53 protein-coding genes and 4 pseudogenes (1 of these 57 running past the window's edge) are annotated in these 57,155 nt (G+C 59.9%); 27 read left to right on the top strand and 30 right to left on the bottom strand.

Annotated elements, in window-relative coordinates:
• The 4 genes and pseudogenes from QDY28_RS00285 to QDY28_RS00270 all read left to right on the top strand — a co-directional run.
• Nucleotides 1-37: pseudogene (locus QDY28_RS00285) on the top strand (endonuclease domain-containing protein) (its annotated part extends 254 nt beyond the left edge of the window); the annotation flags it as partial.
• A gap of 172 nt (nt 38-209) precedes the next feature.
• Entirely contained in the window at nt 210-1,907 is a 1,698-nt protein-coding gene (ade, locus tag QDY28_RS00280; RefSeq protein ID WP_331379686.1) for an adenine deaminase, read from the top strand.
• Between the two features lie 150 nt (nt 1,908-2,057).
• On the top strand, nt 2,058-2,258 hold the full coding sequence (locus tag QDY28_RS00275) for a hypothetical protein (RefSeq protein WP_331379685.1): 201 nt from the start codon (nt 2,058-2,060) through the stop codon (nt 2,256-2,258).
• Nucleotides 2,255-2,509 (top strand): type II toxin-antitoxin system RelE family toxin, encoded by a 255-nt coding sequence (locus QDY28_RS00270; RefSeq protein WP_331379684.1) that lies wholly within the window; start codon nt 2,255-2,257, stop codon nt 2,507-2,509. Before QDY28_RS00275 ends, QDY28_RS00270 begins: the two co-directional genes overlap by 4 nt.
• On the opposite strand, the gene bglA is transcribed toward QDY28_RS00270, so the two are convergent.
• The gene (bglA, locus tag QDY28_RS00265; protein ID WP_331379683.1) at nt 2,510-4,156 is read right to left on the bottom strand and encodes a beta-galactosidase BglA; all 1,647 of its coding nucleotides are present in this window, start codon (nt 4,154-4,156) and stop codon (nt 2,510-2,512) included. It lies immediately after the preceding gene.
• A 295-nt stretch (nt 4,157-4,451) separates the two neighbouring features.
• Here bglA and QDY28_RS00260 point away from each other — a divergent pair, with 295 nt between their 5' ends.
• From QDY28_RS00260 to QDY28_RS00225, 8 genes are all read left to right on the top strand, one after another.
• Nucleotides 4,452-6,032: a peptide ABC transporter substrate-binding protein gene (locus QDY28_RS00260; protein WP_331379682.1), complete on the top strand. Its 1,581-nt coding sequence runs from the start codon at nt 4,452-4,454 to the stop codon at nt 6,030-6,032.
• A 48-nt stretch (nt 6,033-6,080) separates the two neighbouring features.
• The gene (locus QDY28_RS00255; RefSeq protein WP_331379681.1) at nt 6,081-7,004 is read left to right on the top strand and encodes an ABC transporter permease subunit; all 924 of its coding nucleotides are present in this window, start codon (nt 6,081-6,083) and stop codon (nt 7,002-7,004) included.
• Complete coding sequence (locus QDY28_RS00250) at nt 7,001-7,918, top strand: ABC transporter permease subunit (RefSeq protein WP_331379680.1); 918 nt, start codon at nt 7,001-7,003, stop codon at nt 7,916-7,918. Before QDY28_RS00255 ends, QDY28_RS00250 begins: the two co-directional genes overlap by 4 nt.
• 1 nt (nt 7,919) lies before the next feature.
• Entirely contained in the window at nt 7,920-8,915 is a 996-nt protein-coding gene (locus QDY28_RS00245; protein WP_331379679.1) for an ABC transporter ATP-binding protein, read from the top strand.
• Nucleotides 8,908-9,894 carry an ABC transporter ATP-binding protein gene (locus QDY28_RS00240; RefSeq protein ID WP_331379677.1) on the top strand — a complete coding sequence of 329 codons (987 nt, stop codon included), beginning with the start codon at nt 8,908-8,910 and terminating at the stop codon, nt 9,892-9,894. Before QDY28_RS00245 ends, QDY28_RS00240 begins: the two co-directional genes overlap by 8 nt.
• A gap of 93 nt (nt 9,895-9,987) precedes the next feature.
• Nucleotides 9,988-10,905, top strand: coding sequence for a sugar kinase (locus QDY28_RS00235; protein ID WP_331379676.1), 918 nt, complete (start codon nt 9,988-9,990; stop codon nt 10,903-10,905).
• A gap of 123 nt (nt 10,906-11,028) precedes the next feature.
• On the top strand, nt 11,029-12,123 hold the full coding sequence (locus QDY28_RS00230) for a glycosyltransferase family 4 protein (protein ID WP_331379675.1): 1,095 nt from the start codon (nt 11,029-11,031) through the stop codon (nt 12,121-12,123).
• Between the two features lie 496 nt (nt 12,124-12,619).
• Nucleotides 12,620-13,060 carry a MarR family winged helix-turn-helix transcriptional regulator gene (locus QDY28_RS00225; RefSeq protein WP_331379674.1) on the top strand — a complete coding sequence of 147 codons (441 nt, stop codon included), beginning with the start codon at nt 12,620-12,622 and terminating at the stop codon, nt 13,058-13,060.
• Between the two features lie 24 nt (nt 13,061-13,084).
• On the opposite strand, the gene der is transcribed toward QDY28_RS00225, so the two are convergent.
• From der to QDY28_RS00210, 3 genes are all read right to left on the bottom strand, one after another.
• A complete protein-coding gene (der, locus tag QDY28_RS00220; protein ID WP_331379673.1) occupies nt 13,085-14,512 on the bottom strand; it encodes a ribosome biogenesis GTPase Der in 1,428 nt (475 codons plus the stop codon).
• Between the two features lie 15 nt (nt 14,513-14,527).
• Entirely contained in the window at nt 14,528-15,211 is a 684-nt protein-coding gene (locus QDY28_RS00215) for a tetratricopeptide repeat protein (protein ID WP_331379672.1), read from the bottom strand.
• A gap of 100 nt (nt 15,212-15,311) precedes the next feature.
• Complete coding sequence (locus tag QDY28_RS00210; protein ID WP_331379671.1) at nt 15,312-15,893, bottom strand: NnrU family protein; 582 nt, start codon at nt 15,891-15,893, stop codon at nt 15,312-15,314.
• A 199-nt stretch (nt 15,894-16,092) separates the two neighbouring features.
• On the opposite strand from QDY28_RS00210, the gene QDY28_RS00205 reads away from it, so the two are divergent.
• Entirely contained in the window at nt 16,093-17,073 is a 981-nt protein-coding gene (locus QDY28_RS00205; protein WP_331380052.1) for a polysaccharide deacetylase, read from the top strand.
• Nucleotides 17,074-17,243: 170 nt separating this feature from the next.
• Here QDY28_RS00205 and sbmA read toward each other — a convergent pair whose 3' ends face one another.
• Nucleotides 17,244-18,509, bottom strand: coding sequence for a peptide antibiotic transporter SbmA (gene sbmA, locus QDY28_RS00200; protein ID WP_331379669.1), 1,266 nt, complete (start codon nt 18,507-18,509; stop codon nt 17,244-17,246).
• Nucleotides 18,510-18,930: 421 nt separating this feature from the next.
• Between sbmA and QDY28_RS00195 the strand changes: the two genes are divergently transcribed.
• Complete coding sequence (locus QDY28_RS00195) at nt 18,931-19,503, top strand: PadR family transcriptional regulator (protein ID WP_331379668.1); 573 nt, start codon at nt 18,931-18,933, stop codon at nt 19,501-19,503.
• Nucleotides 19,504-19,507: 4 nt separating this feature from the next.
• Here the strand turns inward: QDY28_RS00195 and map are convergent, their stop codons facing one another.
• The 12 genes and pseudogenes from map to glpK all read right to left on the bottom strand — a co-directional run bounded on the left by map (nt 19,508) and on the right by glpK (nt 28,834).
• Complete coding sequence (gene map, locus QDY28_RS00190; RefSeq protein WP_331379667.1) at nt 19,508-20,260, bottom strand: type I methionyl aminopeptidase; 753 nt, start codon at nt 20,258-20,260, stop codon at nt 19,508-19,510.
• Nucleotides 20,261-20,300: 40 nt separating this feature from the next.
• Nucleotides 20,301-21,362, bottom strand: coding sequence for an LLM class flavin-dependent oxidoreductase (locus QDY28_RS00185; protein WP_331379666.1), 1,062 nt, complete (start codon nt 21,360-21,362; stop codon nt 20,301-20,303).
• A 96-nt stretch (nt 21,363-21,458) separates the two neighbouring features.
• On the bottom strand, nt 21,459-21,878 hold the full coding sequence (locus tag QDY28_RS00180; RefSeq protein WP_331379664.1) for a type II toxin-antitoxin system VapC family toxin: 420 nt from the start codon (nt 21,876-21,878) through the stop codon (nt 21,459-21,461).
• The gene (locus QDY28_RS00175; protein ID WP_331379662.1) at nt 21,878-22,129 is read right to left on the bottom strand and encodes a type II toxin-antitoxin system prevent-host-death family antitoxin; all 252 of its coding nucleotides are present in this window, start codon (nt 22,127-22,129) and stop codon (nt 21,878-21,880) included. Before QDY28_RS00175 ends, QDY28_RS00180 begins: the two co-directional genes overlap by 1 nt.
• Before the next feature lie 73 nt (nt 22,130-22,202).
• Nucleotides 22,203-22,617 (bottom strand): annotated as a pseudogene (locus tag QDY28_RS00170) (DoxX family protein).
• A gap of 30 nt (nt 22,618-22,647) precedes the next feature.
• Complete coding sequence (locus tag QDY28_RS00165; RefSeq protein ID WP_331379661.1) at nt 22,648-23,118, bottom strand: SRPBCC family protein; 471 nt, start codon at nt 23,116-23,118, stop codon at nt 22,648-22,650.
• Nucleotides 23,119-23,216: 98 nt separating this feature from the next.
• A complete protein-coding gene (locus QDY28_RS00160; protein ID WP_331379660.1) occupies nt 23,217-24,473 on the bottom strand; it encodes an RNA polymerase sigma factor in 1,257 nt (418 codons plus the stop codon).
• Nucleotides 24,470-24,844 (bottom strand): YciI family protein, encoded by a 375-nt coding sequence (locus QDY28_RS00155; RefSeq protein WP_331379659.1) that lies wholly within the window; start codon nt 24,842-24,844, stop codon nt 24,470-24,472. The genes QDY28_RS00160 and QDY28_RS00155 overlap by 4 nt, the downstream gene beginning before the upstream one ends.
• Nucleotides 24,845-24,922: 78 nt before the next feature.
• The gene (locus QDY28_RS00150; RefSeq protein ID WP_331379658.1) at nt 24,923-25,870 is read right to left on the bottom strand and encodes a S66 peptidase family protein; all 948 of its coding nucleotides are present in this window, start codon (nt 25,868-25,870) and stop codon (nt 24,923-24,925) included.
• Between the two features lie 51 nt (nt 25,871-25,921).
• Nucleotides 25,922-26,329, bottom strand: a complete 408-nt coding sequence (locus QDY28_RS00145; protein WP_331379657.1) for an OsmC family protein — start codon at nt 26,327-26,329, stop codon at nt 25,922-25,924.
• A gap of 42 nt (nt 26,330-26,371) precedes the next feature.
• A complete protein-coding gene (locus QDY28_RS00140; protein ID WP_331379656.1) occupies nt 26,372-27,181 on the bottom strand; it encodes a membrane-anchored protein in 810 nt (269 codons plus the stop codon).
• Nucleotides 27,182-27,337: 156 nt separating this feature from the next.
• Nucleotides 27,338-28,834, bottom strand: coding sequence for a glycerol kinase GlpK (glpK, locus tag QDY28_RS00135; RefSeq protein ID WP_331379655.1), 1,497 nt, complete (start codon nt 28,832-28,834; stop codon nt 27,338-27,340).
• Between the two features lie 238 nt (nt 28,835-29,072).
• Between glpK and QDY28_RS00130 the strand changes: the two genes are divergently transcribed.
• From QDY28_RS00130 to xdhC, 4 genes are all read left to right on the top strand, one after another.
• Complete coding sequence (locus QDY28_RS00130) at nt 29,073-29,849, top strand: 3-hydroxybutyrate dehydrogenase (protein WP_331379654.1); 777 nt, start codon at nt 29,073-29,075, stop codon at nt 29,847-29,849.
• A 168-nt stretch (nt 29,850-30,017) separates the two neighbouring features.
• On the top strand, nt 30,018-31,484 hold the full coding sequence (gene xdhA, locus QDY28_RS00125; RefSeq protein WP_331379652.1) for a xanthine dehydrogenase small subunit: 1,467 nt from the start codon (nt 30,018-30,020) through the stop codon (nt 31,482-31,484).
• Nucleotides 31,485-31,744: 260 nt separating this feature from the next.
• Complete coding sequence (xdhB, locus tag QDY28_RS00120; protein WP_331379651.1) at nt 31,745-34,081, top strand: xanthine dehydrogenase molybdopterin binding subunit; 2,337 nt, start codon at nt 31,745-31,747, stop codon at nt 34,079-34,081.
• A gap of 361 nt (nt 34,082-34,442) precedes the next feature.
• Nucleotides 34,443-35,255 (top strand): xanthine dehydrogenase accessory protein XdhC, encoded by an 813-nt coding sequence (gene xdhC / locus QDY28_RS00115; protein WP_331379650.1) that lies wholly within the window; start codon nt 34,443-34,445, stop codon nt 35,253-35,255.
• On the opposite strand, the gene QDY28_RS00110 is transcribed toward xdhC, so the two are convergent.
• Nucleotides 35,231-35,431: a hypothetical protein gene (locus QDY28_RS00110; protein ID WP_331379648.1), complete on the bottom strand. Its 201-nt coding sequence runs from the start codon at nt 35,429-35,431 to the stop codon at nt 35,231-35,233. The two genes, xdhC and QDY28_RS00110, sit on opposite strands and share 25 nt — an antisense overlap.
• Nucleotides 35,432-35,533: 102 nt before the next feature.
• Between QDY28_RS00110 and QDY28_RS00105 the strand changes: the two genes are divergently transcribed.
• Nucleotides 35,534-36,430 carry a LysR substrate-binding domain-containing protein gene (locus QDY28_RS00105; RefSeq protein WP_331379647.1) on the top strand — a complete coding sequence of 299 codons (897 nt, stop codon included), beginning with the start codon at nt 35,534-35,536 and terminating at the stop codon, nt 36,428-36,430.
• Nucleotides 36,431-36,536: 106 nt separating this feature from the next.
• On the opposite strand, the gene QDY28_RS00100 is transcribed toward QDY28_RS00105, so the two are convergent.
• Entirely contained in the window at nt 36,537-36,869 is a 333-nt protein-coding gene (locus QDY28_RS00100; RefSeq protein WP_331379646.1) for a hypothetical protein, read from the bottom strand.
• Nucleotides 36,870-37,108: 239 nt separating this feature from the next.
• On the opposite strand from QDY28_RS00100, the gene QDY28_RS00095 reads away from it, so the two are divergent.
• Genes QDY28_RS00095 through QDY28_RS00085 form a run of 3 tightly spaced genes read left to right on the top strand, consistent with a single transcriptional unit; the run spans nt 37,109 to nt 40,838 of the window.
• Nucleotides 37,109-38,347 (top strand): urate hydroxylase PuuD, encoded by a 1,239-nt coding sequence (locus QDY28_RS00095; RefSeq protein ID WP_331379644.1) that lies wholly within the window; start codon nt 37,109-37,111, stop codon nt 38,345-38,347.
• The gene (guaD, locus tag QDY28_RS00090; RefSeq protein ID WP_331379643.1) at nt 38,344-39,651 is read left to right on the top strand and encodes a guanine deaminase; all 1,308 of its coding nucleotides are present in this window, start codon (nt 38,344-38,346) and stop codon (nt 39,649-39,651) included. The genes QDY28_RS00095 and guaD overlap by 4 nt, the downstream gene beginning before the upstream one ends.
• A 47-nt stretch (nt 39,652-39,698) precedes the next feature.
• Complete coding sequence (locus QDY28_RS00085) at nt 39,699-40,838, top strand: alpha-hydroxy acid oxidase (protein WP_331379642.1); 1,140 nt, start codon at nt 39,699-39,701, stop codon at nt 40,836-40,838.
• Here QDY28_RS00085 and QDY28_RS00080 read toward each other — a convergent pair.
• The 8 genes and pseudogenes from QDY28_RS00080 to QDY28_RS00045 all read right to left on the bottom strand — a co-directional run bounded on the left by QDY28_RS00080 (nt 40,835) and on the right by QDY28_RS00045 (nt 46,497).
• Nucleotides 40,835-41,575 (bottom strand): annotated as a pseudogene (locus QDY28_RS00080) (metallophosphoesterase family protein). The gene QDY28_RS00085 and the pseudogene QDY28_RS00080 overlap by 4 nt on opposite strands.
• Nucleotides 41,576-41,578: 3 nt before the next feature.
• Nucleotides 41,579-41,935: a hydroxyisourate hydrolase gene (gene uraH, locus QDY28_RS00075; RefSeq protein ID WP_331379641.1), complete on the bottom strand. Its 357-nt coding sequence runs from the start codon at nt 41,933-41,935 to the stop codon at nt 41,579-41,581.
• Entirely contained in the window at nt 41,932-42,432 is a 501-nt protein-coding gene (locus tag QDY28_RS00070; protein WP_331379639.1) for an ureidoglycolate lyase, read from the bottom strand. Before QDY28_RS00070 ends, uraH begins: the two co-directional genes overlap by 4 nt.
• A gap of 7 nt (nt 42,433-42,439) precedes the next feature.
• Complete coding sequence (locus tag QDY28_RS00065; RefSeq protein WP_331379638.1) at nt 42,440-42,802, bottom strand: HepT-like ribonuclease domain-containing protein; 363 nt, start codon at nt 42,800-42,802, stop codon at nt 42,440-42,442.
• A 179-nt stretch (nt 42,803-42,981) separates the two neighbouring features.
• Nucleotides 42,982-43,479, bottom strand: coding sequence for a 2-oxo-4-hydroxy-4-carboxy-5-ureidoimidazoline decarboxylase (gene uraD / locus QDY28_RS00060; RefSeq protein WP_331379637.1), 498 nt, complete (start codon nt 43,477-43,479; stop codon nt 42,982-42,984).
• Between the two features lies 1 nt (nt 43,480).
• Nucleotides 43,481-44,407, bottom strand: coding sequence for an allantoinase PuuE (gene puuE / locus QDY28_RS00055; protein WP_331379636.1), 927 nt, complete (start codon nt 44,405-44,407; stop codon nt 43,481-43,483).
• 91 nt (nt 44,408-44,498) lie between these two features.
• Nucleotides 44,499-45,206: a DUF1045 domain-containing protein gene (locus tag QDY28_RS00050; protein ID WP_331379635.1), complete on the bottom strand. Its 708-nt coding sequence runs from the start codon at nt 45,204-45,206 to the stop codon at nt 44,499-44,501.
• A 106-nt stretch (nt 45,207-45,312) separates the two neighbouring features.
• Nucleotides 45,313-46,497, bottom strand: a complete 1,185-nt coding sequence (locus QDY28_RS00045; protein WP_331379634.1) for an NAD(P)/FAD-dependent oxidoreductase — start codon at nt 46,495-46,497, stop codon at nt 45,313-45,315.
• On the opposite strand from QDY28_RS00045, the gene mnmD reads away from it, so the two are divergent.
• Nucleotides 46,496-47,224: a tRNA (5-methylaminomethyl-2-thiouridine)(34)-methyltransferase MnmD gene (gene mnmD, locus QDY28_RS00040; RefSeq protein WP_331379632.1), complete on the top strand. Its 729-nt coding sequence runs from the start codon at nt 46,496-46,498 to the stop codon at nt 47,222-47,224. The two genes, QDY28_RS00045 and mnmD, sit on opposite strands and share 2 nt — an antisense overlap.
• A 2-nt stretch (nt 47,225-47,226) precedes the next feature.
• Here mnmD and QDY28_RS00035 read toward each other — a convergent pair whose 3' ends face one another.
• Nucleotides 47,227-50,484 (bottom strand): response regulator, encoded by a 3,258-nt coding sequence (locus tag QDY28_RS00035; RefSeq protein WP_331379631.1) that lies wholly within the window; start codon nt 50,482-50,484, stop codon nt 47,227-47,229.
• A 214-nt stretch (nt 50,485-50,698) separates the two neighbouring features.
• Between QDY28_RS00035 and QDY28_RS00030 the strand changes: the two genes are divergently transcribed.
• The 3 genes from QDY28_RS00030 to QDY28_RS00020 all read left to right on the top strand — a co-directional run bounded on the left by QDY28_RS00030 (nt 50,699) and on the right by QDY28_RS00020 (nt 54,748).
• On the top strand, nt 50,699-52,285 hold the full coding sequence (locus tag QDY28_RS00030; RefSeq protein WP_331379630.1) for a trimethylamine methyltransferase family protein: 1,587 nt from the start codon (nt 50,699-50,701) through the stop codon (nt 52,283-52,285).
• Between the two features lie 146 nt (nt 52,286-52,431).
• Nucleotides 52,432-52,740 (top strand): hypothetical protein, encoded by a 309-nt coding sequence (locus QDY28_RS00025; protein ID WP_331379629.1) that lies wholly within the window; start codon nt 52,432-52,434, stop codon nt 52,738-52,740.
• Nucleotides 52,741-53,089: 349 nt separating this feature from the next.
• Complete coding sequence (locus tag QDY28_RS00020; RefSeq protein ID WP_331379628.1) at nt 53,090-54,748, top strand: DEAD/DEAH box helicase; 1,659 nt, start codon at nt 53,090-53,092, stop codon at nt 54,746-54,748.
• Nucleotides 54,749-54,922: 174 nt separating this feature from the next.
• Here QDY28_RS00020 and QDY28_RS00015 read toward each other — a convergent pair whose 3' ends face one another.
• Nucleotides 54,923-55,612, bottom strand: coding sequence for a hypothetical protein (locus tag QDY28_RS00015; protein ID WP_331379627.1), 690 nt, complete (start codon nt 55,610-55,612; stop codon nt 54,923-54,925).
• 229 nt (nt 55,613-55,841) lie between these two features.
• The gene (locus QDY28_RS00010; protein WP_331379626.1) at nt 55,842-56,735 is read right to left on the bottom strand and encodes a DMT family transporter; all 894 of its coding nucleotides are present in this window, start codon (nt 56,733-56,735) and stop codon (nt 55,842-55,844) included.
• A 280-nt stretch (nt 56,736-57,015) separates the two neighbouring features.
• On the opposite strand from QDY28_RS00010, the pseudogene QDY28_RS00005 reads away from it, so the two are divergent.
• A pseudogene (locus QDY28_RS00005) lies at nt 57,016-57,155 on the top strand (IS110 family transposase); the annotation flags it as partial.

Here is a 57,155-nt window from a genome sequence, read left to right as displayed (position 1 = left end):
CGATTTTAAGTTTTTTCCAGCAAGATCGCCAAATTAGCCCCTCACCCCAGCCCCTCTCCCCGCAGGCGGGGAGAGGTAGTCTCTTGGCTCTCTCAAGACCGAGAAACACCGCTCTATCAAGAAATTCGGACAGGTCCCCTCTCCCCGTAAAACGGGGAGAGGGTTAGGGTGAGGGGCAATACGGAATCACAGAGAGCGCAGGAAGAGCCATGACCACCAAACTCGAACGCTACATCGACCAGGGCGTCGGCCGTGAGCCTGCGGACATCGTTCTGAAAAATGGCCGCTTCTTCGACCTAGTGACGGGCGAGCTTGTTGCGTCCGACATCGCCATCTGCGGCGACCGCATCGTCGGCACCTGCGGCGCCTATCAGGGCCTTGACGAGATCGACATCTCCGGGCGTATCGTCGTTCCCGGCTTCATCGATACGCATCTGCATATCGAATCCTCTCTGGTGACGCCGCATGAGTTCGACCGTTGCGTCCTGCCCTATGGGGTGACCACTGCCATCTGCGATCCACATGAGATCGCCAATGTCCTCGGCACTGAAGGCATCCAGTATTTTCTGGATTGTTCGCTGGAAACCATCATGGACATCCGCGTCCAGCTCTCTTCCTGTGTGCCGGCAACGCATCTGGAAACGTCAGGAGCCGATCTGCCAATCGAGCGGCTCCTACCCTTCCGCGATCATCCGAAGGTGATAGGCCTGGCGGAATTCATGAATTTTCCGGGCGTCGTCTATAAGGACCCCGTCTGCATGGCCAAGCTCGACGCCTTCCAGGGCGGCCATATCGATGGCCACGCGCCGCTTTTGCGCGGCAACGACCTCAATGGGTATCTCGCCGCCGGCATCCGCACCGAACATGAATCGACGACCGCCGAGGAAGCGCTCGAAAAGATCCGCAAGGGCATGCATATCCTTGTGCGCGAAGGCTCGGTCTCCAAGGACCTGCATGCGTTGATGCCGATCCTGACCGAGCGCCTGTCGCCCTATCTGGCGCTTTGCACCGACGACCGCAACCCGCTCGACATCGCCGAACAGGGCCATCTCGACTATATGATCCGCACTGCGATCGCTCACGGCGTCGAGCCGCTTGCGATTTATCGTGCAGCCTCCATCTCAGCCGCCCGCGCCTTCGGCCTGCGTGACCGCGGCTTGGTGGCGCCTGGCTGGCGCGCCGATCTGGTCGTCGTCGACAGTCTGGAGAGTTGCAAGGCGGAGATCGTCTTCTCTGCGGGCCGACGCGTCACCGCGGAGCTTTTCGCCAGCCGTAAGCCGGTCGCTCCCGTTGGTCTCGAGAGCGTGAGGGCACGCCCGATCAACGCCGCCGATTTCGGCGTACCGGTGACCGAGGGCGAAAGTTCCGTGATCGGCGTCACCCCCGGTAAAATCATCACGCAGCATCGCCGCTACCGCCTGCCGGTCAAAGGCAACCAGACCGATATCGATCTCGGCAACGATATCATCAAGGTGGCCGTCATCGAGCGACACGGCAAGAACGGCAATCATGCCAATGGATTCGTCCAGGGCTTCGGCCTGAAGAAGGGTGCGATCGCTTCGACGGTCGGTCACGACAGCCACAATATCTGTGTCGTCGGCGTCAATGAAGACGATATGGCCCGCGCCGCCAACCGCCTCAGCGAAATCAATGGCGGTTTCGTCGTCGTCGAAAATGGCGTCGTCACCGGCGAAATTGCCCTGCCCGTCGCCGGCCTGATGAGCCTCGATCCCTATGAAACCGTGCGCGATACGCTTCACCGCCTGCGTCAGGCGGCCTATGCCCTCGGCGCGACACTGGAAGAACCCTTCCTGCAGCTCGCCTTTCTGCCGCTACCGGTCATCCCGCATCTGAAGATCTCGGATCGGGGTCTTGTCGATGTCGACAAGTTTGTGCTGATTGGGTGATCATGGATGAAATGTCGTGGACCCGAATGCTCCATCGCGACCGGGTGAAACCAGCGACCGAACAATTCACGTATTGGGACTCCAATTGAGTCCCGCGTATTGTTATCTTTTGCTGGCGACACAAAATCACTTGGCACTGGAAAAATACTCGTGACGAAGCTTGAGCAAATTGAGAAAAACATCACGGAGCTGGGGCCTGAGGACTTCAAGGCGTTTGCCGAATGGTTTGAAGCTCTCCAGGCAGCTCGTTGGGACAAGCAGATCGAGGCCGATATCAATACCGGTAAGTTGGACCAAATAGCGGACCGAGCCCTCGCCGATTTTCGGGCAGGAAAGACTAAGGCGCTGTGAAACATCATGCCGCGCCGTCATTCTGGCAAGCTTATGAAAAGCTGCCAAAATATGTCCAAGAACTGGCCGACCGCAACTTCGAACTGCTGAAATCGAATCCGAAGCACCCCTCGCTTCACTTCAAGCAAGTGGGGCGCTTCTGGTCAGCCCGCGTGGGAATTTCCTGGCGCGCACTCGCGATAGCGGATGGCGAGGATCTCATCTGGTTCTGGATCGGCTCCCACCCGGACTACGACAGGCTCCTGCGCTAATCATCCCACCTGCCCGCAGAATACATCCAGCGCCGCGAGGGTGACGGCGTCGCTGGCGTGCGCGGTCGCAAAGCCGGGCATCGGCATGATCTTTCCCACCTTGATCCCCTTTGGCAGAGCGACCTTCACGGGCTCACGAGACAGATTGAAGACAAAGAGCAGCGTTTCGCCGCCCTTTCTGCGCGTAAAGGCGAGGACGTCCTCCTCGGTGTCGAGAAAGGTCATGTCGCCGTCGACCAGCGCCGCATGCTGCTTTCGGAAGGCCAGCGTCTCGCGGTAGTGGTGAAGAACGGACTGCGCATCCGCCTCCTGCTTGTCGACGGCGAGTGACGCTTGCTGGTAAGGCACCGGCAGCCATGATTTTTCCGCCGTGGAAAAGCCCGCATGCACCCGGCTCGCCTCCCAGGGCATCGGCGTGCGGCATCCGTCGCGACCCTTGAAAGCAGGCCAGAAGCGGATGCCGTAGGGATCCCGTAGATCCTCGAAGGCGAGCTCCGCCTCGGGTAGGCCCAATTCTTCACCCTGATAAAGACAGATCGAACCGCGCAAGGTGGACAGCAAGGAAATCGCCAATTTGGCGACACGCGGCTGCTCGGCCTCCGTTTCGGCAAACCGGCTGACATGACGGTTGACGTCATGGTTCGAAAAAGCCCAGCAGACCCAACCGTCGGTGACGATCTCCTGAAAGTCCCCGACGCAGCGCCGGAAATGTTCCGGTGTAAAGTCCGGCCCGAGAAGATCGAAGGTATAGCACATGTGCAGCTTGTCGCCGCCGCTGGTGTAAGCGGCGACCGTCTGCAGCGAGCGAGCGCCATCGCCGACTTCGCCGACGGTCGTGCGCCCCTCATACTGATCCAGCAGCTTGCGGAAGCGCTTCAGGAAACCGATGTTTTCCGGCTGCGTCTTGTCATGGAGATGGTTCTGCATGCCATAGGGGTTGCTTTCCGGCGCATCCAACCCGCCAATGGCGATTGCGGCCGGCGGATTGTCCCGCAGCTTCTTGTCGCAGAAATAATAGTTCACCGTATCCAGCCGGAAACCGTCGACGCCGCGATCGAGCCAGAATTTGACCGCCGCGAGCACGGCATCCTGGACTTCGCCGTTGTGAAAATTCAAATCCGGCTGCGAGGTCAGAAAATTGTGCTGGTAATATTGCCGGCGCACGCCGTCCCATTCCCAGCCTGGCCCGCCGAAGATTGACAGCCAGTTGTTCGGCGCCGTGCCGTCCGACTTCGGATCGGCCCAGACATACCAGTCCGCTTTGGGATTGTGGCGGCTCGCCCGGCTCTCGACGAACCAGGGATGGCGATCCGACGTATGCGAGATCACCTGATCGATGATGACCTTGAGGCCGAGCGCATGCGCTGTTGTCATCATCTCGTCGAAGTCGCCGAGCGTGCCGAAGATCGGATCGACGTCGCAATAGTCGGCGACATCGTAACCCATATCGGCCATGGGCGAGGTGAAGAAAGGTGCCAGCCAGATGGCATCGACGCCGAGTGAGGCGATATGCGGCAGGCGGCGGGTGATGCCCTTGATATCGCCAAGCCCGTTGGCGTCGGTATCCTGAAACGACCGCGGATAGACTTGATAGATCACCGCGCCGCGCCACCAATCGGCCCCTGCCGCTTTATCCGTTGATTTCATGAAACAATCCGCCTCGATTTCCTCTCGCCTCTCAGATTGCACACTAAGCCCTAGGCGGCAAGCTGCAAACCAGATGGAGGATGAGCCTGCGTTCGAATGCGCAAAAATTTGTGAAGTGATTTCGGAAAACTGCCAATGTAGATATTCACAGCTTCAAGTCGCCGCTCGCTTTAGGACTTGAAAGCGACGTTGCATCGGATAACTTGCGACATTGACCTGCACGTACAGGTCACCTGCGGGATCAAAAACAGCCTTGAAAAACAAGGCCCATAACTCCAGAAAGGTGGGGAAAGATATGACTCATTTCAGCAAGAAATTCATCGTGTCGGCGTTCGTCGGCACGTTGTTGAGCGTTTCTGCACATGCCGCAACGCTTAATATCCACAATGGCGGCGACCCCACGTCGCTCGACCCTCAAAAAATTTCCGGCGACTGGGAGAACCGTATCGACGGAGACATTTTCGAAGGACTGGTGACGGAAGACCCCAAGGACAACCCGATCCCCGGCCAGGCTGCAAGCTGGACCATTTCTCCCGACCAAAAAGTCTATACCTTCAAGCTTCGTGACGGCATCAAGTGGTCCGACGGCCAGCCGGTGACCGCCGAGGATTTCGTCTTTGCCTTCCGGCGCCTGATGGACCCGAAGACCGCCGCCCAGTACGCATACCTGCAATATACGATCCTGAACGCGGAAAAGATCAACAAGGGCGAGATCAAGGATCTCAGCCAGCTCGGCGTCAAGGCGATTGACGACAAGACCCTGGAAATCACGCTCGAAAACCCGACCCCTTACTTCCTCAACGCCTTGATGCACTACACGGCCTATCCGTTGCCGAAGCATGTGGTCGAAGCCAAGGGCGATGATTGGGTCAAGATCGGCAACATCGTCACCAACGGCCCCTATAAGCCCGTCGAATGGGTGCCCGGCTCGCATGTCTCAAACGTTAAGAATGATCAGTACTACGACGCCAAGGACATCAAGATCGACAAGGTGAACTTCTATACGCTGGAAGATCAAGCCGCCGCCCTGAAGCGCTATCGCGCCGGCGAGTTCGATATTCTGACGTCGTTCCCCGCCGACCAGTTCGAGTGGATCCAGAAGAACCTGCCCGGCCAGGCGCATGTGGTTCCGTTCCTCGGCACCTATTATTACGTCCTGAACGCCACCAAGCCGCCTTTCAACGACAAGCGCGTCCGCCAGGCTCTCTCCATGGCAGTCAACCGCGAAGTCATCGGTCCGAAGATCCTCGGCACCGGCGAACTGCCGATGTATTCCTGGGTACCGCCGGGCACGGCCAATTACGGCGAGCCGGCCTATGTGAGCTGGAAGGATGAACCCTACAAGCAGAAGGTCGAAGAGGCCAAGAAACTGCTGAAGGACGCCGGCTTTGGCCCCGACCATCCGCTGAAGGCGCAGCTTCGCTACAATACCAACGACAACCACAAGCGCATCGCCGTTGCGATTGCCGCCATGTGGAAGCCGCTCGGCGTCGATATCGAACTCTACAACACCGAAACCAAGGTGCATTACGATGAAATGCAGCGCGGCCAGGTGGAAATCGGCCGCGCCGGCTGGCTTGCCGACTATAACGACCCGATCAACTTCCTGAACCTGCTGTCCACCGGCGTCGAGATGAACTACGGCCGCTGGAGCAACCCGGATTACGATGCGCTGATCAAGCGGGGCAACGAACAGACCGACCTGAATAAGCGCGCCGAAATCTACAAGAAGGCCGAGCAGTTGGCCCTCGACGACAGCGCCGCGATCCCGATCTACTACTACGTTTCCCAGAACATCGTCGCCCCGAAGGTCCAGGGCTTCGTGGACAATATTCAGGACATTCACCGCACTCGCTGGCTGTCCATCAAAGAATAATAGGAAAAGGCCCCGCCCGCTTTTGTCGGGCGGGGCCCCAAAAAACCCATGTTTCGCTACGCTCTCCGTCGCCTGCTGTCGACAATCCCCGTCCTGTGGATTGCCGTAACAGTGTGTTTTTTCATCCTGCGCCTCGCTCCTGGCGGCCCCTTCGATGGCGAACGGCCATTGCCGCCGGAAGTCAAAGCTAACCTCGCGGCTCACTACAACCTCGACAAGCCCCTGGTTGAGCAATATCTGATCTATGTCGGCGACGTCATGAAGGGCGATCTGGGCCCCTCCTTCGCCAACCAGGACTTTACCGTCACCCAGCAGATCATGTCCGGCTTCCCCTATACGCTGACCATCGGCGGCGCTGCCTTCGTGCTCGCGACCATCGTCGGCGTGCTGATAGGCTGTCTTGGGGCGCTCTATCAGAACCGCTCGGCCGACTACTGGCTGGGCGGCGGTCTCCTCATCGGCTTGGTCATGCCGAGCTTCCTGATTGCCCCGATCCTTCAGCTCGTCTTCGGCAACACGCTCGGCTGGCTGCCGGTCGGCGGCTGGGGCGATGGCTCGATCCGGTTCCTGATCCTGCCCATCATCGTCCTGACGCTGCCGCATGCGGCCCGTATTTCGCGTCTGATGCGCGGCTCGATGATCGAAGTGATGAGCCAGAACTTCATCCGCACGGCCAAGGCCAAGGGCATAGGCCCGCGCCTGACCGTCATGCGGCACGCATTGAAGCCCGCTTTGATGCCGGTCGTCTCCTATCTCGGCCCTGCGGCAAGCTACCTGCTCACCGGTTCACTGGTCGTCGAAAGCATCTTCGGCCTTCCCGGCGTCGGACGCTACTTCGTCGGTGCCGCGCTCAACCGCGACTACGGCATGGTGCTTGGCACGGTCATCTTCTACATGGTGCTGATCGTGGTCCTCAATCTCCTCGTCGACATCACCTATGCGTGGCTCGACCCGAAAGTGAGAATGCGATGATCCTCAATTCCGCCAAAAGAGAATTGCTGGAAGCGGAACTGCTTTCGGCCGAAGGGCTCGCACCCAAGGGGCGCTCCCTCACCGGCGATGCGATGCGTCGCCTGCTCCGCAACAAGGCTGCCGCACTTTCGCTGATCGTCCTCGCAGTCCTGGTGCTGGTCGCCATATTCGGCCCATATTTACTGCCCTTCAACTACGAGGATCCGGACTGGACTTCCTTCCGAGGTCCTCCGGACTTTGCCGCCGGCCACTATTTCGGCACTGACGGCAACGGCCGCGACCTGCTGGCACGCACACTTTACGGCACCCGCGTTTCGCTGACCGTCGCGCTCGTCGCCACCCTCGTCTCGGTCATCATCGGCGTGCTTTATGGCGCCGTCTCGGGCTATTTCGGTGGCCGTGTGGACGCCATCATGATGCGCTTCGTCGATATCATGTACGCGCTCCCCTACGTGCTCTTCGTCATCCTGCTGATGGTGATTTTCGGCCGTAACGTCTATCTGCTGTTTGCGGCAATCGGCGCGCTCGAATGGCTGACCATGGCGCGTATCGTCCGGGGTCAGACCTTGTCGATCAAGCAGCGGGAGTTCATCGAAGCGGCACGGGCCTCCGGCCAGCGCTCGTTCAAGATCATCCTCAAGCACATCGTGCCAAACCTCGTTGGTCCGGTCGTCATCTACGCGACGCTCACCATTCCCGAGATCATTGCCACGGAGAGCTTCCTCTCCTATCTCGGCTTCGGCGTGCAGGAGCCGCTGACATCGCTCGGCACGTTGATCGCCGAGGGCTCCGCCGGCATGGAGACGACGCCCTGGCTGCTGTTCTTCCCGGCCGGTTTCCTGGTCGCGCTGCTGATGAGCCTGCTCTTCATAGGCGATGGCTTGCGCGACGCTTTCGATCCGAAGGATCGCTGACATGACAGAGACACTTCTCGAACTCAAAGACTACTCCATCACCTTCCGCACGCCCGAGGGTGAAGTGGCAGCCGTCTCGAAGATGAACCTCAAGATCGGCCGCGGCGAGCGCATCGCCATCGTCGGCGAATCCGGTTCCGGCAAGAGCCAGACCTTTCTCGGCCTCATGGGCCTGCTCGCCAAGAATGGCCGCACCAGCGGCCAGGCGCTGCTGGATGGTAAGGACCTGCTGACGCTAAAGCCGCGCGAACTCGACAATGTGCGCGGCAAGGACATGGCCATGGTCTTCCAGGACCCGATGACCGCTCTCAACCCGTCGCTGCGCATATCACGGCAGTTGACGGAGCAGCTTGAAGTCCATGGCGGGCTTTCGGCACGCGCGGCCTCCGCCGCCGCACTCGACATGCTGAAGCGCGTCGGCATCCCTGATCCGACGCGACGCTTCAACCTCTATCCGCATGAGCTTTCGGGCGGCATGCGTCAGCGCATCGTCATCGCCATGGCTTTGCTCACCAAGCCGAAGCTCCTGATCGCCGACGAGCCGACGACGGCGCTCGACGTCACGATCCAGGCGCAGATCCTCGATCTTTTCAACGAACTGACGGCGGAAATGAACACGGCGCTGGTGATGATTACCCACGATCTCGGCGTCGTTGCCGGCCTCGCCGATCGCGTGGCCGTCATGTATGCCGGCCGCATCGTCGAGGAAGCCCCTGTCGAAGAGCTGTTCGAAAATCCGGCCCATCCCTACACCGCAGCACTCCACGCCTCCATTCCGCGACCGGATCAGGATGTCGACGATCTCGCCGTCATACCTGGCAGGCCGCCGAACCTGATGCATCTGCCGCGCGGCTGCTCCTTCTCGCCGCGCTGCGCCCATGTGCAGGACGACTGCCTGGACGCACCGCCGCCGCTCGACCCGCTTGCGCCGCGACGCTGCGCCGCCTGCTTCCATCCCCTCTCGGCCCAGCAGGAACGGAACCTCATCCATGGCTGAACACACGCTTCTGAAGGTCGAGCATCTGACCACCGAGTTCGAACTGCCATCAAAATCTTTCTTCAAACCGCCATTGGTGCTGACGGCGGTCAACGACGTCAGCTTCGAGCTGAAAACCGGACGCACCCTCGGCATCGTCGGCGAGTCCGGCTGCGGCAAGTCGACGCTCGGCCGGTCCATCCTTCGGCTGATCAAGGCGCAGAAGGGCCGCATTATGTGGCAGGGCGGCAATCTGCTGGATCTTTCCGAAGAGGAAATGCGCGCCGCCCGCCGCGACATGCAGATCATCTTCCAGGACCCGATCGCCTCTCTCGACCCGCGCATGACCGTCGGCGACATCATCGCCGAACCGCTGACCGTATTCGAGCCGAAGCTGACGAAAGCGCAGCGGCAGGACCGCGTTCGTGAGATCATGGCGGCGGTCGGGCTCGTGCCGGAGATGATCAATCGCTATCCGCATGAATTCTCCGGCGGCCAGGCGCAGCGCATCGGCATCGCCCGCGCCGTGGTGACGCGGCCGAAACTGATCGTCTGCGATGAGCCGGTCTCGGCCCTCGACGTCTCGATCCAGGGTCAGGTGATCACGCTGTTGCGCAAGCTGCGCAAGGAGTTTGGCCTGACGCTGATCTTCATCAGCCACGATCTCTCCGTCGTGCGCCTGATCTCGGATGACGTGCTGGTGCTTTACCTTGGCAAGGTGGTGGAAGCGGGCGATGCCGCCACAGTCTTCGATCATCCGGCCCATCCCTATACTCAGGCCTTGTTCTCCGCCGCGCCCATCCCCGACCCGAAGCGGGCGCGTGGCCGTGAGCGCATTCGCCTGCAGGGCGATCCGCCCTCGCCGCTCAACCCACCGGCCGGCTGCGTCTTCTCGCCGCGCTGCTGGAAGGCGACGGATATCTGCAGGACGAAGATGCCGCCGACCGAGCAAGTTCGCCCCGGACAGACCGCGGCGTGCTATCATATGGACAGGCCATAGGGCTCAAAAGGTGGACGGTGCAGCCCGCCGTTCACCTTGCTCAAGCTGCTGCATCCGCGTATGCAGCAGCTTAGGGAAACGCAGGAGGACGTCTTGGGCGGGCATTTTCTATCGATCGGCGAATGCATGGTGGAGCTGTCGCAGGCCCGTGATGGACATTTGCGCAAGGGCTTTGCCGGCGACACCTTCAACACCGCCTGGTATGCCCGCGCCTGCCTGCCGGCGGATTGGTCGGTCGATTATTTCACCGCTGTCGGCGATGATCCGATGTCCGACGAAATGCTGAATTTCATGAAGGCGCATGACATCGGCACGTCGAACATTCGCCGTCTCCGCGGCAAGACGCCCGGCCTCTACATGATCAACTTGAAGGATGGCGAACGCTCTTTCAGCTATTGGCGCGATAGTTCGGCTGCTCGTCAGCTCGCCGCCGATGGCGACCGGCTTCGCACCGCCATCGAAGAGTCCAACGTCCTCTATTTTTCCGGCATCACCCTGGCGATCCTGTCGCATGAAGACGCCGAGACGCTGCTCGCCGAGCTCCGCCGCGCCAAGGCCGTCGGCAAGCTGGTGGTTTTCGATCCCAACCTGCGCCCGCGCCTTTGGTCGAGCTTCGATGCCATGCATACCATGATCGGCGAAGGCGCCCGGGCCTCGACGCTGGTGATGCCGAGCTTCGACGACGAGGTCTCGCATTTCGCCGACGACTCGATCGCCGGTACTATCCGCCGTTACCGGTTGCATGGCGCCAATATGGTTGTCGTCAAGAATGGCGCCGAAGGCGCGACCGTCGGAACCGATGCCGGCGAGACGCTCCTTCCTGCCGTCAAGGTCGCCAAGGTTGTCGACACCACCAGCGCCGGCGACAGCTTCAATGGCGCGTTCCTCGCCCACTATCTGGAGCATGACGACCCCGTCGCCGCTGCCCATTTTGCAGCAGGGATCGCCGCAAAGGTCATCCAGGAACACGGTGCCTTGGTGCCGCCGGAAAAGTTGCAAGCCACAGGCTGAGAGCTGTAATATTTCCATCATAGACACCCCGCAGAATAAGACAGGCGCGGGAATCATCTTTGCTGCACCGGAATTGTTGTACCGACACCATGAGGGTGCGGTGCAGATGGAACGTTTTTGGATATGTTGCAGCGCTTGTCGGACATTGATCACAGAGCATGGGCTGAAGCGGCAACGCCGGAGCGCCTGCTCATCGTAAGCGATGCCTGGCACCCCCAGGTGAACGGCGTCGTCCGCTCCATCGAAAACACCAATCGCGAACTGGCGCGCATCGGCGTCGATGTCGCGATGATCACGCCGGAAGGTTTTCGCAACGTCCCCTGCCCGACCTACCCGGAAATCCGCCTGTCGATCGCAAGCTACCGCAAAGTCGCGGCGCGGATCGAAGCAGTCCGGCCGACCTACGTGCATATTGCGACGGAAGGCCCGCTCGGGCTGACGGCAAGACGCTGGTGCGTGAAAAACGGCATGCCGTTTTCGACGAGCTATCACACGCGCTTCCCCGAATATGTCGCGGCCAGGCTGCCGATCCCGCAAAGCTGGCTCTACGCCTTCGTCAAATGGTTTCACAATGCCGGTTCGGGCTGCATGGTGGCGACACCGAGCCTTGCCAATGAGCTCAAGCAAAAGGGCATTCACAATCTGCTGCCTTGGAGCCGCGGCATCGACTCGACGCTTTTCCGCCCGCAACCGCTGGAAGACAACCCTTTCGGCCTTCCCCGCCCGATTTTCATGACCGTCGGCCGGGTGGCGCTCGAAAAGAACCTGCCGGCCTTCCTAGATCTGGACCTGCCCGGTTCGAAGGTCGTCGTCGGCGACGGACCGGCCCGCGCCGAGTTGCAGAAGCTTTATCCAAAGGTGCACTTTCTCGGCTCGAAGTTTGGCGAAGCGCTGGCGCATGCCTATTCACAGGCCGATGTTTTCGTCTTTCCCTCGAAGACCGATACATTCGGCAACGCCATTTTGGAGGCGCTGGCGAGCGGCGTTCCCGTTGCCGCCTATCCCGTTACCGGCCCCGCCGATATCCTCGGTGGCAACGAAGCGGCCGGCGTCGTAGACGAAGATTTGGCGAAAGCCTGCCTTGCTGCACTCTCTTCGTCCCGCGAGGCAGCGCGCGCTCTGGCGCTCAACTATTCCTGGGAAGCTGCCACGACGCAATTCATCGGTAACGTCCGCGTCGCCAACCATCGTGGCCGGATGTTGGCGCGAAACGGTTGATCACGCGCGTGCATCGACGGCCGCTGCAGCGTGCCATAGAGGGCGCGCGTGAGTTCAATATTCTCCTCGATCCTTTACCCGACAAGTAAAGAGAACCGTGCTGCGGCCGGCTCCGGCCATTGCAGCGGCGATGTTGTGTTGCCCGAGATGGCAAGTAGGAACAGTTGGCCGGTCCACCGCGTTCACTGACACGCATAGTGATGTTCAGCCGTCAGGTCCTTGGGCGTGGCCAGCGGCAGACGTCGACATCAAATCATGGCATGTCCCGCCACAGACCTGGCAGCAGCACCGGTATTGGTGGACATTCCCCAAACTAGCTCGGTTTGGCGCATTTGCGCCCTGAGTATCCGGCCGCGGAACCGGTTCTTTAAGGCAGCCTTGCATTGCGCACGACTCGCTGTCGGTGAAATTAAGAAAATGCATAGCTCTCATGCATTTTTATGTATACGATTATTTATCGCACGATTTAAGTAGAGTCGCTTACGGAGTGCTGAAAATGAAAGACGACCCGCTGAAACTGGATACCTTCATATGCTTCGCCCTCTATTCGGCGAACCATGCCATGAACCGGCTCTACAAGCCCATGCTCGATGAGTTGAACCTCACCTATCCGCAATATCTCGTCATGGTGACGTTGTGGGAGGAGGATGGCCAGACCGTCGGCGGGATTGGCGAAAAGCTTTTTCTGGAATCAAGTACGCTGACGCCGCTGCTGAAGCGCCTGGAAGCTGCCGGCTTCATTCAGCGCACCCGCAGCAAGGAAGACGAGCGTCAGGTGCTGATCCGCCTGACGAGCGAAGGCGTAGCGTTGAAGAAGAAAGCCGCGGGAATTCCCGCCTGCATCCTTGATGCATCGGATACCACGGTGAGCGAGCTGACGCGCTTGAAAGCGGAAGTCATCAGACTGCGCGAAGCGCTGAGCAAGAACACGGCCTGATTCCGCACCTGATCCTTCAGGCCGTCATCGCTTCTTTTTGGTCTCGTAGGGGTTCTCCGATGAGCGGAAATGGATGCGGATCGGCACGCCCGGCATGGCGAAATCTTCCCGCAGGCCGTTGATCAGATAGCGCACATAGGATTCCGGCAGTGCATCCGAGCGCGTGCAGGAGATCATGAAAGCCGGCGGACGCGCCTTCACCTGAGTCATGTATTTCAGCTTGATGCGCCGGCCGGAAACTGCCGGTGGCGGATGCTGAACCTGCTGCGTCTCCAGCCAGCGATTGAGCTTGGCGGTGGATACGCGCTTGTTCCAGACCTTGTCGGTATCGACGACCGCTTGCATCAGCCGGTCCAGCCCCTCGCCCGTCTGACCGGCAATCGGGACGGCGCGAATGCCGCGTGCCTGAGGCAGCAGCCGATCGGTCTTTTCGCGCAGGTCCGCAAGCACCGCCTGACGATCCTCGATCATGTCCCACTTGTTGAAGGCAAGCACGGCGGCCCGGCCCTCGCGGACGACGAGATCGACGATCTGCAAATCCTGCTTTTCGAAAGGAATGGTCGCATCGAAAACGATGACCACTGTTTCCGCGAAACGAATGGCGCGCAGCGCATCGGCGACGGAGAGCTTTTCGAGCTTTTCGGTCACCCTGGCTTTGCGGCGCATGCCGGCAGTATCGAACATTTTCACGGTGCGGCCACGCCAGGTCCAATCGACCGAAATGGAGTCGCGGGTAATCCCGGCTTCCGGACCGGTCAGCAGCCGGTCTTCACCGAGGAAACGATTGATCAGCGTCGACTTGCCGGCATTCGGACGGCCGACGATGGCGACGCGCAGCGGCCGCGTCTCGTCATAGGCGGGCTCCTCGTCGATCTCTTCACCGTCTTCGCCGACGGCAGGGCGCGGAATGCTGACATTCGTCTCCGCTTCATCGTCCGTCTCCGGAAACGCGCGCTCGTGGCCGAGCGCCTCGACGATGGCGTCGCGCAGATCCATCATGCCCTGGCCATGTTCGGCCGAGATCGGGCAAGGCTCGCCGAGACCGAGCGTGAAAGCATCGTAGAAGCCGCTATCGGAGCCTCGCGCTTCCGACTTGTTGGCGACAAGCACTACCGGACGTCCGCGCTTGCGCAACATTTCGGCAAGCGTCTTGTCGACATGGGTCAGGCCCATCTTGGCGTCGACGACGAACAGCGTCAAATCGGCTTCGTCGATCGCCGCCTCCGTCTGGGCGCGCATGCGGCCTTCCAGCGTCTCCTCGCCGGCTTCTTCGAGACCAGCGGTATCGACAATGCGAAAACGAAGATCAACCAGGCGCGCGTCGCCAGGACGGCGGTCGCGCGTCACACCCGGCGTATCGTCGACGAGCGCCAGTTTCTTGCCAACCAGACGGTTGAAAAGTGTGGACTTACCGACATTCGGGCGACCGACGATCGCAACCGTGAAACTCATTTAGTGATTTACCCCTCAGCCTTTCGCAACCGGTGCCTTGCCGGATGCGGTGATGAGGTCGAGCAGCATCTGGGCGCGGTTGCCGACATTGCGCGGGCTCTGGGGATCGTCGACGATCGCCTGGAACCATTGACGCGCCTTGGCGAAATCGCCAGCCTTGTAGGCGGCAAGACCCAGCGCATCACGTGCGGAATGCCGGAAGGCGTTGGCAGGCACGGCCAATTCCTGGGCCTCGGCGGCAACCTGGTCGTACGTGCCCGTATCGACCAGCAGATAAGCGGCGCGCAGGCGAGCCGCATCGCGGATAACGGTCGGAACGCCAGACTCCTTGCCGATGGCCGAGAAGGCGGCAATCGCGCCAGCCGTATCGCCCTTCTGCGCCTGCAGCGTGGCGGCGCGCATGCGCGCCAGCAGAGGATAGGAACCGCTGCCGCTCTTCTCGATGGTGGCCAGCGCAGCCAGCGCATCGTCCGTCTTATTCTGGTCAGCCAACGTCAGCGCGGCGATGAACTGATCGCCGCTGCTGCCGGCCTGACGACCCGACCAGTAGCGATAACCGCTATAGGCGGCGGTACCGAGAACGATAAGCACGGCGGCGCCGATGATAAGCCTGCCAAAACGGCGCCATACGAACCGCAACTGGTCCGAACGCAGTTCCTCGTTCACCTCGCGGATGAAGCTATCGTCGTTGAATGCCATTCTCGTCTCCGGCCCAGGCCAAAATATTGCAAAGAGCTTATGGGTAGTGGGGCCTTCTACTCCATTTTGCGGCCGTTGTAAGGGGGAATGGCAGAAATCGTCACATAACGAGCGGCGAAACCCCGATAATCCACTCGTGCAGCTTCCAAATGATCAGTCCCCAGACCACGATACCGATGATGATGGCATAAAGATCGTATTTCGCCGAAACGAAAGGCCGCGGAGAAATCTCTCCCGCGCGTTCGCGCCGCTTCAGCGATATCCGCACGATCACGCCCCAGGCGAGGAACGCGGCAAACAGCAGCATGGCGGCGCCATCGCCGTTGGAAAGCAGATGCGCGAACGCCCAGATCTTCACCGACAGCACCATGGGATGCTTCGTCCTGACGGCGATATGCCCTGCCGGCAGCAGCGAGGCGACGAGACAGATCAGCGCAAAAAGCATCAGCAGGATGGTGATGTGGCTCATCCAGAACGGCGGAGACCAGATCGGGGTCGAATCGCGCGCTTGCCCAAAGCCGTAGATCAACAGAATCAGCGTGACGATGCTGGCGATCGAATAGCCGATCTTCCAGCCGCCCTCGCCGAGGCTTGCGATCATAGAGCGGCGGAAACCGGGTATCACGACGCGGATCAGATGAATGCCGAGAAAAAGAATGATGCCAAGGATAAGCAGTGACATGAGTGAAATCCCGTTCGTGTCTTATGAAGACACCAGTATCGGCTATGGCGAAAAATTGCCAGCGGGACCGTAGCTTTGCCGCATTTGAAAGGCACGGAGACGGGAAAGCCGGGCATGCCCCACTAACCGCAGGTACGCGAAGCAAAAAAGCGTGAAACGGGTTACGGATAAGCCCACCTCTACAATTTTCACGGTGCCCATGTTTCGTTTTGTCTCTTTCGCCTCCCTCGCCCTTTCCTTTGCCCTGCCGGCGATCGCTGAGGCTCAAGAAAAGCCGAAGCAATTGGTGATGATCTCTTTCGACGGCGCACATGACAATGCGTTGTGGACGAAGAGCCGCGAAATCGCCTCACGCAATGGCGCGCATTTCACCTACTTTCTCTCCTGTACCTTCCTGATGAATCATGGTCAGGCCAAGGTCTATCAGGCTCCGGGACAGAAAGCGGGCAAATCGAACGTCGGCTTCGCCAAGAGCGACGACGACGTACGTACGCGCATCGCCAATATCTGGGGCGCGCATCTGGAAGGGCATGACATTTCAAGCCATGCCTGCGGTCATTTCGACGGCAAGTCGTGGACATCGGCAGACTGGCAGCAGGAATTCATGAGCGCGCGCATGGCACTGCGCGATGCCTGGAAGAACGTCGGCGAGGCGGATAAGGAGCCGGCGGGCTGGCAGGAATTTGCAACGAAGGACATCAAAGGCTTTCGCGCGCCCTATCTTTCCACCAGCGACGGTTTGGCGCCGGCCGAAAAAGCCATGGGTTTCCAGTATGACGCCAGCCTGGTGACCAAGGGTCCGACGTTGCCGCAGGTGGTCGACGGCATCTACCGCTTCGGCCTGCCGCTGATCCCCGAGGGTCCCGACCACCATCCGGTGATCGGCATGGACTATAATTTCTATATCCACCATTCCAAGGGCGTCGAAGACAAGGCGGATTCCAAGCCCTTCGAGGACCGCACCTTCGATGCGTTCGAAGCCGCCTTCGCCAAACAATATAACGGCGACCGCATCCCGCTGCAGCTCGGCTTCCATTTCGTCGAAATGAACGACGGCGCCTATTGGCGGGCTCTGGACCGCTTCGTCAGCGACGTCTGCCACAAGGACGGCGTCGCCTGCGTCAGCTACTCCCAGGCGATCCCATTGATCGCAGCGCGCGGCAAGCTGCAGCAGGGGTAAGGAGCGGTCGGGCGAAGCCCGAGCAGCCGAGCCGGTGGGTCGATTGCAGCGACGGATGCCCTAAGCCAAAGCGAAGGGTCGGCGGTTAGCCTTCAAGCCTGACGCTCCCAACTTCACTGCCATTGTCGTCATTGAAAAAGGCCCCGTTTCCGGGGCCTTTGCTTGTTTCATCAGCCGTCGGCATGGACGACGGAAGGATCTCGTTCCAGGTAGTGCTGATCGATCTTCGGCAGCGGCTCGTCATCGATCGCCGCTTCGAAGGCCTTGAGGCGCTTGTGGATCGACAAGAGCTCGATGATCGTCGTCCAGGAATTGACGAGGTATTGGAAGGAATTGCTGACCTGGCCGAAGGCGGTCGCGATCTGCTGATAGATGCCGTAGGTGATCGTGCCGGCGACAAAAGTCGGGACGAGCATGAACAAGACGAACATCGAGTCGGCTTGCAGATAGAAATAGCGGGCAACGTTGAAATAAACGTAGTGGAAATAGATGCGGAAATAGTTCCGCCTCACATTTGCGAAGAGCTCGCTGACGGTCGCGGGCTGCGCACGCTCAGCATGATCTTCGCCGTAGACGAGCTCCTTGCGGTAAGCCGCTTCCACGCGCTGGTTCTTAAAATTGAGGCCGGGTAGTTTGATACCGGCAACCGCCAGCAGCACCGTGCCGAAAGCCGACCAGAAGAGCGCCAGCCAAAAGAGCGAATGGGAAATCTTGCCGATGATCGGCAGTTCCGTGACATAGCTTGAAAGCGCAAGCAGAATCGGCAGGAACACGATCAGCGTCATCACCGAGTTGATCAGGCTGATCCCTAATCCTTCCAGCGTGCTGGAAAAGCGCATCGTATCTTCCTGCACGCGCTGCGAGGCGCCTTCGATATGACGCAGCTTCTCCCATTTCGACATGTAGAAGTTGTTCATCGCCGTACGCCAGCGGAAAATATAGTGGCTGGTGTAGAAGTCCGTCAGGATTGAGACGAACATGCTGAGGAAGGCGATTTGCGCGAAGATTATCATCAACGTGTAGAAACTCTCGACCGTCACCCCAGGCTGTTTCGTGAGCGCAGCCTGCAGGAGGTCACCGAAGGGACGGCGGAAGTTATTGACGACGACAGATACCTGGACGCCGAAATAGGTGACCAGAATGATCAGTGCCGAGCCCCAGATCGACCAGAGCTTCCAGGGATGATTCCAGGCTCTGATGTGCCATGCTCCACAGAAGATCGCGGTACACAGAAAGAAAAACCCATAGAACCAGAGATTCCCCCACAGCAGAAAATAGCTGAGATCGTAGGGCTCCTGCCCTTCCGACGGCATGACGAAACCGAGTTGTGTCCCCAAATTGGAGAGATACGCGTACCAGGCCGCTATGCAGATAATCGTCCAGACCACCATCGAGGTGAAGAACAGCTTTGGCTGGGGGAAGAAAGAGTGAAACACGGGAGGCAAGCTTTCTTGATTGGGTCAGCGACCGCAATGACGTTTATTCGCGGCGAACCTAAGGCAGTTCGGTAGAGGCGGCAACCGGCCTCGGCTTATTCTTACATAGATGTAATCGCTTATCCCATGATCGTGATGCGATTGTTCAGCCGCAGTTTCCCGTTTCAGGAAGGCCAACCTGTCGCCGCTCGGAGATCCGGCAATCCCTTCGCAGCAAAAATCCTATGTCCCCTTGCAGAATTCTATCTTACGATATATATCTTACGACATGACGAACGATATAAACCCTCATCATCAAAGGAGATTTATTATGAGAGGCTGTAGAGATCGCATGTGCGGCGATAGCTTTGACACCATCGAGGAGTATATCCTACGACATCGCGAAAGCCGTGAATCACACGGGAGGCACAGGAGAGACTTCATGAGAGGCTTCAAAGGCGGGATGTTCGGCGGCGGTTTTCGCACTGGCCGGAAATTCGATGCCGCCGATCTGCAGCTCATCATTCTCGCCCTGCTTTCCGAGCAGCCACGCCATGGCTATGAACTGATCAAGACCCTGGAAGAGCGCTCCGGCGGCTTCTATGTGCCGAGCCCGGGCGTCATCTACCCCGCCCTGACCTACCTCGAAGAAACGGGCTTGGCCGAAGTCGAGGCGAGCGGCACGAAGAAACTATACCGCATCACCGAAAGCGGTCAGAAGCGGGTCGAGGAAAACCAGGCGCTAGTGGAGGCGACGCTGACCAAGCTCAGCGCCATCGGCGAGAAGATGGCGCATGTCAGGCGCGTCTTTGGCGGCGAGGATGCCGGCGACGATGAAGGCCGCGACAGCCCGTTCGGCCGCGATGCCGGCGATGTTCACCTCGCCCGCCAGCTTCTGCGCTCGGCGCTGCGCTCGAAATATCCGTGGAGTAAGGCTGAAGGCGCGCGCATTGCCGCCATTCTCGAACGCGCCGCCGCCGATATCATTCGCGGCGAGACGAAGGCGGAAGATTAATCGCTTAGTTGTCCGCCAAGGTCAGGATCATCGGACCATTGCGGGTGGCGACGACGGTATGCTCGAACTGAACCGTGGGCGCGCGGGGATCGGCATAGAGCGTCCACGCATCATCGCCGCCCTCCGCCCAGCTACCGCCGAGCGACAGAAACGGCTCGACGGTGAAGACAAGACCGTCCTGCATGATGCGCGTCTCGTCGGGATCGGCCCAGGTAGACACTTCCGCCGGTTCTTCATGCAGCGAACGGCCGATGCCGTGGCTCGCTAGGTTGGCGATCAGCGTATAGCGGTTCTTCTGGGCGAAAGCGCCGACGGCGTGGCCAATCTTCGAAAATGGCGCGCCGCTGCGCACCTGGTTCAATCCGACCCAAAGCGCCCGCTTGCCGTCGCGGCAAAGACGCTCGATCTTCGGCTTGACGGGCGGCACGGCAAACGACGAACCGGTATCGGAGAAGAAACCATCTTTCTCGGCGGACACATCGAGATTGACGAGATCGCCGGCCTGGATCACCCGCGGACCGGGAATGCCGTGCGCCACTTCCTCGTTGACGCTGATGCAGGTGGCGCCGGGGAATTTGTAAACAAGTTCCGGGGCCGAGCGGGCGCCGGCATCGTCCAGCACCTTGCGGCCAATATTGTCGAGTTCCAGCGTGGTGATGCCCGGCTCCAGTGCCGCCGCCATCGCCTGTATGGCGTTGGCGCAGATGCGGCCGATCTCTTTCAGCTTGGTCAGTTCGTCGTCGTTCGAGATGATCATCCACGGCTTCCGGCTGGCGTGCGTCTGTTGAGGCGGGCACTCAAGCCGTCGCTTTCGCCTCTTCGCTTTCTTCAGTCAATGCCTTTCTGACAAGCGGCGCGACTTTCGTGCCATAAAGCTCGATGCCGCGCATGATCTGCTCATGCGGCATCGTGCCGATCGCCATCTGCAGCAGGAAGCGGTCGTTCTTGAACAGCTTGTGATGAGCGACGATCTTCTCCGCCACCACTTCGGGATCGCCGACGAAGAGCGCGCCGTGAGGTCCGCGCGATTGATCGAAATGAGCCCGGTTCGTCGGTCCCCACCCGCGCTCGCGGCCGATGCGGTTCATCACCTCGGCCTGAGGCCCATAGAACTGATCGGCGGCGGCCTTTGTGGTATCGGCAACGAAACCGTGAACATTGATGCTGGTCTTCAGCTTGGCTGCATCCTGTCCGGCCCGGCGAGCAGCCTCGCGATAGAGATCGATGAGCGGCACAAACCGGCGCGGCTCGCCGCCGATGATGGCGAGCGCCATCGGCAGGCCAAGAGCACCGGCGCGCGCGACCGACTGCGGCGTGCCGCCGACTGCGATCCAGATCGGTAATGAATCCTGCAACGGTCGCGGATAGACCCCTCGCCCATGAATTGGTGCGCGAAGCTCGCCCGTCCAATTCACCTGCTCGCTCTCACGGATCGCTAACAGCAGATCGAGCTTTTCCTCGAAGAGCTTGTCGTAACCTTCGAGATTATAGCCAAAGAGCGGAAAGGATTCGATGAACGAGCCTCGGCCCGCCATGATCTCGGCGCGGCCATTGGAAATAAGGTCGAGCGTCGCGAACTGCTGGAATACGCGCACCGGATCGTCCGAGCTCAGTACCGTGACAGCGCTGCTGAGCCGAATGTTCTTCGTCTTTGCCGCAGCCGCCGCAAGCGCGACGGCCGGAGCGGATGCTGCATAATCCGGCCGGTGATGCTCTCCGAGCCCGAAGACATCGAGACCAACCTGATCGGCCAACTCGATCTCCTCGATCAAATTCTTCAGGCGACGCGCCGCCTCCGCACCCTTGTTGAGAGCGGGATCGGGATTAACGTCAGCGAAGGTATAGAGGCCAAGTTCCATGATAAAAAATCCATCCGTTGTTGATGGACGAAATAGGAAGACGAGGCTGCTACCGCAAATATGAATTGTCGAACGGTTTGTTCGAGAATGTTGATATTAGGCGCTCCAGGGATTTAGCAGCTCTATATCCATTCCCTGAAAATGGCGCGTATTGCGCGTTACAAGAATAAAACCTCTTTCCCACGCTGTCGCACCAATGAAAGCGTCGCGCAGCTCCCGCGGATCGGGCACATTGTAGTGAGCGCAGCGCAATGCGATCTGTTCGTTGATCGCAACAATGCGCCCCTGAAACGCGACTTTTACACCTTGCTCCATCCAATTTCGCAGCGCCGTTCCTTGGACTTTGTCACGCCGATCGACCTGCAAAATGCCGAGCTCAATTTCGAAAAGCGTAATTGCCGATATGAAAAGAAGTTGCTCGGGGATAGGTGCTATCCAATCCAGTACGCCCTGGTTGGCCTTTCCCGAACGTGCGCGGCGAACATCGGAAACAATGTTGGTATCGAGCAGGTACATCAGGAAAAGTCAGCAGGTTTCAAGCTGAAGTTCGTCATTGCGGGAGGTTCGAAATCGACATCCTCGCCACCAGGCATCGCCAATGCTTCGACGATATTGCTGCCTTTGTTCACCAATTTCAGATACTCATCCATGCTGAGCAGAACATGCGAAGGTTTGCCGCGGTCCGTGATAAAAACCGGGCCTTCTGAAGCAGCGCGTTTCGCGCCGCTCGTATCCTGATTGAACTCTCGACTGCTCATGACCGTCATTGCGCGAACCCCATTATGTAGAGAAGTTACTACATCAAGAAAAATAAGCAATTCGAATCCAAAATCAACAGCTTCAACGCATGAACGGAATCACTTTCCGAACCGCTTCATAGCGAAGATAAAGTCCGCCCCATGCGATGACGCCGAGATAAAAACCGAACAGCAGATGCGTGAACACCGGGCTGGCCGGCCCTGAGATGCGTTGCCATTGCCCCACCGAGCAGGCCGGTAAGGAGGATTGCCCCGAGAACGGACGTCCTCGGAACCGCATAGAGGACAGCGCAAAGAAGCGTGACGGCACCGAGCAGCCGCGCCAAAGCCGGATCGGCCGAATAGCCGAGCACCGCCATAGTTTCGGTGACCACCGGCAAAGGAATGAGCTTGATGACGCCGTCGAAAACCAGAAAGGCGACGATGAGGCCGCTAAGGATCGTGCCGGCCACACGCTGCACCCGCGAACTGGATGGTGATTCTGTCACATAGAACATTGCTGTATCCCCCGGAATTGAATCAGGAATTCAGATCTTCGCTGCCAGCGCCGCGAGTTGGTCGGTGCACTGGCCCCATCCCTCGTAAAACCCCATCTTCTCATGCGCCTCACGATCTTCCGCCGTCCAATGCAGGACCGTCGCCGTATAGCGCGTCTTGCCATTGCCGAGATCGTCGAGTTGGATGGTGCCCACCATGAAGGGTTTGGCTGACGGCACCCAGGCGCTGGTGAAAGCGTCCGTAAACACGATCCGCTCATTCGGAACGACCTCCAGATAAACGCCGACATTTGGGTAATCCTCCCCCTCCGGACTGCGCATGGTGACGGAGCTCGTGCCGCCGGCGCGAACGTCGAGTTCGGCCGCCGAAATCGTCCAGGGCAGTGGCGCGAACCATTGCTTCACAAGGTCCGCCTCCGTCCAGCAGCGAAAGATCTTCTCGCGCGGCGCATCGATGACGCGGGTAAGCGAAAGCTCGTGGCGTGCATTCTGTTCGGTCATGGCACTTTCCTTTCTTTCCCATGAAACGGCCTTATCGGCCTATGTCTCAAGGACGCTCACAGCAGCCTCTTCCCGACATGGAAGAGCGGGTTTTTCGATTATTTTGCAATTGCCGGAGCCGGCGCGCTAAGACGGTCGAGCTGATGGCGGATATGAGCGGCTTCGGCAGGCGAATGGGCAAGCGCAATTGCACGGTCGAAGGCAACGTGCGCCTCACCCGGCCGGCCCAATTGCGCCAGCAGAGCACCCCGAAGGCCATGAAAGTAAAAATAACCGTCGAGTTTATCCGTCAGCGGCTCAACCAAGGCCAGCGCCTCCTCCGGCCCCTTGAGTTTGGCAACCGCGACGGCGCGGTTCAGCGTGACGACCGGCGACGGATGCAGCCGCTCCAGCGTTTGATAGAGCAGATCGATCTCCGCCCAGTCGGTATCCTCCGCTTGCTTGGCCCGCGAATGCAACGCGGCAATGGCGGCCTGAAGCTGATAGGGCCCCGGGCGGCGATGGCGGATGGCCTTGTCGAGCAGGGCAAGCGCCTCATCGATCAATTTGCGGTTCCAGAGCGACCGGTCCTGATCCTCAAGTAGGATGATCTGGCCGTCCGCATCAAAACGGGCCGCATTCCGCGATTGCTGCAGCAGCATCAGCGCCAGCAGACCCATGATCTCCGGCTCCGCCGGAAAGATGCGCAGCAACAGCCGCCCCAACCGGATCGCCTCATCGGCAAAGGCAGATGCTTCGCGCCCCGGCCCGCCGGCGGAATAGCCCTCGTTGTAGATGAGATAGATCATGGCGCTGACGAGCGCCACGCGCTCGGCCCGCTCGACCGCACCCGGCGTCTCGAAAGGTACGCCAGCGGCCGCAACACGCGCCTTGGCGCGGGTGATGCGCTGCTCCATCGCGCTTTCGCTGACGAGGAAAGCACGAGCGATCTGTGTTACCGAAAGACCGGAGACGACGCGCAGCGCCAGCGCGATTTGTTGCGTCGCCGGCAGGTCCGGATGACAGCAGATGAACAGCAGCCGCAGAATATCGTCACGATAGTTGGAGCCGTCGAGCCGCTCGGCAACATCGCTTTCGGCGTCGCCCGTATCGGAGATCACCTCTTCGTCCGGCAAACCCTGCGTCTTCGACTGCTTGCGCACCGCGTCGATACCGCTGTTGCGGCCGACGAAAATCAGCCAGGCAACGGGATCGCGCGGCGGCCCCTTATCCGGCCATGTCTTCAATGCCCTGAGACAAGCCTCCTGAAACGCTTCCTCGGCAATATCGAGATTTCGGAAATACCGCAGCAGCGCGCCGAGCACCTGCGGCCGGGCATTGGTGAATGCAATATCGATCCAGGCGAGGTCCGTCATGTTGCGATCGTCCCCGGCCTAAAGACATAAAGCGGGCGGATTTCATAGGAGCCGGCCCCGGGATTCGCGATGGCTAATTTCTTCGAAAATTCAATCGCTTCATCGAGCGTTTCAAAGTCGATGACGTAGAAACCGAGCAATTGCTCCTTCGTTTCGGCGAAGGGTCCGTCAATGACGAGCGGCTCGTTCTTGCCCTTGCGCAGCGTCGTTGCCGCCGTTGTCGGCATCAGCCGCGCGACCGGGCCGAGCTTGCCGGCTTCGTAGAGCGGCGCCTGCACCGCCAGCAGCCGATCCATCGTCGCCCGCTCCTCCTCTTTGGACCAGGCAAACACGGTATCTTCGTCGTTGTAGCATAGTATCGCATAGAGCATGAGGACCTCCTTCTCATGTAAGACGAGGGAGTATCGCCCGCGCCGACAGGCCGCGTCAAAAATTATCGCGGCGGAAAGCTATGCGTTACCACGCCGGACCGTCAGCGTCCCCGCCTGCGCATCGAGAACGGCGGTCGCGCCGATCGGCACGTTCAGCGGGCTTCTCCCATGCCGAAGCGGCAAGCCACCGAGGACCGGTACGCCGAGCATATCGAGATGCTCGCGCAGGATATCGATGACCGAGAAACGGCGGTCGAATTCGAAGCGGGTGAATTGGCCGACCGCAACGCCCGCCAGACCGTTCAAATGTCCCGCCTTGCGCAACATCGTCAATTGCCGGTCGACCTGCCCACGATACATGTTGACCGCTTCAAGCAACAGGATGGCACCGTGAAAATCCGGCAGCGCCCAGCCGGCGGCCGTTGCGACCATATCGAGATTGCCGCCGATCAGTCGTCCGGCGACCGTACCCTCTGTCGTCAGGGCCCATGTTGGCTCCTCCGGGCGCGAGCGGATGATGATGTCCTCCGACGTCATCAGCAACCGGCGAAGGGAATCGCTGGTTTCCAAGCTGACCTCTTGTTCGCCGTCGCCGACGAAAAGCGCACCGTGGACACCAACCTGGCGGCAGTGCTTCCACAGGCTGAGATGCAGTATGGTGATATCGCTGAAGCCGATGAGAAACTTCGGATCGCGCCGGACGGCGTCGAAATCCAGCCGATCGGCAATGCGGTAAGACCCCTTGCCGCCGCGCGTGGTAAAGATCGCCCGAACCTCGGGATCACAAAGCGCAGCATTGAAATCCGTCAGCCGCTCTTCATCCGTTCCGGCAAGATAATCGTGCTTGCAAAATGCATGCTCACCGAAATCGACGTCGAGCCCCCAACCCCTGAGTATCTCCGCCTGCCTCAAAACGAGGTCCCTGTCGGGCAGGCTTGCGGGAGACACAAAACGGATTTTTTCGCCCGGCCTGAGCGGCGGCGGCGTCAGAATGCGATCCATCTCAATGCGATCAGGTGATTCCATGCCAGGATTTTGGCATGGAACGATGCCGGACGTTAGCCTTGGCTGGCGCGTTTAGATGGCCGCCTCGATTGCGACTGGAATTCCCCTCTTCAGCGAATTGCTGACCATGCACCGCGCCTTGGCTTCATCGATCACTGGCTGCGGATCGGAACCGTCAAGCGTTTCGCACGACACTGTCATCACCGCTTCCTTGGTAAAGGACAGGTCGCTCTCGAGTTCCACCCGCACGGAGATCGTGATCTTGCTCAAACTGACGCCCATCTCGCCTGCGATGTAATGCAGGTCGTTGCAGAAACATCCGCCGATCGCCAATCCCAGCAATTGGGCGCCGTTGAAGCCGAGCCCCTGCCCACCGGCACGGCCTGGCGGACGGTCAACGACAAGGGTGTGACCGCCGGCCCAGCCCAATGCCGCCTGCGTATCCTCCACATTGCGCAATTCAACAGTCACGGACACCATCGTTGATCTCCTCATTCGCCGAAACGACGAATGATTGCGCGATCAACGCAGCGATGGAGTCAAGTGAGTAGCCCCATTTGCGGCCGGCCGCGCAGCATTCACGGGAGCCTGAGCCTCCCGCCGGGCCGATGCCTTGCCTTGCCACAAAGGCAGCCCGAGGGATTCGGATACGGTTGGATCGGCCGTAAAGACCGGATAACCCCGCTCCATCAATCGCAGCAGAATTTCCCTGTCCTTCTTAATATGCAGCCGAGTTAGATTTGCCTCGTTGTAGATGTGCCCGCCGGAATCCGGATTGATGCCGGTAATGATCACTGCCGTAGCGCCGTTATGAAGCGCGAAAAGCACCGCATTGATGCCGTTCGAACATTTATCGTCCGCACCCAATTCACTGCATTTTACACCGCCGACCCGGTCGAGCAGCGCCATGCGCTTATAACGATCGACGAGCTCAAGATCGTCATATTGGTAGTTGAAGGCTTTCAGCCCATTCTCCAGCCGCTCAAGGCTCTTTCGCCACAGCAGGATATAAAGCTTCTTCGTCCGCTCGCCATTAAGCACGCGCCGCACTTCGACGGCGTTCGTATTCGTCCCCTCGATCTGGTTGAATTGTACGAGCGTGACATCCGGCACCTCGATGCCCCATGCCTTGGTGACGACCTGAGAACCGTTAATGGTGATGAGCTTAAAGGTCTCGTCAAAATCCGCGGGCTTGTGGGACACGGGCGCCGATCCGACCACGAGAACGGGTCCGGAAAACGGCTCGGCGAGCGTCGGAGGCTTTGGCCGGCAAAGCCAGTATTTGACGCTCCGATAAACGTGTCTCTTCAATTCCGTAAAATTAGCAGCCATGCCTCGCCTTGATATCCCCGAACGGCGTTCATCAGAAAACAGTCGAATCCAGCCCCATTCGCAGGGCGCAATATCGCCGCTTCGAGTTACATTAGGAAAATAAAAATATCTTACATAATCAAACCTTGAGTGATTTATCGGCCGCTTCCGCCGCGTTCAGCCCGCACTCAATGTGCGCGCCACTGCGTTCTTCCATCCTTTGAGTTTCGCGCTTCGGGTCTTCTCGTCCATATCAGGCTCGAAGCGCCGGTCGCAGGCCCAGGCCTTGGCAAAGCTCGTGCGGTCTGGCCAAACACCGGCGCGGCTGCCGGCAAGCCAGGCGGCGCCGAGTGCGGTGGTTTCCAGGATAGTGGGACGATCGACGGGCGCATCGAGCAGGTCGGCAAGCCGCTGCATCGTCCAGTCGGAAGCGACCATGCCGCCATCGACCCGCAGCACCGTCTCGCGGCCGCTGCCGTTACGCCAATCCTTGTGCATGGCATCCAGCAGGTCGCGCGATTGATAGCAGACCGCCTCCAGCGCAGCGCGGACGATTTCTTCCGGCCCGGTATTGCGCGTCAGCCCAAAGATCGCGCCGCGCGCATCCGGATCCCAATGCGGCGCGCCGAGACCGGTGAAGGCCGGCACGAGGTAAACCTCCTGCATCGGATCGGCCTTTTCCGCCAGCCCGTCGGAATCGGAGGCGCGCTTGATCGCCTTCAGTCCGTCGCGCAGCCACTGCACGGCCGCACCGGCGATGAAGATGGAGCCTTCCAGCGCATAGGTCGTCTCGCCGTTCAACCGATAGGCGATCGTCGTCAGTAATCGGTTTTTCGAGCGCACCATGTCCGTGCCGGTGTTGAGCAGCGCAAAGCAGCCGGTGCCGTAGGTGGATTTCATCATGCCGCGCTCGAAGCACGCCTGACCGATCGTCGCCGCCTGCTGATCGCCGGCAACGCCGAGGATGGGAATTGGCGCCCCAAAGATGGATGGGTCGGCGATCCCGAAATCGGCCGCACAGTCCTTCACCTCCGGCAGCATCACAGCAGGGACGCGCAGGATCTCCAGCAGGTCCTCGTCCCACTCATTGCTGCCGATATTGTACATCAGCGTCCGCGAGGCGTTGGTCGCATCGGTGACGAAACTCCTGCCGCCGGTCAGTCGCCAGATGAGGAAAGTGTCGATGGTGCCGAAGCAAAGCTCGCCCTTGGCGGCGCGCGCGCGGGCGCCCTTCACATTGGCGAGCATCCATGAGAGCTTTGTGCCGGAAAAGTAAGGGTCGAGCAGCAGACCGGTGTGGCGGGTGAACAGCTTTTCCAAATCTTGCCGCTTCAGCTTCTCGCAATAGCTCGCGGTACGGCGGTCTTGCCAGACGATGGCGTTGTGGATCGGCTTGCCAGTCGCGCGGTCCCATACCACGACGGTTTCGCGCTGGTTGGTGATGCCGAGAGCAGCGATGTCCTTGGCGGTGATGCCGGCAGCCTCGATCGCCTTTTTGACGGTAGCAACGACGGAAGCCCAGATTTCCTCCGGATCATGCTCGACCCAACCAGGTTGCGGATAGTGCTGCGTGAACTCCTTCTGGTCGACGCCGGCAATCTTCATGTCGCCGTCGAAAACGATAGCCCGCGTCGACGTCGTTCCCTGGTCGATCGCCAAGACATAACCGCTCATGCACTCCTCCCGGATTGTTTCTGTCCCAAAACAACAGATACGGCAGCAAAACGAATGTGAAAAGAAAGCAAAACGAAATTTTTGTCGAAAAAAACCTTTATTCCGGCTTGCGCATATATGAAGTGAACTACCGCAAAAGAGTCTTGCCGCGATGCGATTGCCATATCCGCGGGTTTGAGACTAACCTCAAAGCCGCTATTGCGTTGCAACAACAGCCTCGCCGTCCAAGGAGAAAATCATGGCAAGAACAGTCGTTGTCACCGGTTCTACAAGCGGTATCGGCCTCGCCATCGCGACCGCTTTCGCTGCGAAGGGTGAAAACATCGTCCTCAACGGCTTCGGCAAGCCCGAAGAGATCGACGCCATCAGAAACACGCTGGAATCCTCGGGCGGCGGCAAGGTGATCTACCATCCAGCCGACATGACCAAGCCCGCAGAAATCGCTGACCTGATCGCAATCGCCAATTCGACCTTCGGCAGCGTCGATGTCCTCGTGAACAATGCCGGCATCCAGCATGTGGAGAAGATCGAGGACTTTCCGATTGAGAAGTGGGACCAGATCATTGCCATTAACCTGTCGAGCTCGTTCCATACGATGCGCGCCGCCATTCCGCTGATGAAGGCGAAGAAATACGGCCGCATCATCAATATCGCCTCGGCCCATGGCCTCGTCGCCTCACCCTTCAAATCCGCCTATGTCGCGGCAAAACATGGTATCATGGGCTTGACCAAGACTGCGGCACTGGAGCTTGCCGAATTCGGCGTCACCGTTAATGCCATTTGCCCGGGCTACGTCCTGACCCCGCTTGTCGAAAAGCAGATCCCGGATACGGCCAAGGCGCGCGGCATGACTGAAGAACAGGTCAAGAACGAGGTCATTCTCAAGGCGCAGCCGACGCATGAATTCGTCAAGGCTGAAGAAATCGCGGCACTTTCGATCTATCTTGCCAGCGATGATGCGCGCCAGGTCACCGGCACGCACGTCTCGATTGACGGTGGCTGGACGGCGGCATAACCATAGACGGTCGAGCATGATCCGAAAAAGCGCAAAGCAGTTCTTAAATAAGATCATGCCCGACCGAACAGATGGAACGAGATGACGGTTCGAAGAGAAGTTATCGCGTTCAAGGTACGGACGGATAATGTCTCCGCCCGGCCTTGAAAGACCATAATTGGGAACGACATGAACGACAGCATCCGCTTTATCCTCAACGGCGAGGATATTTCACTTTCCACCCTGCGCCCGACCGAGACGCTCCTCGACTTCCTGCGTCTCAACCGGCATCTGACGGGCACGAAAGAGGGATGCGCGGAAGGCGATTGCGGCGCCTGCACCGTATTGGTCGGCCGGCTGATCGATGGCGGATTGCATTACGAATCGGTCAATGCCTGCATCCGTTTTGTCGGATCGCTGCATGCCACCCATGTCGTCACCGTCGAACATCTGGCCGCTAAGGACGGCACGCTGCATCCCGTGCAGCAGGCCATGGTCGATTGTCATGGCTCGCAATGCGGCTTCTGCACGCCGGGTTTCGTCATGTCGCTTTACGGCCTATGGCTCACGACCGAAAACCCGAGCCGGGCGCAGATCGAAAAAGCGCTGCAAGGCAATCTCTGTCGCTGTACGGGTTACGAGCCGATCGTCAAGGCAGCCGAACAGGTTAGCCAGACGCGTCCGAGTGCTCTGTTCGATCCTCTTGAAAAGACAAGAGCGGACATCATCGCCCGGCTCTGGGCCATGCAGGGCGGCGATACCATCACCACTACCTCCGGCGAAGATCGCGTGATCGTGCCGGGCTCGGTCGCGGCCCTTGCGCAAGTCTTGGCCGACGAACCGAAAGCGACCGTCGTTGCCGGCTCCACCGATGTCGGCCTCTGGGTCACCAAGCAGATGCGCAAGCTCGACCCGGCCGTCTTCATCAATCATCTGACCGACTTGCAGAAGATCACCTTGGAAGATACGGGCCTCACCATCGGCGCGGGCGTTACTTACAGCCAGGCGTTTGCAGCCATGGCCGAGAAGATCCCGGCAATTGCGAGCCTGATCAATCGCATCGGCGGCGAACAGGTCCGCAACATGGGCACGATCGGCGGCAACATCGCCAACGGCTCGCCGATTGGCGACACGCCGCCGCCAATGATCGCGCTCGGCGCCACGGTGAAACTGCGCTCTGTTGCCGGCACCCGCAAATTGCCGCTGGAAGACTTCTTCATCGATTACGGCAAGCAGGACCGCAACCCCGGCGAATTCGTCGAGAGCATTTTCGTGCCCTACCCCCCCGAAGGCGCTGATTTCGCCGTCTACAAAATCTCCAAACGCCGGGATGAGGATATTTCGGCGCTCTGCGGCGCTTTCCACTTGGCGTTGGATGCGGCGGGCAACGTCGCCGACATCCGTATCGCCTTCGGCGGCATGGCCGGCACCCCGAAGCGTGCCCGCACGGTCGAAGCCGAGCTGATCGGCAAGCCCTGGACCGAGACAACGGTCACCGCCGCCCGCACCGCCTTCGATGCCGACTACACGCCGCTCACCGACTGGCGCGCCACCGCCGAATACCGGCAGTTGACCGCCAAGAACCTGCTCATTCGCTTTTATCTTGAAACCGCCGGTGCGCCGCAGGAACTGAAGCGTTTCGAGGTGCTCGCATGATGGCCGTCCTTGTATCTCTTTGGCCGCATTTCGCAGGCCCGCGGTTGATCAAACCATCTGAGGGCGGCGCGAGCGTTTCCCTCCTTCTCCCCGGCGGGGAGAAGGTGCCCAAAGGGCGGATGAGGGGGTGGTTCGGCAAATACCAATCTAGCCTTCGTTTGCGCTCAGCATGTGCATCGCTTCGCGATGCATCCCCCTCATCCGGCCTATCGGCCACCTTCTCCCCGCTGGGGAGAAGGGAAACCGCGGAGGCTTGAACGATGGACAAATCCACCTTCGAAGAACGCAAAGTCATCAACGGCTCGATGCATGGTTCACTGAAGCATGACTCGGCGCACAAGCATGTAACGGGCGCTGCCGACTATATTGATGACCTGCCGGAGCCGGCGGGCCTGTTGCATGGCGCCCTCGGCCTTTCCGACCGCGCTCATGCGGAGATTGTCGGCATCGACCTCTCCGCCGTGAAAGCCTATCCAGGCGTCGTCTGGGTCTTCACCGCCAAGGATATTCCCGGCCTCAACGACACAAGCTCCAACGGCATGCATGACGAGCCGCTGCTCGCCGACGCCAAGGTGGAGTTTCACGGCCAACCGATCTTCGCCGTCATCGCCGAGACCCGCGATACGGCCCGCCGCGCCGTACGCCTTGCCAAGATCGACTATCGCGACCTGCCGCACTGGAGCGACATCGATGGAGCGCTCGCCAATGGCGCGCCGTTGGTCTACGAACCGATGACACTGAAGCGTGGCGAGCCGGAAGCCGAGATGGCCAATGCCAAGCACCGCATCAAGGCGCAAATGCGCATCGGCGGCCAGGAGCATTTTTATCTCGAAAGCCACATCGCCATGGCGATCCCCGGCGAGGATGACGAAGTGACCGTCTGGTCGTCCACCCAGCATCCGAGCGAAATCCAGCACATCGTCGGCCATGTGCTCAACATTCCGTCCAACGCCGTCACCGTCAATGTGCGTCGCATGGGCGGCGGCTTCGGGGGCAAGGAGACACAGGGCAACCAGTTCGCCGCACTAGCCGCCGTCGCCGCCAAGAAGCTCGGCCGCGCCATCAAATTCCGGCCCGACCGCGACGAGGACATGGCAGCCACCGGCAAGCGCCACGATTTCCTGGTCGATTACGAGATCGGCTTCGACGATGATGGCCGCATCCATGCCGTCGACGCGACTTACGCTGCCCGCTGCGGCTTCTCTTCCGACCTTTCCGGTCCGGTTACCGACCGCGCATTGTTCCATGCGGATTCGAGCTATTTCTACCCGCATGTGCATCTCGTCTCGAAACCGCTCAAGACTCACACCGTTTCCAACACCGCCTTCCGCGGCTTCGGCGGCCCGCAGGGCATGGTCGGCGGCGAGCGCTTCATCGAAGAGATCGCCTATGCGCTGGGCAAGGACCCGCTGGAGGTTCGCCGTCAGAATTTCTATGGTCAGCCGGGCTCCGGCCGCACGCTGACGCCCTATCATCAGGAGGTGGAGGACAACATCATCCACCGTATCGTCGACGAGTTGGAGGAATCCTCCGACTATCAGGCGCGGCGCAATGCGATCATCGCGTTCAACCGCTCCAGCCGCTTCATCCGCAAGGGCATTGCGCTGACGCCGGTGAAATTCGGCATCTCCTTCACCATGACCGCCTTCAACCAGGCCGGCGCGCTGGTGCACATCTATCAGGACGGCTCGATCCATCTGAACCATGGCGGCACCGAAATGGGCCAGGGCCTCTATACCAAGGTGGCGCAGGTGCTCGCCGACAGTTTCCAGGTGGATATCGACCGGGTGAAGATCACGGCCACCACCACCGGCAAGGTGCCGAACACGTCGGCGACCGCAGCCTCCTCCGGCTCCGACCTGAACGGCATGGCGGCATTTGACGCCGCCCGCCAAATCAAGGAGCGGCTGGCCGCCTTTGCCGTCGAGAAATGGGGCGTCGCTGCCGAAGACATACAGTTCCTGCCGAACCGTGTACGGGTCGGCGACATGGAGATTGCCTTCCCGGATTTCATCAGGCAGGCCTATTTCGCCCGCGTGCAGCTTTCCGCCGCCGGCTTTTACAAGACGCCAAAAATCCATTGGGACCGCAAGGCCGGCCGTGGCACGCCGTTCTATTACTTCTCCTATGGCGCCGCCTGCTCGGAAGTGTCGATCGACACGCTGACCGGCGAATATCTGATCGACCGCACCGATATCCTCCACGATGTCGGCCGCTCGCTGAACCCGGCGATCGATATCGGCCAGGTCGAAGGCGCCTTCGTGCAGGGCATGGGCTGGCTGACCACCGAAGAACTTTGGTGGGACAACAAGGGCCGGCTGCGCACCCATGCGCCGTCGACCTACAAGATCCCGCTCGCCTCCGACCGGCCGAAGATCTTCAATGTCCGCCTTGCCGAATGGTCCGAAAATGCCGAAGCCACCATCGGCCGCTCCAAAGCCGTCGGAGAGCCGCCCTTCATGCTCAGCATCTCGGTCCTCGAGGCCCTGTCCATGGCCGTCGCAAGCGTCGCGGACTACCGCGTCTGCCCGCGGCTCGACGCGCCGGCAACGCCGGAGCGGGTGCTGATGGCAGTCGAGCGGCTGAAGGGGATGTGATGATTCGGCTGAAGTCCCCTCTTCTGACCTTCTCTCCATTGGGGAGAAGGTGGCCCGAAGGGCCGGTTGAGGGACTGTTGCTGGCTCGGAAAATTGCCTTTCGCCTGCGCTCAAGGCGCCCGTCGCCATTGCTCCGAGCTGCCCCCCTCTGTCACTCCGGGACATCTCCCTCACAAGGGGGGAGATCGGTAATTCGCCGCCCTCTTTTGCCTCAAAAAAGCATCATGCCCCCAACGCCTAAACCTATGGTTTTCACCAGGGAAGCGGCAAACTCCAAACAATCTGCCCCCTTGTGGGGGAGATGCCCCGAAAGGGACAGAGGGGGGTATGCGCTCTCCACCTGCCCCAAGGGTCGCAACTTATGACCCAACCCTTTAAAACCTTCCTTGCCGTAAACCCGCGCACCATCCTCGTCGAGATCACTGAAACACAGGGCTCGACGCCCCGCGAGGCCGGCACCTTCATGCTCGTTTCCGAACATGCCATCTGGGGCACCATCGGAGGCGGACAATTCGAATTCATGGCGATTGGCAACGCCCGCGAATTGCTGGCCGGCAACGGCGTGGAAGTGATGGACATACCGCTAGGCCCAGAGATCGGCCAATGCTGCGGCGGTCGCACGGAACTGCGCTTTCAGAAGATGACGGCACAATTGCTGGAAGAGCTCGAAGCGAAACGGGCGAGCGAAGCGGAACATCGGCCGGAGGCCCATCTCTTCGGCGCGGGACATGTCGGGCATGCGCTCGCCGCTGCGCTCGCGCCCCTGCCGCTTTCCGTAACGGTGGTAGAGACCCGGAAGGAGGAATTGGCAAACCTGCCGGCAGAGACGAAAACAGTGCTTTCGCCGATGCCGGAGGCGCTGGTGCAGGATATTCCGGCCGGCTCAGCCATCGTCATCCTGACCCATGATCATGCTTTGGATTTCTTGATCGCCAAGGAAGCGCTTGCTCGCGCCGATCTCGCCTATGTCGGCATGATCGGCTCGGCGACCAAACGCGCCACCTTTTCCCATTGGCTGATCCGCGAGGGCGGCGACAAGGCCTCGCTGGAGCGACTGACGCTGCCGATCGGCGGCGCCACAGTGAAGGATAAGCGCCCGGAAGTCATCGCTGCCATGACAGCCGCGGAACTGCTGACCGCCTTCGCGGCCTACGCCAGCCGATCATCCTCATAGCGCGGCTCGCGCCCATCGAGAAAACCCAGATCGCGCTTAAGCCGATCGGGCATCTCATCCAGATCCAGATGGGGCGAAGGCTCAGCCCCGCCGGCGAAGATCTGCGCCAATGTTTCCAGCAAACGGGCCGGGGCCGACGGCCTCGTATTCATCTGCTCGACGGCATAGCAATCCATGACAATACCTCAATCCAATCGATGATATGGATTGCAGTTTGCTGTCAAAAATGCTGAATTTCCAATCGAACAACCGTCTGCATACATAAAGAGAACTTATCCATGAAGCTGGCGAAACAGTTTCCGCTGAATGCACTGCGAGTCTTCGAAGCCGCCGCCCGGCACGGCAGCTTCACGCGCGCAGGCGAGGAGCTGGGCATGACGCAGACGGCGGTCAGCTATCAGATCAAACTGCTGGAAGAGAATGTCGGCGAGCCGCTGTTTCTGCGGCGGCCGCGCCAGATCGCGTTGACCGAAGCCGGCGAACGGCTGGCACCGAAAGTGGCCGAAGCCTTCAGCATGCTGCATGAAGCCGTGGCTTCGGTGAGCGGCGATGCCGAAACCACGCTTCTTATTCACTCGACACCGACCTTCGCCTCACAATGGCTTGCTCGCCATCTGGGCTCATTTCAACTGCAGCACCCGAATGTGGCGGTACGGCTTGCCACATCAGACAAGATCATTGATTTCTCCCGCGAGTCTTCCGACGTCGCCATTCGCAGTGGCCGCGGAACTTGGCCGGGGCTGCGCGCGCATCTTTTGATGAAAGTGAACTTCACGCCGATGCTGAGCCCAGCGCTTGCGGCCAGCATTGACGGCGTTCATACGCCGGCCGATCTTCTGAAACTTCGGATCATCGATGCCGGCGACCCCTGGTGGGTACAATGGTTCGAAGCGGCTGGCGTTCCAGATCCCGGCCTGCAAGGCCGACCAAAAAGCAGACTTGGGGCGCAATCCTTCGAGGCAAGCGCAGCCATCGCCGGACAGGGCGTCGCAGTACTGACCCCCGAATTCTATGCCGAGGACATAGCTGCCGGCCGGCTGATCCAGCCCTTCGACATCCTCTGCAACGACGGCTCAAACTATTGGCTTGTCTATCCCGAAAACAGACGCCATACGCCGAGGATCCGTGTTTTTCGGAATTGGATACTCGGCGAGTTCGGCATGCCGTTGGATTGAGCACCGCCTAGAGCGGTTCAGCGTTTGACGGAAGCGCTTTCCCGCTCTATCCCTTTGTTTTTACGCATTCCGCACGGAAAACCGCTTCGCACTTTTCCTGGAATGCTCAATAGGCCATATCCGGCGCATAGAAACAGCGCGGCGTGTTCTCGTCCGGAAACAAACAGAGGTGGTAGGCTCCGTCCGGCGAGCGCATCGTCTTGCGCTGTGGCAGCGTGAAGATATGAGCATGCGTCACATAGCGATGATCGCCGGGATAGAGCGTAATTCGATAGCCTCCCGGGATAACGGTAACCGTGCGCGAGGGGATCATCTCGCAGTCGCCGGTCTTGCTGTCGCCGTTGCAACAATAAGGATCGTAGGACCAGCCGGAGGGCGCATCGTGCGCCATGACGGAAGTTGCAAGAAGGAATAGTGCAAACGCCAGTATACCACGCATGGGCAAATCTCCGACGATGCGGCGAACCGGGGGCTCCGCTGCCCGTTTATCGCCGACGACGCTGAAAAAAGCGTCCAATTTTGATCTATCGCGAAGTCGGCGCTCGGCAAGAGCGACGGCATATCGGTCACGGAAGTGTGTGATCCTAGCACGAAAAGCAGTCCCTCGACCAAACTCCCCTTTCCTCCGCGCCCAACATTTTGCAAGGTGTCGAGTCGGAGGAAGAAAAGGGGACCTGAATGTATGAATACGTCATAGCGTGGGAATGGCTGGCCTTTGCTGCCCGCTGGTTCCACGTCATCACCGCCATTGCCTGGATCGGCTCGTCTTTCTATTTCATCGCGCTCGATCTTGGGCTGGTAAAGCGCCCGCATCTTCCGCCCGGCGCCTATGGTGAGGAATGGCAAGTGCATGGCGGCGGTTTCTACCACATCCAGAAATATCTGGTGGCTCCGGCAACGATGCCCGAGCATCTGACGTGGTTCAAATATGAAAGCTATTTCACCTGGCTCTCCGGCTTCCTGATGCTCTGCATCGTCTATTATGGCGGCGCCAATCTCTTCCTCATCGACCGGCATGTGCTCGATGTCAGCGTTCCCGTCGCTATCCTGATTTCGCTGGCTTCGCTGGCCGGCGGCTGGATTGTCTACGATCTGCTCTGCAAATCGCCGCTCGGCAACAATACCTGGGGCCTGATGGTGGTGCTTTATGCCGTCCTCGTCTTCATGGCTTGGGGCTATACGCATCTCTTCACCGGCCGCGCCGCCTTCCTGCATCTCGGCGCCTTCACGGCGACGATCATGTCGGCCAATGTCTTCATGATCATCATCCCCAATCAGAAGATCGTTGTCGCCGACCTGATCGCGGGCCGCACGCCGGACCCGGAATATGGCCGCATCGCCAAGCAGCGCTCCCTGCACAACAACTACCTGACGCTGCCCGTCATCTTCTTCATGCTATCGAACCACTATCCGCTGGCTTTCGGCACCGCCTACAACTGGATCATCGCAGCGCTGGTCTTCCTGATGGGCGTCACCATCCGCCACTGGTTCAACACGATCCATGCCCGCAAGGGCCGGCCGACCTGGACCTGGATCGTCACCGTCGTTCTCTTCGTTCTTATCATCTGGCTTTCGACCGTGCCGAAGCTTCTGACCGGCGAGAAGGATGCCAATGCCGTCGCACCCGCTTTCCAGCAGTTCGCGTCGGATGCACACTTCCCGGCTGTGAAGCAGATGATCTCGGCGCGCTGTTCGATGTGCCATGCCGCCGAGCCGTCTTTTGAGGGCATAGCGCGCGCACCGAAGGAAGTGATGCTGGAAAATGACGCGGAAATCGCTATGCATGCCCGCGAGATCTATATTCAGGCCGGCCGCAGCCACGCTATGCCTCCCGGCAATGTCACCGATGTGACGCCGGAGGAACGCAAGCTGCTGGTTGCCTGGTTCGAAAGCTCCGTCGGAGAAAAAGACCAATGATTACCCTTTTGCGCGGCCGCCTGCTCTCCTTCAGGCGCGCGCCGCAAAGCCTGAGCGACACGGACAGCTACTCGTATGAAAGCGATGGCGGCCTGCTGATCGAGAACGGCATCATCGCAGCCGTCGGCACCTATGCGGAAGTCAAGGCGAAAGCACCCGCGGACGTCGCCGAAGTCGACCATCGGCCGCACCTGATCCTGCCGGGCTTCATCGACATGCACCTGCATTTCCCGCAGATGCAGGTGATCGCCTCCTATGCCGCAAACCTCCTGGAATGGCTGAACACCTACACCTTCCCCGAGGAATGCCGCTTTGTCGAAAGTGCCCATGCTGAGCGCATCGCCACCCATTTCTATGACGAGCTGATCCGTCACGGCACGACGACGGCGGTCGCCTATTGCTCGGTGCACAAGACCTCCGCCGACGCCTATTTTGCGGAGGCCATGCGGCGCAACATGTGCATGGTCGGCGGCAAGGTTATGATGGACCGCAACGCGCCGCAAGGCCTGCTCGACACGCCGCAGATGGGCTATGACGAGACCCGCCAGGTGATCGCCGACTGGCATGGCAAGGGCCGTAGTCACGTCGCCATCACCCCGCGCTTCGCCATCACCTCGACGCCCGAGCAGATGGAGGCGACCGCCGCACTCGCGCGCGAATTCCCGGATCTGCATATTCAGACGCATCTTTCCGAGAACGACGACGAGATCAAGTTTACCTGCGAGCTCTATCCGGAAGCGATCGACTACACCGACATCTATGCCCGCTATGGACTGCTCGGCCGCAAGAGCCTGTTCGGTCACGCGATCCACCTTTCCGAACGCGAAGCCGATGCCATGAGCGAGGCGGGCGCCGTCGCCGTCCACTGCCCGACCTCCAACCTTTTTCTCGGCTCCGGCCTCTTCCCCCTGAAAGCGCTCGCCCGCCGCGAAACGCCCGTCCGCATCGGCGTCGCCACCGATATCGGCGGCGGTTCCAGCTATTCGATGCTGCGCACGATGGACGAGGCCTACAAGATCCAGCAGCTTCTTGGCGAGCGGCTAAACCCGCTGGAAAGTTATTACTACATGACCCTTGGCAACGCCGAGGCCCTGTCGCTGGCTGACAGGATCGGTACGCTCGAGCCTGGCACCGACGCCGACCTCGTGGTCCTCAACGCCGCGGCAACACCGGCTATGGCGCTGAAGATGGAAGTGGTGGAGAACCTGGCCGAGGAACTATTCCTGTTGCAGACCATGGGCGACGATCGGGCGATCATCGAGACGTATGTGGCTGGAAAAGCCGCAAAATCGATCCTCCAGTAAGGCGATCCTACCGCTCCACAATGTAACCATCCGAAGGGCTGAATGCCATGACCGCGCCGCTCACCATTGCCGAACTGAAAAAGCTCGCTCAGCGGCGCGTCCCGAAGATGTTCTTTCAATATGCCGATTCCGGCTCGTGGACAGAGTCGACCTATGGCGCGAACGAAGCGGATTTCGCCAAGATCAAGCTGCGCCAACGCGTCCTCGTCGACATGACCGACCGCTCGCTGGAAACGAGCATGGTCGGCCAGGCGGTATCCATGCCGGTGGCGCTGGCACCGACCGGACTGACGGGCATGCAGCATGCCGATGGTGAAATGCTCGCAGCGCGTGCGGCGGAGGAATTCGGCATTCCGTTCACGCTGTCGACCATGAGCATCTGCTCGATCGAAGATGTCGCTTCGGTCACGAAGCGTCCCTTCTGGTTTCAGCTCTACGTCATGAAGGACCGCGACTTCGTGATAGACCTCATCAATCGCGCCAAAGCCGCAAAATGCTCAGCCTTGGTGCTGACGGCCGACCTGCAGATCCTCGGGCAGCGGCATAATGATCTGCGCAACGGCCTGACAGCGCCGCCGAAACTCATTCCGAAGCATATGTGGCAAGTGGCGATGCGGCCGCGCTGGTGCCTGGACATGATGCGAACCAAGCGGCATTCCTTCGGCAATATCATCGGCCATGCCAAGAACGTCACCAGCCTCGCCTCCCTGGCGGGATGGACTCATGAGCAGTTCGATCCCAAGCTTTCCTGGAGCGATGTCGGCTGGATCAAGGAGCGGTGGGGCGGGCCGCTGATCATCAAGGGCATTCTCGATGTCGAGGATGCGAAGGCCGCCGTCGCCACCGGCGCGGACGCGATCATCGTTTCCAATCATGGCGGCCGTCAGCTCGACGGCGCACCCTCCTCCATCAGCATGCTGCCTGACATCGTCGACGCCGTGGGCGACAAGATTGAGGTGCATATGGACGGCGGCATCCGCGCCGGCCAAGATGTGCTGAAGGCCGTAGCCCTCGGCGCCAAGGGCACCTTCATCGGCCGCCCCTTCCTCTACGGTCTGGGCGCCATGGGTAAGCAAGGCGTGACGCTCGCGCTTGAAATCATCCGCAGGGAGTTGGATATCTCCATGGCGCTCTGCGGCAAGCGGGATATTAAGACGGTGGATCGATCGATCCTGGCTGATCTTTAACGCAGCCAGCCCGTCGCCAGACCGCTGGCCCATTCCATGCGGCCATTCTGCGCCGCCAGCTTCGCCATCGCCATGTGATCGTAAGCGACCTGGCGGAAGACGGGCAGCCAGTTGTCGTCAGCCTTTTCCAGAACGGTATAGGAAGCGAAGGGATGGCCTGCTTCCACCTTGTGATAATGAGGCAGATCGTCGTCCTAGGCGGGGCAGCCGACGCTGCCGGGATTGACGATCAGGCGGCCGTCGGAAAGCCGGACAACACGCTGAATATGAGTATGTCCACACAGGAGCAGCGGAAAATCGATGCCGGCGGCCAGTGCTTCGATTTCCTCGATCGGCTTCTGATAGACATGACCGTCTGGCGAGACGGATTCGAGCCAATAGGTATTGTCGTCTTTGGGCGTCGCATGGCAAACGTAGGCCTCGTCCCTATAGACGGCACTGAAGGGTAAGCTACGCAGCCATTCGAGATCACGCTCGGCCAGTTCGGCATGGGCGGCACTATCCGAAGCGTGCATCTGCTCCGGCGCCTGTTCGATCAGATACCGATCATGGTTGCCGCGAACCGTCACGGCATCGAGTGCAAGCGGAATATCCGCCGTCTTTCCCGCCGTCAGCGGCCCGCTAAAGCAATCGCCGAGATTGACGATGTCAGCGATGCCCTGCCGCCGGATATCCGCAAGCACCGCCTCCAGAGCCAGATGATTGCCATGCACATCCGCGATCGCCGCAAAACGCAAGTCTCAACTCCCGCGATAGGTGGAATAGCCATAGGGCGAAATCAGCAGCGGCACATGATAATGCGCCGTCGTGTCGGCGATGCCGAAACGGATCGGCACGAGATCGAGGAACGCCGGCTCGGGCAGCTTGGCCCCGGTCGCACGCAGGTAGTCACCGGCGCGAAAGAGCAGCTCATAGGTGCCGGCGACAAAACTGTCGCCGATCAGGATCGGCCCGCCGTCGACGCGCCCATCCGAATTGGTCGTGACCGTCTTAAGATGCCTACGCGTTTCACCTTCGATTTGAAAAAGATCGATCGTCAGGCCTTCGGCGGGCTTGCCGAGAGCTGTGTCGAGCACGTGGGTGGTCAGTCCGGTCATAGCGTCGGCGCTCCGATGATGAAGGGGGTGTCGAAGAAGAATTCCTCAAGATTATTTCCGGGGCCGTCGCGATCCACGATGAGGAAATCGCTCCGCTCGCCAAGCGCCATGAGGGGATAATGCCAGACATTGCGGTAATAGTTCACCCCCTGATCGCCGCGCGCCAGGAAGACTTGCGGCCTGCCGGGCTTGCCGTCCTCGTCCTTCGCGACGACCACGAGAAACGGCCGATCGTTCAACGGCACGAAACACTGGCTGCCGAAGGGATGGCGCTCCATCATGTCGATGGAGAAGGGAAAGGCACGCGGCTGGCCGCGAAACAGATTGATGATGACCCGCGCTTCGTAGCCCACGGCCTCCGCGCTCGAAAGCGCGTGGAAGCGCTCCGTCGTGCCACCATTGATGAATCGCATCGTTGCCGGATCCGCCTCGATCACATCGCCGAACGGCGCGAATGCGGCTTTTGTCAAAGGCTTGATGTCCAGATGCTGTGTCATTGAATGATCATTCGCCTTCCGCGCGCCAATGGCGAATAGACTCCAATCGCAGGAGCAGCTCCGGAAGAGATTTCTGCGCGATGTCCCATAGGGTCGTCAACTCGATGTCGAAATATCCCTGCATAATCCGATTCCTGAAGTCGCGCATCTCATCCCAAGACAACTCCGGATGGTCAACGACAAACTCGGGATAGTCCTCCGCAATCCGTGCGGCTGCCTCACCGATCAACAAGAGATTCATGCCGATGGCGCGCTGCTTCCCAACATTCTTGAAAAACGCGGCTTGATCGACTCCTCGAAGGAATTGATCAATTTCAGATGCAGCCCGCTGCATGCGCTCAAGGTAAATGATCAGCCGATCCAAACTCATACCGGCTTCACTTCGTCGACAATCGTCGGCGGCCTGCTTCCAGCTCTATCCAATGCTTTCCAAAGCCTCATCACAGCACCCTACCAAGCGGATACTAAGCCATGAACGGACCGAAACATAGCTCACCCGTTGCATGGCAAAAACCTATGCAGAAGCATGCACGGAAGGATGGCCGCGCATCAGCCTTCCGGAAGCATGGATTGCAGGCGCAGCAGGGCGATCTTCTCCACCTGCGCCGTTGCGGTCGCAAATTCCGTGTCCCGGTCATTGCCGATCCGTGTTTCGAAGGCGGCAAGAATGTCGTCTTTGCCGAGACCCTTGACCGCGATGATAAAGGGAAAGCCGAATTTTGGGACGTAAGCCGTATTGAGTTCGGTGAAGCGGGCGTGCTCGGCCGGTGTCAGCCGGTCAAGCCCGGCGCCTGCCTGCTCCTTGCGGCTGTCTTCGGTAAGCTTGCCCGCAATTGCAAGCCGGCCGGCAAGGTCGGGATGTGCGCGCAAAACACCGAGCCGCTCGTCGGCGCTGGCGGTGCGGAAGATCGCAGCCAGAGCGCCATGCACGCCACCCGATGTCAACGGCTCAGCAATCTTGCCGGCGTCATAGGCACGTTCGGCGATGAACGGAGAGTGCTCGAAGACGCCGCCGAAGCGGGTCACGAAATCGTCACGCGATATCATATCAAAATGCGCCCGCGGGACGGTGATACTGGTGCCAATGATTAGCGATTTCGATGCGCTTCGGTATCCAAACCTTGTCGTGCTTCAGCACATATTCGATGAAGCGCCTGAGTGCCGCGGCACGGCCGGGCCGGCCGACGAGGCGGCAATGCAGGCCGACGGACATCATCTTCGGACTGCCCTGCTTACCCTCTTCATACAGCGTGTCAAAGGCATCCTTAAGGTAGGTGAAGAACTGATCGCCGGAATTGAAGCCCTGCGGCGTGGCAAAGCGCATATCGTTGGTTTCGAGCGTATAGGGGATGATCAGAAACGGCTTACCCTCGATGCCATCGACCCAATAGGGCAGATCGTCGGCATAGGAGTCCGACGAATAGAGGAAACCGCCCTCTTCCATCACCAGCCGCAACGTATTGTCCGATGGTTTGCCCTGATACATGCCGTAGGGCCGCTCGCCGGTCAGTTCGGTATGCAGGCGTACGGCTTCGAAAATGTGCTTTCGCTCGAGATCCTCTGAAAAATCCTTATATTCCAGCCAGCGGTAGCCGTGGCTCGCAATTTCCCAGCCCGCTTCCTTCATGGCAGCGACGGCTTCAAGATTGCGCGCCATGGCGAGCGTCACGCCATAGACGGTCGCCTGGACTTTGAGTTCCGTGAACATGCGCCACAGCCGCCAGAAACCGGCGCGCGAACCATATTCATAGATCGATTCCATGTTGAGACTGCGTTGATTCGGCCATGCCGCCGCACCAACGATTTCCGACAGCAGGTTCTCCGATGCAGGATCGCCATCGAGAATGCAGCTTTCCCCGCCCTCTTCGTAATTGATGACAAACTGCACCGCGACGCGTGCATCGCCCGGCCATTTCGGATCGGGCGTGTTGCGGCCGTAGCCGATGAGATTGCGGGGATAGGTATCGGACATCAAAGCACCTTCTCGAATATGCCAAGACGGTAGCATTCACGGCCGGAATGTCGAGACGGAAAGTGCGAAACGCGCATTCCTTTCAGAATGAGCCTCAGGCGATCTTGCGGGCGCTGACTTTGCCCATCGGATGCAAGGAATGCACTCGGAATGGTCCGCCAGTGCCCTCTTCCATCATCAGTGCGATGTTCGACACCGGCACCGGCTCGGCAAGCGCCGGCTCGAAGAAATCGCGGAGCACCCGCTCCATCCGCGGCAGATCGGCGGGGCTGACCGTGCCCGTCAACATCATCTGGAAACGGAATTCATCCATCACATGCGGATGGCCCCAGCGATGCAGATTGGCAAATTGCGCTGCCGACAGGCTGTCGGGGTCACTGCGTTCGATTTCCGCCTCCGTCAGGGGCGCACGGTAATGATCGAAGGCCTGGATCAGCGACGCCGCCAGGAAATGCATTTGCTGGGATGGTTCGGACGGCACCAGGCCGAACGCACCGCCGAGACGCGCAACTTCCATCCGCGGAATCTCGAACGGCGTCACGGTGCCGGAAAAACGCATGAGATCGCGCAGCAGCGCCGCCTCGGACATATCCTCCGCCAGGCGAAACGGCGCTTTCAACGTGCCGTTGAAGCCGTAGCGGCGCGGCACGGCGGTATGGAAGGCGATTTCATGAATGCCGAGCCCGCGGACAGCGGGCGGATCGACCATCTCGCCGGAATAGACGTTGCGGCCGAGCCAATTTGCGGCCACGAGCGTCAGCGGATCGCTCGCAGACGGCGTGAAGCAAATAGCGTAGCGCATAAAATCTCCTTCAGAAGGCGAAAAGCCGGCCGACGCAACCGGCGGCCGATGCGCAAGGAGATAGGTGATTTGCGTGACAGATTGACGACCTGAGCGGTGTTTATATTCACGTTTTATGTGATGCTACCATAATGTGGTTCGAAAGGGCGAAGCTTTCGGGCAGCTTGAAAGAACAGGGAATTTCCATGGCTTCCCGGACCGCCGCTTCGGCCAGGCGATGCGCCAAGCCGAAGCTGACCTTGAAACCGCCGGTCAGTGCGATCAGCCGCGGATGGTCGGGATGCGCTCCCACCATGGGATCACGATCGATCGCTTTCGGTCGTAGACCGGCCCATCGTTCGACCACTTCGGCACCCGCCAGCGGCGGCGCCATCATCCGCGCGGCGGTGAGCAGGTCATCTAACTGGTGATCCGTCGATATCGGATCGTCGAAGCGGTTCTCGCTCGTGCTGCCGACCGCAACCAATCCGCCCTCATGCGGAACGATGTAGAGCCCATCGCGGAAAATCACCGGCAGGCCGGCATCGACATCCGTTTTCAGCAGCGCCGCCTGACCCTTGACCGGCTGGCCGAGGGGAGAATGATGTCCGGGCGTCAATCCGTCCAATATCGAAAAAGAGCGATGCCCGGCAGAGAGGATGCAGCGGCTAAAACGGACAGTGCCTTCTCGGGTCGTCGCGGTGCCGCGATCCGGATCGATGCTCTGAATGTCCAGGCCTTCGGCAAGCCGAACATGTTTCGCCCTATCAAGAAAACCGGCAAGAACCTTCAGGAAGGCTCGCGGCGCAACCCGGGCGGCGAGCGTGTCGAAAACAAAGCCGCTGTCGCCGGCGGCCGGATCTATCCAGCCGTCCACCGGCGCAGCATCGCGCACATGCCAATGAAATCGCCGGTCGCCATGATGCCAATGCGTTTCCGCATCCTGCGAGTGGCGTAACGCGATCTTGCGCAGATGCGGCTTTGGCAAGGGCATCAGCCGGCCGGAACGGCGATACCCGGCGGAAAGCCCGGTTGCCGCTTCCAGTTCTGCAATCTCGTCCTCTAGGGAAGCTAGCGCCTCGAACTGGAACTGCTTCTTCTCGGACCACTTGTCCGGCATATGCGGCATCAGTGCGCCGAGCAGACCGCCACTTGCTCCATGCCCCAACCGACCGGCGTCGACGAGCAGAGTTTCGACGCCCAGGCGCTCCGCATGCACCGCCGCCCAAAGGCCCATGACGCCGCCGCCGACGATCAACAGTTCGGTCGATGATTGACCGGCAAGCCCCGGCGGATTATCGGCTCTTCCCATGACAGATCCAGTTTCCGATCAGACGCCCGAGGCGAAGACCAATGCGGCAAGCCAAGCGCTGGAATGGCGCGATGGCGATATGCCCTATTCGACCGCCTTTGGCGACCATTTTTATTGCCAGACCGACGGCCGGCTGGAATGCGGCCATGTCTTCCTCTCCGGCAACGGCCTGCCCGCGCGCTGGAACGAGCAAGGAAACTTCCTGATCGGCGAACTTGGCTTCGGCACAGGCCTGAATTTCTGTGAGACCTGGCGGCAATGGCGACAGCATCGCGAGCCGAATTCAGAACTTCACTTCATGTCCTTCGAGCTCTACCCGATGCGTGCCGAGGAGATCGACCGCGCACTGTCGCACTGGCCGCAAATCGATGTTGAACGTCAGGCGCTCGTCGCCGCCTGGCCGGAAGAACCGCGCGACATCGTTACGTTGACCCTCGATGCTGGGACGCGCCTTAGCGTCGTCTGTGGTGCGGCGATTGATGGCGTGCGCCAGGCTGCAATGGGCTTCGACGCCTGGTATCTCGACGGCTTTGCCCCTTCCCGAAACGCCGATATGTGGTCGCCGGAATTGATGCAGCACCTTTACGACAAGACCGTCCCCGGCGGCACCTTCGCCACTTACGCCGCCGCCGGTTTCGTGCGCCGCAACCTGCAAGCGGCAGGGTTCACGGTCGAGCGGCGCAAGGGATTTGCGGGAAAACGCGAAATGCTCTGCGGAGTCAAATAAGCTTACTTGGTGGAACGCTCGGTCTGAAGCACAGCGTCGCCCAGCCAGCGGCGCGCTTTGGCTTCCAGGAGTTCGGGGCTGATCGGCTTGGACATATAGTCGTCCATGCCCGCTTCCAGGCACATATCCCGGTCGACATCGAGCGCATGCGCGGTGACGCCGACGATCGGCACGTGCCAGCCCTGCCCTGCCTCGGCTTCCAGTTGCCGGATCATGCGCGTCGCCTGATGGCCGTTCATGATCGGCATCGAGACATCCATCATGATCAGCGATGGCCGAAGCTTCCGCCAGGCCTCCACGGCCTCCAGACCGTTCTGGACCACGAGGAAGCGCAGACCCGTAACCTGCAGAATTTGCGTGAAGACGATCTGGTTGACCTCATTGTCCTCGGCAACCAGGATATCGATAGCGCTAACCGGTTTCGCCGCCACGTCGCGTTCGACGGCATCGATGGCGGCAACTGCTTCTGCCTCGATCGACGGTGGAGCGGCAGCAGCAGTTTCATCGCCGCTCATCCGCTGCCGGCGCGCCGTGCGCACGACATCGATGATGGTGTTGCGCAGCACATTGGCGCGAGCGGGCTTCATCAGATGCGCTTGACCGTTCAAGGCCGCAAATTCCTTGTCGCTGCTGGCGACATCCATGGATGTCAGGAAGATGAGCGATACCTTATCGAAGCGAGAATCGGCGCGAATGGCACGCGCGACTTCATCGCCGTTCATATCCGGCATGTGATAGTCGAGGATCACGGCATCGACCGGCACGCCCATGTCGAAAGCGGCACGAAGGATGGCGAGCCCCGTCTTGCCATCCTCGGCCGCGTAACCATCAAAACTCCATTGCGCCAACTGCTCGGTCAATATCCGGCGGTTGATCTCATTGTCGTCGACGACGAGGATGCCGGCGCCTTTCACATTGACCGGCACCGGACGCGGTTCGCTGCGCGTGGCCGCAGGCGGCATGGGAAGATGCACGGTGAAGACCGAGCCATTGCCCCATTCGCTCTCGACTTCGAGATAGCCGCCGAAGAGATCGACCAGCCCGGCGGTAATGGCAAGGCCAAGACCTGTGCCTTCATGCCGGCGCGTCGAAGAAGCGTCGACCTGTGAAAACTTCTCGAAAATGGAATCGAGCTTCTCGTCGGGAATACCGATGCCGGTATCCTCGATCCGCAGCGTCAACATGATCTCGCCATTGTCGATCGGCCGGCTGTCCACTTCGACCAGCACGTGGCCGCGCTCGGTGAATTTGACCGCATTGCCGACGAGATTGGTGACGATCTGGCGGAAGCGGCCGGCGTCTCCGAGCACCATGGACGGCACATCGGGCGCTGTACGCACCAGCAGTTCGATATCCTTTTCCGCCGCCGGCGACGACAGGAGCGTCGCGACATCCTCCACTGCATCGGCAGGATCGAAAGCGGCCTTGCGCAGACGCATCTGCCCGGCATCGATCTTCGAGAAATCCAGGATGTCGTTGATGATCGTCAACAGCGCATTGCCCGACTTGACGATGATGTCGATGAAGGTCTTCTGCCGGGCATCGAGATCGGTTTTGGCCAGCAGCTCCGCCATGCCGAGAACACCGTTCATCGGGGTGCGGATTTCATGGCTCATATTGGCGAGGAATTCGGATTTGGCACGGTCAGCGGCTTCGCTGCGCGAGAGCAGCAGTTGCAGCTCGGCCTCGCGTTCTTTCATCTCGGTGACGTCGGTCAGCACCACGGTCCAGCGGCGGCTTTCGCTGATCGCTGCTTCGAGCTGCATCCAGCGCTCGCCGGCAACCTGGAACACAGTCGAAACCGGTTTGCCGCCCGCCATGCTCCTGCGCCAGGCACGCCCAACCGCCTGCGGATTGTCGCCGAAATCGCCGCGTGCGGCACAATGGTTGAAGGCGACAGACCAATGCTTGCCGACCGCGAGATGATCTGCGGGAATGCGCAGCATGTCCCTCACTGCATCATTCGCCAGCATGATGATGCCGTCTTCTACGATGAGCAATCCCTGCGACATGGCATGCGTGGCGTCCGTCATTAGTTCGCCGAGCCGCTCCAGAGCAAGACGTGCCTCGGTGATCTCGCGCGCTTGCTGGCGGACGGAGGAGATGTCGGCATAGGCGACCAGCGTGCGGCCATTCGAAATGCGGCTTGCATCCATGATGACGGATTTGCCGTCGGCAAAGTTCATCTCGATCTGAAATTGCGGTCCGGCCTTGCGGAAGGACTCCAGGCGCGCCTGATAGATATCATCGATACTGCCGGCATCGGCATCATAGCGGCCAAGCTCGAAATGTTTGGCGATAAGGTCTCGATAAGTCAGGCCTTCGAAGCGTTCGTCCTTCGGGAATTCCCAGATGTCGTAAAAGGCGTCGTTGGTATATTCCACCACATAATTGCCGTCGTGGATCATCACGCCGATCGGCATCGAGCGCAGGATGTTCTCCAAATCCTGATGCAATGTTTCGGCGCGCGCCTGCGCCTCGATCAACTCGGTCTCGCGCAGCTTCAACACGGAAATATCGGTCATGGATCCGACGGCATAACGTTTGCCATCCGAGGTGACGACGCGGTTGACGCGCGTCATGATCGGGTGGGCCACATGCTTCCGATCGACCACCGTGCCTTCGAATTCGAGTGCGCGCCCTTCGGTCAGCACCTGCTCGTTTTCCGCGAAATAATCGTCGCCGCCGATTTCGAACATTTCCTGTTCGGTCTTGCCCAGTACCTCGGCGCGGCTGAGCCCCGTAATGGCCGCATAGGCTTCGTTGGAATAGATCAACCGATGGCTGGCATCGCGCGCGAAAGCGGCTACCGGAAGATCCTCGAGAATCCTGCGGTAAAGCCCGATTTCATCGACGTCGCCTGGAATGTCGCCGCCTTCCCGGCCGGACGGCGAACGCGACGGCACAGCCGGCGCGTCGAGGAACATGCCAAAGACATAAAGGTAGTCTTCGGACGGCGAAAAACTTTCGATCTGCACGCGGGAACGGTCACGGCCTGTCGGGTCGAAGCACAGCGCCATCTCCTCCGAGCCGAAGACCAGCGCCCGGCGCTCCTTGTCTTCGCGGTCGGCTTCTTCGCCACTGTCGAAGAGATCGCGGCTGCGATTGCCAATGAAATCGGAGAGGTCGCGTCTGAAAAACCGTGCATAGGCTTCGTTGACGGCGACATATCTCAGATCGCTGTTCTTGACATAAGCCGGCTGATCCAGATCGGCGATCCGGCGGCAGGCCATCTCCAGCAGTTCACCGTCCGAAGTCAACAGGGCCCCTCTTCTCAACGCTCGCTACAGTTTACTGAACCCATGCTTTATCACAAAGCGCTTTAACAAGCCGTTAACCATATTGCCCGCCGGCGCGGCGTCGCGTTCAAGCCATTGACTATCCCAGAACAGTCATCCTTTGGTCGCAAACGACGGCAGCATCTGACGCCGAACTCTGCCAAGAATCATATCAGCACAATGGTGGAGCGAGAGCATGAGCGACGATAGAAACACGGCCTTGCACGAGACTGACACGGCGACCATTCCGCTCGAGCGCCGCCGCCGGGCCGGAGGCCGTGGCGCCGAGCGCAGCCGCAAGCCGAGCGGCACGAAATACCTCAACCTCGTCAACAATCTCACCCGAAGCGAACTTCTGTCGCCCGAGGCGCTCGACGACATTCATGAGGCGTCGTTGACCATTCTCGAAGAGATCGGCATGGACATTATCCTGCCGGAAGCGCGCGAGCGCATGAAAGCCGCCGGCGCCGACGTTACGCCCGGCACGGAGCGTGTCCGCTTCGACCGCGGCATGATCACGGAACTGATCGCCTCCGTCCCCTCGACCTTCACCCTGCACGCTCGCAACCCCCTTAGAAACGTTCAGATCGGCGGCAGGAATCTCGTCTTCGCCCAGGTCGCCTCCGCGCCCTTTGTTGCGGATCGCGAAGGTGGCAGGCGGGCCGGCAATCAGGAAGATTTCCGCAAGCTGATCAAGCTTGCCCAATCCTACGACGTCATCCACATGACCGGCGGCTATCCGGTCGAGCCTGTCGACATTCACGCTTCGGTCCGCCATCTCGATTGCCTCTCCGACATCGTCAAGCTTACCGACAAGGCGTTCCATTGCTATTCGCTCGGCAAGCAGCGCAATCTCGATGCCATTGAGATTGCCCGCATCGGCCGTGGCATCAGCATGGAACAGATGGAGCGCGAGCCGTCGCTCTTCACAGTCATCAACTCCTCCTCGCCGCTGCGCCTCGACGGGCCGATGCTGCAGGGCATCATCGAGATGTCGTCGCGAGGCCAGGTCGTGATCGTTACGCCCTTCACGCTGGCGGGCGCCATGGCGCCGGTGACCATCGCCGGCGCGCTGGTGCAGCAGAATGCCGAGGCGCTCTGCGGCATCGCCTTCACGCAGATGGTGCGCAAGGGCGCGCCGGTCATGTATGGCGGCTTCACCTCGAACGTCGACATGAAGACGGGAGCGCCGGCCTTCGGCACGCCGGAATATATGAAGGCGGTGATTGCCGGCGGACAGCTTGCCCGCCGCTACGGCATTCCCTACCGCACCTCCAACACCAATGCTTCCAACACGCTGGACGCTCAGGCCGCCTATGAATCGGCGCTCTCGCTCTGGGCCTTGACCCAGGGCGGCGGCAATTTCGTGCTACACGCGGCCGGCTGGAGCGAGGGCGGCCTCACCGCCTCTTTCGAGAAATTCATCCTCGATGTCGACATGCTGCAGATGGTCGCCGAATTTCTGACGCCGCTGGATGTCAGTAGCGAAGCCCTGGCGCTCGAAGCCGTCCGCGATGTCGGCCCCGGCGGCCATTATTTCGGAACGGCACACACGCTCGCGCGCTACGAAACGGCCTTCTACTCGCCGATCCTGTCGGACTGGCGCAATCACGAGACCTGGACCGAAGCCGGGCGGCCGACAACCTACGACCATGCCAACCGCATCTTCAAGGAAGTGCTCACACATTATGAGCGCCCACCGCTCGATCCGGCCATCGAGGAAGAGCTCGACGCCTTTGTCGCCAAGCGCAAGGAAGAGGGTGGCGTTCCCACCGATTTCTAGTTGAAAATCAAAGGGTTTCGCACCCTCGATCATGAACAAAATTTAATGTCGCGGCCCTCTTTTTAGCCGCGACTTCGCCCGCTTTTCCACGCACCTTCAAGCTCGGCGTCGGCTGGGAGGCCTCTGCTTTTGGGAAAGGGATGTCAATGTCTGTGCTTCGCACTTTAACGACGGCCGGTCTGATCGCGCTGACGCTCGGCAGCGCCGCCGCCGTAACCACCACCACTGCCGCCGCCTCCGAACGCGGCGCCTTCTTCGGCGGTCTTGCCGCTGGTGTCGTCGGCGGCGCCTTGGCCGCCGAAGCCGTACGACCGGCCTATCCGGTCTATCCGGCTTATTACCCCGCCTATCGAACCTATTATGCTCCGGCCTACGTACGCGCCTATCCCGCTTGCTACTGGGCATGGCGTCATGATGGCTGGGGCCGGCCCTATCGTGTCGAGGTCTGCCACTGAAGACCATAAAGATCGAATGCCCATGCCGCCGGATTTTCCGGCGGCATTTTCGTCTATCTGTTGAAAAGCTTTCGATCACACCCCTTGACTTTGGCGGCGATTAAGACCAAATGCGCGTCAGCTTTCACCTTTCGGCCGCCGCGTGAGCGTGCCCTGCGGGACTAGACGTACGCAAGAGAAGGACAAAAGCGCTTTTTAAATGAGACCGCACCCAAGGCGGTCGGACGCGCTGGAAAGCTTTTTCCAACTTACAAGTTCCCACTTCACGCGGGGTTCTTGACGCCAGAGACAGACCGGACCGCATGGTGCGACCCGGCCTATCTGCTTTGGCGCCCCGAAAGGTATTGAATTGACCGATTTTCACTCGCTTGGTCTTTCCAAGCAGATCGTCGATACGCTGTCGCAGAACAACTTCGCGACGCCGACGCCCATCCAGGCACAGGCTATCCCGCTTGTTCTCCAGGGTCGCGATCTCATCGGCCTCGCCCAGACCGGCACCGGCAAAACGGCCGCCTTCGGCCTGCCGATCATTGAAATGCTGCTGAAGGACGCCAAGCGTCCCGACAACCGCACCGTCCGCACGCTGATCCTCGCCCCCACCCGCGAACTGGTGAACCAGATCGCCGACAATCTCAAGCTCTTCGTCCGCAAGACGCCGCTGCGGATCAACGTCGTCGTCGGCGGCGCCTCGATCAACAAGCAGCAACTCCAGCTCGAGCGCGGCACCGACATCCTCGTCGCCACCCCTGGCCGCCTGCTCGATCTCATCAACCGCCGCGCCCTGTCGCTCGGCCAGGTCAGTTATCTCGTCCTCGACGAAGCCGACCAGATGCTCGATCTCGGCTTCATCCACGACCTGCGCAAGATCGCCAAGCTCGTCCCGGCCAAGCGCCAGACCCTGCTGTTTTCGGCCACCATGCCGAAGGCGATTGCGGACCTCGCTTCCGACTATCTGACCAATCCGCTGAAGGTCGAAGTCTCGCCTCCGGGCAAAGCGGCCGACAAGGTGGAGCAATATGTCCACTTCGTCGCCGGCCAGAACCACAAGACCGAAATCCTCAAGGAAACGATTTCAGCCAACCCGGATGGCCGCGCCATCGTGTTCCTGCGCACCAAGCATGGCGCCGAGAAGCTCATGAAGCATCTCGACCATGTCGGCTTTGCTGTCGCCTCGATCCATGGCAACAAGAGCCAGGGCCAGCGTGAGCGGGCGCTCAAGGGTTTCCGCGACGGTGACGTCCGCGTCCTCGTTGCAACCGACGTCGCCGCTCGCGGCATCGATATCCCCGGCGTTTCGCATGTCTACAATTACGACCTGCCGGAAGTGCCCGACGCCTACGTTCACCGCATCGGCCGCACCGCGCGTGCGGGCCGCGACGGTATCGCCATTGCCTTCTGCTCTCCCGATGAAATCCGTCTGCTGCGCGACATCGAGCGCCTGATGGGCATCGAAATCGCCGTTGCCAGCGGCGAGGCCCCTGCCGATCGTGCGCGTCCCGCCCGTGGCAACAACCGGGGTGGCCGTGGCAACCAAGGCCGCGGCGGTGCAGGTCAGGGACGTCCGGAAGGCCGTTCGGGCCGCCCAGGCGGCCGTCCGCAGCGTGACGGTGAACAAGGCGAGGCCCGCGCCCGCACGGGTGAACGCCAGGAGCGCCGCCCGCGCGACGATCGTCCGCAGCGCGAGAACCATCGCAATGCCGACTTCCGCGGCCAGCGCCGCGACGAGCGGACGCCGCGACCGGAAGCAGACAACGATCTCGTTTCGACGTCCGATTTCCGTCCGACCAAGAAGCCGCATCATAACGGCCCGGCAAATACTGCCGCCGCCCACGAAGCCGGCTCCCATCGCGGCCCCCGCCATGCCCACGGCCGCCCCACGGGCCGCCACAATGAGGAGCGCGGCCAGGGTCACGGTCACGCCCACGGCGAACATCGCGAAGGCGGCAACGGCGGCATGAAACGCCGCGGGCCGCGCAACGGCAACGGCCAGCGCCGCGAACGTGCCTGATGCAGTGAAAGGGGCCCGATTGGCCCCCTCCAATCCCAATGTACCACCCAGCGTAAAGCCGTTTTTGGAGCGTTCGTTGTAACTTCTTCGGCTCCATCCTACGGAGCTAATCTCATGCTGAATATGGCTCGCCAGAGCGGAGCCTCGTCCCTGTCTATACCTGCCACATTCCATTCATGAGCTGAGCTTTCGCGCTATGAAAGATCGATAAAAAAGCAAAACTCCGCCGATAATTCCCATGATCAACAGCGAGCCGAAGAGGGATGACGTATACAAATTAGCAAAAACATGCGTCTTCTGTCCGACTAGGAGCTCGTAGCCCAGACACCTGCCCGTACATTTGCTCTTCGAATCGAGGCCGAACACGAAATAATCAAGGGCGACAACGATACCGCTGCACATGATTATCATTTTTATCGCCTTAACGCGAACACTACTACGATCAACATCATCTACATTTCGATTTATTACTTTATAATCAGTTGCAAATATAGATCCAGATACTACATAATTGGCCAACAGCAACATACCATAACAACTTAGCCCTGAGAGTATCTGGGAAAAGACTATCAACAACCAGATATTATACTCCCAAAATACCAGCTCTCCCAGAAGCGAAAAAACGCCAATCGGCAGCAGAAACGAACACAGTGCGCGAGCACTATCGTCTATCCTTTTATATATTAGACCCCTTATATAGCCGTACGCTGTCCATATGGTTGCGACGAGTGGAAGCGGACCGATAATCCAAGGCAGGCCGATTGCTGGAGCCACTACGACGAAAGCCCCTACTGCGATTAAAATAGATAAAATGATCGTATAGTCTCGGAGTATCGATCCCCATTTCACTGTTTTCCGCTTCATTTTTTCCTCTGAAAACAACATGGTAAGCACAATTATTGCTTCAAAGCAAAAAAAGGTACAGCACCGCAAGGGACATCATCATCTGATCGTATAGACCTAAGAGATGATAACCGTTTCTTAACAAATGGGCGGATTGCCATATCAGTAAGACCGATTCTGCCGTCTCAAACTTACCTTTATGGGCAGAGGAGTTCTTCGCCGCCGAGAGCAGGAAGCCTTCGCTGATCCGCTATTCCGGCACCACGTCCGCCGTGCGCCTGTTGGTGAGATAGACGCCGATCACCACGATCAACGTGCCGATGATGATCGGCAGGGTCAGCGGTTCGCCGAAAGCGATCGCCGCTTCGATGGCGACGGCGGGCGGCATCAGGTAGATCAGCGACGCGGCGCGCGATACCTGCCCGCGGCGAATGAGATAGAGCAGCAGGCCGACCGCGCCCATCGACAGGCCGAAGACTGACCAGGCAAGGGCAAGAAATGCTTCGCGCGTACCGTCGAAGTGCAGATTTTCGAATGTCAGCGCCAAAGGCGCGGCGACGATGAGAGCACCGACATATTGCAGGGTCGCGATGGTCCTGAGATCCCCCGTTTGCAGATGACGCTTTTGATAAAGCGTGCCGTAGGTCACGGAGACCATCGCCAACAGATTGACGCCGAGCGGAATCGCCGAATGCCAGAGATTGGCGGTATCCGACGACAAAAGCTTCGGCGAGATCGCAATCGCAATGCCGATGAAGCCGAGCAACAGGCCAAACCGCTGCGTTGGCTGCAGGCGCTCGCCGACCAGATAGGGCGCGGCCATCGCCGTCATCAGCGGCTGCAGGGCAGCAATGATGCCTGAAATCCCCGCAGGCACGCCGCTCGCGATCGCCCACCAAAGACCGCCGAGATAAAACCCGTGCAGAAAGATGCCGGAATAAATGGCCCGGAAGACGCTGGACCAATCACGCGGCCATTTCGCGCGAGAAAAAGCGCAAAACAGGACGAAAGCGAGCGCGGACAGGCTGTACCGGATCATGAGGAAGGTAAAGGGACCCGAATGCATCGCTGCATACTTCGCAACGATCCAGCCTGTAGACCAAAGAAAGACGAAGATTGCCGGCGCGAATGTGTCGAGGGACATGGAGGCTCAGACTGAAATTGATGTCGCAGGCTGGATCCGGGCCTGAATTGAAACCGGAACGTCACATGCGCAGGGCAACCGCTGATAACCGAAGACGGCCGAAGCGTCAAAATCGAACCGCTGAAACCAATCATCAATTTTTCTTCATATCCGCCTCACTGCTGGTTGGCTTAGACCGTATGTTCGCGGGGTGAAGGTGGCCCGCCCCCGCAGTAAGCTGAAGTCGGGGGTTGCTCTGGATAGGCCGGAGCCGAGCCCCACGCTTAAGCGAGGACGAACCATGAAAGAAGATAGCGTAATTTTCATCGGCTTGGATACGTCGAAGTTGAAGATTTCAGTGGCCATTGCCGATGGAGAGCGCAACGGCGAGGTGCGGTTTTTCGGCGACATCTCCTCGGAGCCGGCGTCGGTGGCATCGAT

It is taken from the genome of Rhizobium sp. BR 362 (assembly GCF_036528765.1).
In the GTDB taxonomy this organism is placed as follows: domain Bacteria; phylum Pseudomonadota; class Alphaproteobacteria; order Rhizobiales; family Rhizobiaceae; genus Rhizobium.
This window is presented reverse-complemented; position numbering and strand designations above follow the sequence as displayed.

Excerpts from the sequence above, each read along its gene's own strand:
- map (WP_331379667.1), bottom strand. The coding sequence starts at position 20,260 with ATGATCATCTCGAACGACGACGAACTGACCAAGCTGAAAGAGATCGGC.
- xdhA (WP_331379652.1), top strand. The coding sequence starts at position 30,018 with ATGAACGACAGCATCCGCTTTATCCTCAACGGCGAGGATATTTCACTT.
- guaD (WP_331379643.1), top strand. The coding sequence starts at position 38,344 with ATGATTACCCTTTTGCGCGGCCGCCTGCTCTCCTTCAGGCGCGCGCCG.
- uraD (WP_331379637.1), bottom strand. The coding sequence starts at position 43,479 with ATGATATCGCGTGACGATTTCGTGACCCGCTTCGGCGGCGTCTTCGAG.
- QDY28_RS00025 (WP_331379629.1), top strand. The coding sequence starts at position 52,432 with ATGTCTGTGCTTCGCACTTTAACGACGGCCGGTCTGATCGCGCTGACG.
- QDY28_RS00015 (WP_331379627.1), bottom strand. The coding sequence starts at position 55,612 with ATGAAGCGGAAAACAGTGAAATGGGGATCGATACTCCGAGACTATACG.
- QDY28_RS00195 (WP_331379668.1), top strand. The coding sequence starts at position 18,931 with ATGAGAGGCTTCAAAGGCGGGATGTTCGGCGGCGGTTTTCGCACTGGC.
- QDY28_RS00160 (WP_331379660.1), bottom strand. The coding sequence starts at position 24,473 with ATGACGGACCTCGCCTGGATCGATATTGCATTCACCAATGCCCGGCCG.
- QDY28_RS00100 (WP_331379646.1), bottom strand. The coding sequence starts at position 36,869 with ATGCGTGGTATACTGGCGTTTGCACTATTCCTTCTTGCAACTTCCGTC.
- der (WP_331379673.1), bottom strand. The coding sequence starts at position 14,512 with ATGAGTTTCACGGTTGCGATCGTCGGTCGCCCGAATGTCGGTAAGTCC.
- QDY28_RS00145 (WP_331379657.1), bottom strand. The coding sequence starts at position 26,329 with ATGGTGTCCGTGACTGTTGAATTGCGCAATGTGGAGGATACGCAGGCG.
- QDY28_RS00240 (WP_331379677.1), top strand. The coding sequence starts at position 8,908 with ATGGCTGAACACACGCTTCTGAAGGTCGAGCATCTGACCACCGAGTTC.
- mnmD (WP_331379632.1), top strand. The coding sequence starts at position 46,496 with ATGACAGATCCAGTTTCCGATCAGACGCCCGAGGCGAAGACCAATGCG.
- QDY28_RS00095 (WP_331379644.1), top strand. The coding sequence starts at position 37,109 with ATGTATGAATACGTCATAGCGTGGGAATGGCTGGCCTTTGCTGCCCGC.
- QDY28_RS00110 (WP_331379648.1), bottom strand. The coding sequence starts at position 35,431 with ATGGATTGCTATGCCGTCGAGCAGATGAATACGAGGCCGTCGGCCCCG.
- QDY28_RS00230 (WP_331379675.1), top strand. The coding sequence starts at position 11,029 with ATGTTGCAGCGCTTGTCGGACATTGATCACAGAGCATGGGCTGAAGCG.
- QDY28_RS00215 (WP_331379672.1), bottom strand. The coding sequence starts at position 15,211 with ATGGCATTCAACGACGATAGCTTCATCCGCGAGGTGAACGAGGAACTG.
- xdhC (WP_331379650.1), top strand. The coding sequence starts at position 34,443 with ATGACCCAACCCTTTAAAACCTTCCTTGCCGTAAACCCGCGCACCATC.
- QDY28_RS00130 (WP_331379654.1), top strand. The coding sequence starts at position 29,073 with ATGGCAAGAACAGTCGTTGTCACCGGTTCTACAAGCGGTATCGGCCTC.
- QDY28_RS00210 (WP_331379671.1), bottom strand. The coding sequence starts at position 15,893 with ATGTCACTGCTTATCCTTGGCATCATTCTTTTTCTCGGCATTCATCTG.
- QDY28_RS00180 (WP_331379664.1), bottom strand. The coding sequence starts at position 21,878 with ATGTACCTGCTCGATACCAACATTGTTTCCGATGTTCGCCGCGCACGT.
- QDY28_RS00225 (WP_331379674.1), top strand. The coding sequence starts at position 12,620 with ATGAAAGACGACCCGCTGAAACTGGATACCTTCATATGCTTCGCCCTC.
- QDY28_RS00030 (WP_331379630.1), top strand. The coding sequence starts at position 50,699 with ATGAGCGACGATAGAAACACGGCCTTGCACGAGACTGACACGGCGACC.
- QDY28_RS00085 (WP_331379642.1), top strand. The coding sequence starts at position 39,699 with ATGACCGCGCCGCTCACCATTGCCGAACTGAAAAAGCTCGCTCAGCGG.
- QDY28_RS00245 (WP_331379679.1), top strand. The coding sequence starts at position 7,920 with ATGACAGAGACACTTCTCGAACTCAAAGACTACTCCATCACCTTCCGC.
- QDY28_RS00105 (WP_331379647.1), top strand. The coding sequence starts at position 35,534 with ATGAAGCTGGCGAAACAGTTTCCGCTGAATGCACTGCGAGTCTTCGAA.
- QDY28_RS00260 (WP_331379682.1), top strand. The coding sequence starts at position 4,452 with ATGACTCATTTCAGCAAGAAATTCATCGTGTCGGCGTTCGTCGGCACG.
- xdhB (WP_331379651.1), top strand. The coding sequence starts at position 31,745 with ATGGACAAATCCACCTTCGAAGAACGCAAAGTCATCAACGGCTCGATG.
- QDY28_RS00155 (WP_331379659.1), bottom strand. The coding sequence starts at position 24,844 with ATGCTCTATGCGATACTATGCTACAACGACGAAGATACCGTGTTTGCC.
- bglA (WP_331379683.1), bottom strand. The coding sequence starts at position 4,156 with ATGAAATCAACGGATAAAGCGGCAGGGGCCGATTGGTGGCGCGGCGCG.
- QDY28_RS00150 (WP_331379658.1), bottom strand. The coding sequence starts at position 25,870 with ATGGAATCACCTGATCGCATTGAGATGGATCGCATTCTGACGCCGCCG.
- QDY28_RS00175 (WP_331379662.1), bottom strand. The coding sequence starts at position 22,129 with ATGACGGTCATGAGCAGTCGAGAGTTCAATCAGGATACGAGCGGCGCG.
- QDY28_RS00165 (WP_331379661.1), bottom strand. The coding sequence starts at position 23,118 with ATGACCGAACAGAATGCACGCCACGAGCTTTCGCTTACCCGCGTCATC.
- uraH (WP_331379641.1), bottom strand. The coding sequence starts at position 41,935 with ATGACCGGACTGACCACCCACGTGCTCGACACAGCTCTCGGCAAGCCC.
- QDY28_RS00065 (WP_331379638.1), bottom strand. The coding sequence starts at position 42,802 with ATGAGTTTGGATCGGCTGATCATTTACCTTGAGCGCATGCAGCGGGCT.
- QDY28_RS00185 (WP_331379666.1), bottom strand. The coding sequence starts at position 21,362 with ATGGAACTTGGCCTCTATACCTTCGCTGACGTTAATCCCGATCCCGCT.
- QDY28_RS00205 (WP_331380052.1), top strand. The coding sequence starts at position 16,093 with ATGTTTCGTTTTGTCTCTTTCGCCTCCCTCGCCCTTTCCTTTGCCCTG.
- QDY28_RS00250 (WP_331379680.1), top strand. The coding sequence starts at position 7,001 with ATGATCCTCAATTCCGCCAAAAGAGAATTGCTGGAAGCGGAACTGCTT.
- ade (WP_331379686.1), top strand. The coding sequence starts at position 210 with ATGACCACCAAACTCGAACGCTACATCGACCAGGGCGTCGGCCGTGAG.
- glpK (WP_331379655.1), bottom strand. The coding sequence starts at position 28,834 with ATGAGCGGTTATGTCTTGGCGATCGACCAGGGAACGACGTCGACGCGG.
- QDY28_RS00255 (WP_331379681.1), top strand. The coding sequence starts at position 6,081 with ATGTTTCGCTACGCTCTCCGTCGCCTGCTGTCGACAATCCCCGTCCTG.
- QDY28_RS00010 (WP_331379626.1), bottom strand. The coding sequence starts at position 56,735 with ATGTCCCTCGACACATTCGCGCCGGCAATCTTCGTCTTTCTTTGGTCT.
- QDY28_RS00070 (WP_331379639.1), bottom strand. The coding sequence starts at position 42,432 with ATGACACAGCATCTGGACATCAAGCCTTTGACAAAAGCCGCATTCGCG.
- QDY28_RS00140 (WP_331379656.1), bottom strand. The coding sequence starts at position 27,181 with ATGGCTGCTAATTTTACGGAATTGAAGAGACACGTTTATCGGAGCGTC.
- QDY28_RS00045 (WP_331379634.1), bottom strand. The coding sequence starts at position 46,497 with ATGGGAAGAGCCGATAATCCGCCGGGGCTTGCCGGTCAATCATCGACC.
- QDY28_RS00050 (WP_331379635.1), bottom strand. The coding sequence starts at position 45,206 with ATGCGCTACGCTATTTGCTTCACGCCGTCTGCGAGCGATCCGCTGACG.